This is a genomic window from Zestomonas ipomoeae, from assembly GCF_057128665.1.
Genome location: NZ_JBSKHQ010000001.1, coordinates 98,315 through 155,985, shown reverse-complemented (window position 1 = coordinate 155,985; position 57,671 = coordinate 98,315). Strand labels below are relative to the sequence as shown.

Here is a 57,671-nt window from a genome sequence, read left to right as displayed (position 1 = left end):
TCCCGGCGTTGGCGAAGATGCGCTCGGCTACCTGCAGAACACCATTCGCGTGCCGGTCGCCGCCGTGGTGGAGAGCCTGCTGGCGGATCTGGCCCAGCATGAACAGCCGCTGCTGCTGGTGCTGGACGACCTGCATTGCATCAGCGACCCGGAGTTGTTCGGTGCCCTCAATCGGCTGATCATGCTCGCGCCGCCCGGCTTCGCCCTGGCGGTCGGTTGCCGCGGCCTACCGCCGCTGAACCTGGCGACCTTGCGGGCCAAGGGGCTGCTACTGGAAATTGGCCTGGATGAGCTGCGTCTGACCGCCGCCGAAACCCGCCACTATTTCGCTCGCAGTGGCCTGGCGCTGGACGAGCAGGCGCTGGCCGCGCTGCACAAGCACACCGAGGGCTGGATGATCGGCGTGCACCTGGCCAGTCTCTGGCTGCGTCACCAGCCGCAGGCATCGGCGCAGATGGCTGATATTTCCGGCGATCAGGCCGCCGTGGGCGACTACCTGCTGCGCACTGTGTTCGAGCAGCTGCCCGCCGACCTGCAGGAGGCCCTGCTGGCGCTGGGCATTGCCAGCCAACTCAACGGCGAACTCGCGAATGCGCTGTGTGGCCGTCATGACGGCCAGGCTCTGCTCGAGCGCCTGGAGGCCATGCAGCTGTTCTTGCTGCCGCTGGATCGCGAGCGTCAGTGGTATCGCTTTCATCACCTGTTCGCCGATTTTCTCTGCGCGCGCTTGAAGGAGCGCGACCCCGAACGCTTCAAGCAACTGCATTTCAATGCCAGCCTGTGGTTCACCAACCACCACATGCAGAACCTGGCGATCGAGCATGCCTGCCTGGCTGAAGACGCGGAGATGCTTGCCGCCCTGGTCGATGCCTGCGGTCTGGAGCTCATCAATCGCGGACAACTGAACCTGATCTATCGCTGGCGCCAACATGTGCCCGACGAGATCGCCGAGCGCTATCCGATCCTCGTGCTGGCCGATGTCTGGGACAAGGCCGCCGAGCTGGCCTTGCCCGAGGCAAATCGCATGCTCGACGAGCTGCTTGCGCGCTGGGGCGGAACCAATTCCGACTCGCCATTGAACGACAACTACCTGGCGGCGCTGGCAGTGAAGGCGGTAATCGCCTTGCAGAAGGACGATCTCGAACTTTGCGTCAGCCTGTCGCGCAAGGTGGAAAGGCAGCTTGGCCAGCACACCGCGTTTCTCGAAGTGGCCATGCTGATTCTTGGCGCCCTGGCCCAGGTCATGCTTGCCCAGCCGGAGCAGGCCCGCCGCCTGTTGGGCTTGGCCCAGCAACGTAGTCACTTTCTCGAGGGGCGCTACCTGGATCTGCAGCTGGCACAGGTGGAAATTCTCCTGGCGCTGGAGCAGGGTCAGGTGAAGCAGGCCGAGTTGCTCTTCGAGCAATTGCGTGCGCGGGTCATTCCCTGGTTCGGCGCCAAGTCGCGGGCGCTGGTGCTGCCGGCGATCACCGAGTCGCTGATCGCCTACCACCAGACGCGTCTGGACGGCGTGGAGGATCGCCTGCGCTGGGCCTTGGCCAATGTCGATGTGGTCAATCCGATCGACCTCTATGCCCAGGGCATGCTGTGCCTCGCCCGCATCCAGCGCATGGCGGACAAACCGAAGGAGGCCCTGGCCAACCTGCAACTCATGCAGAACCTGACGGCGCGCAACCAGTCCTGGCGCTTCTATGCCCAGGCGGTCGGCGAGGAAATCGCCTTGATCCTGCAGGAGCCGGCGGCGGATCGGCTCAAGCGCGCCGAGCAGCGGCTGAAGAGCATCGACTGGCCGAAGCTGGCTGCCAACTACAGCCAGACCGCTTTCAATCCGGTGCTGTGGATCCAGGGGCTGACGCGCATTCGCTTGCAGCAGGCGCGGGGTCATTTCAGCGAGGCACTGCACGAGATCACCCAGTTGCGCGGCCAGTTGCAAGCGAACTGGCACGGCCTGCAACGCTTGCGCCTGGACCTGCTGGCGGCATTGAGCTACCAGCGGCTGGGCTACCAGGAGCGTGCACAGAGCCTGTTGGGGCAATGCCTGCTGCAGGCCGAGCGGGAAGGGGTGCGCAGCCTGTTCATCGAAGAAGGCGAGGCGATCCGGCAGCTGGTGCAGCAACTGGAGGCGGCCGAGCGGCAGCCAGCCTTGCAAGGCTTCGTCCGTGGCTTGCTGGCGGTGTGGCCGGGCCAGGCGCAGCGCGTTCAGGAAGTGCTCGAGGACGGCCTGACCGACCGCGAGCGCGAGGTGATCTGCCTGGCGGCGCAGGGCCTGTCCAACGAGGAAATCGGGCGGCAGCTGGAGCTGGCGCTGGGTACCGTGAAGTGGCATCTGCACAACATCTACGAAAAGCTCAAGGTGCGGAATCGGACCCAGGCGATCCGCCGTGCCCGCGAGCTGAGTCTGCTCGAATCATGACTATTGAGTGTTCATCGCGGCAGCGCTGCGTTCCCTTACTGCGCACCAAACTGTTTCCCGCCGCTGCTGGCGGCCGTCCGCAACTGGTTCGCGAAGCGCTGATCGAGCGATTGTTCGACGTGCGCCAACAGCGCCTGTTGATCCTCAGCGCGCCGGCCGGCTTCGGCAAGAGCACGGTGCTCAGCCAGTTCCGCGAGCGCCTGCAAGGCACCGGTGCGCGGGTTGCCTGGTTGTCCTGCGACGAGGCGGACAGCGAGCCGCAGCGCCTGCTGCAATACCTCGTCGCGGCGATCCAGGAGATCCTGCCGGAATTCGGCAGCAATGCCGCCCGCTTGCTGCAAAGTGACGTCAGCTGGTCGGTGGAGGCGCTGGCCGACGCGTTCATTTCCGATCTCAAACGCCTGGACGGCGAAATCTTCCTGATCCTCGACGATTTCCACCGCATTCGCCATCCGGCCCTCGATCAAGGCTCGCGCTATTTGATCGAAAACCTGCCGAGCAACGTGCATCTGATCACCAGCACCCGTTACCAGCCGCGTTTCCCGGCGGCGGCCTCATGGTCCTTCGGCCTCGAAGCCGAAGACCTGCGCCTGACGCGCGCGGAGACAGCGGCCTACTTCCGTGACGTGAAGCAACTGGATCTGGGCGAGACCGAGCTGGATACGCTGCAGGCGCGCACCGAGGGGTGGATCACCGCGCTGCACTTGGCCTCGCTGGCACTGGCGCGGCATGCGGATCGCGCGGAGTTCCTCGCCGGGCTGTCCGGCACCGAGCGCAATATCGCCGACTACCTGGCCGAGGACGTTCTGGCCAGCCTGCCCGAAGCGGTGCAGCTGTTTCTCGACCAGACCTCGGTGCTCGACGAATTCTGTGCCGGGCTATGCAATGCCCTGAGCGGCCGCAACGATGGCGCGGAGATGTTGCAGCGGCTGCAGAACGAGCAGTTGTTCGTGATCCCCCTCGACGAGCAGGGCCAGTGGTTTCGCTACCACCATCTGTTCGCCGAGTTCCTGCAAGGGCGCATGGCCAAGCGCGGCGACCCGGCGACGCTGGTGCACGCCGCGGCACGCTGGTGCGAAAGCAACGACCTGCCGGATCGCGCCATCAAGTACGCCCTGCGGGCTCGCGACTATGCCTTCGCCGCCGAGCTGCTCGAGCGCCAGGGCGCGCGCCTGATCGCCGGCAACCGGGTCTACGGCATCCTCGCGATCCTCAAGGGCATGCCGGCCGAGGTGATTCGTGAGCACGCGGTGTTCCAGATCTTCTACGGCTGGCAGCTGGGCTTCGAGCAGAAGTACGCCGAAGCCGAAGCCTTGATCGACGAGGTCAGTACGCGCCTGCTGCAGGGGCGTGGCAAAACCATGCATTACGGGTTGGGCGAGCTGCTGGCAGCGGCGCAAGTGCTCAAGGCCCTGGTGCTGCTCTATCAGGACAAGCTAGAGAGCTGCCTGCAGGTCGCCCGCCACTGGTTGAGCCTGGTGCCGGAGAACCAGCCGGTGTTCCGTGCCAGCCTCTCGTGTGTGCAGGCCGCGGCCTATGCCCTGCTCGGCGACTTCGGCGAAGCGGCCAAGTCGATCGCCACGGCGCGCGACTACCTCAAGCAGGTGGATAGCGAATACCTGCACGTCATGACCAGCCTGATCGAGGCGCTGATCTGCAAGGAAAGCGGCGAGCTGGAGCGTGGCCGGGCACTCGCCGAGTCGGCGCGCAGCCGGGTCGAGCGAGTATTCGGTCGGCGCAGTCGGGTCGGCGGGCCGCTGGCCCTGGCCTATGCCGACCTGCTTTACGAGCAGGATCGCCACGCGGCGATTCTCGCCGAACTGCCGCTGGCCACCACCTGGCGTGACGTCGCCACGCCGATCGAGCTGATCAGCCGGGGGCATTTGGTGATGGCGCGGGCGCGCTTCTTCGCCGGCGAGCCGGAGCAGGGCCTGGCGCAGCTCGACGAGTGGTTGGCGGGCCTGCAGGGGCCGGGTTACGAGCGGGTATTCGCCTTGGGCATGGGGTGCAAGGTGCAGTTCCTGCTGTGGCTGCGTCGGCCCAACGAGGCCGAGCGTGCATGCCTGCAATTGGAGCGGCACCTCGCCGGCCTGCCGGTGGGGCGCTATCCCGATGCGCAGGGCGCGTTGGCGCTGGCCGATGCACGCCTGGCCCTGTGCGAGCGCCGCGCCGACAAGGCGCAGGCCAGCCTGGAGCCCTACCTGGCCAAACAGACGGCGGAGCACCAGCGCGACCGGCGCCTGCGGGCGGCCTTGTTACTCTCTGTAGCGTACTGGCGCAAGGGTAACAGCGAGAAAGCCTTCGCTTTGCTCCAGCCCACCATCGAGGAAGCCTGGAGCAGCGGCTATCGCCGCCTGTTCCTCGACGATGCACTCTGGCTGCTGCCGCTCTGGCAAGCCTGGCAAGCTACCGAGCCGGCAGAGGCGAATGCCTGGCAGGGTCTGGCCGAAACCCTTCGCGAGCAATGCCGCCGGCTCTCCATCGATCCGGAAACTTTCGATGAAAATCAAGATGTTAGCCATCGGGAGCGGGAAATCCTGAGATTCGTCGCGGCGGGCCTGTCGAATCGCGATATCGCCCAGGCGGTGCATCTTTCCGAGGCCACCATCAAGTGGCATCTGCATAACCTGTTCGCCAAGCTCGGTGTGCGCAGCCGCACCCAGGCGGTGCTCAAGGGCAAGAGCCTGGGCCTGCTCAGCGAGGCCTGAGGTAGGGCACGGCGGTCTGGCGGCTGGCCAGTGCTCCATTCATTGGATGGGCTGGCAGCCGAGGGGGCTGCCAGTACTTTGTTCACAGGACGAGAAGCCGCGTGCTTCCCGAATCCAAGCCTCGCGCGCCTACGGAAGCAGCGCTGGGCCTGGAGATCGGCGTGAGCCGGTCCAACTGCCGAAGACAGGAGTCGAGGCAGTGCCCCGGGTACAACCCCCTGTGAACACTGGAGATAAAAACAATGAAAGTGAAACAACTGGTTCTGGCCGCTGCCCTGGCCGCCCCGTTCATGGCTCAAGCCGACCTCAAGGCAATGGATGACTCCGCACTGGCCACCGTCACCGGTCAGGACGGCATCAGCATTTCCGGTAACTTCAATGGCACCATCGGTAGCATGGTCTACACCGACGGCGACACTGGTGGTGGTTCCCTGCGTATGGAATCCATCGGTTTTACCGGTTTCAATATTTCGGACAGCGCTCCGGTAATGGTGGACGTCGTGACCAACGGCGGTGGCACCCAGCAGCTGCAGATCAGCCTGCCGACCATCACCGGTCAGGTCAGCGTTGGCGCCATCAAGGTCGGCGATGCCAGCGCCGCCAGCATCGGCGGTCTGGCCATCAACGACATGAACATGGCCGGTACCACCGTCAAGGTCTGGGGTCACTGATCCGCCTGACAGCGACCTGTTGAGCCTGGAAAAGCCTTATCGGCCCCTGCCGGTAGGGCTTTTCTCCTGATTGAGCATAGGGCGAATGATCGAGATTCTGTTGGGCAGCCTGCTGGGCGTCTGGGGTTTCACCGAAACGGTGGAGACCAAGGCGCCGCCGCCGGGCACGGTCAATCTCTCCCAGCCGTTGCTGCCGAACGGTGCATTGCGTGAGTCCGTGGTACTGGAGCCGATGAGTCAGCTGCAGTTTCGCAACGTGATTCACCAGGCCTACGACTACAGCTGCGGCTCCGCCGCGCTGACCACCCTGCTCGACTATTTCCTCGGCCGCAATCTGCAGGAGCGCCAGGTGATGGAAGGGCTGTTGCGCTATGGCGAGGCGGACAAGATCGTCGAGCGACGTGGGTTTTCGCTGCTTGACATGAAGCGCTTCGTCGCTGCCCTGGGCTACCAGAGCGGGGGCTTCCGTGCCGGTTTTTCCGATCTGGACGAACTGGAGCACCCAGCCATCGTTTCCATCGAGTACGGCGGTTTCAAGCACTTCGTCGTGGTGCGCGACGTGTACGACGACCACGTGTTCGTCGCCGATCCGGCTTTGGGCAATATCAGTTTCACCCGCACCCGCTTCGAGGAAATCTGGAATCAGAACGTGCTGTTCGTGATCTTTCCCGGCGGGCAGGAGCCGCGCAATGCGCTGGCTCTGAGCGAGCGCGATTTGCGTCTGGTGGACGATCGAATGGTCAGCCTGTTGGCCTTTCGCGAGTTCCCGCAGATCGGCAAGTTCACCGAGAACCAGGCGACGCAGCTGGGTTCCGGGGGCGACATTCAGTACATCCGCCGAAAATAACACCCGGCAAAGAACAATAAGAGGGCGCCGACCTGTTCAGCGCTAAGCGCTGCACAGGATGTGCTGTCAACGTCACTGGGGATAGCGTCATGAAAGTCTGGGGGTATGCATGGCTGGCCATGCTGACGCTGTTGGCCGCCGGCCCGCTTGCGGCCGATGAAGAGGTCGACAAGGCCCGTGAGGCCCTGAGCAAGAAGGAGGACGATGCCGACAGCGCCAAGGCGCTGGAGGAAGTCTTCCAGGCCGCCGAGAAGAGCTACACCTTGCTGAAGAAAGGCGAGCGCACGCTGACCTATGGGTTCGATTATTCGCTGGTGCGCGACACCCAGATCGAGACGATTCGCACCGGGCAAAACGTCTACAGCGTGATCGGCCACAGTGAGGCGCAGCACACCTTCACCAATTCCTTCACCTTCGATTATGGGGTCTGGGACAACCTGACCTTCAGCGTGCGCCTGCCGCTGGTCGCCAAGTACGACACCGAGCGCGACCTCAACGTCTACAGCCTCGGCGATATTTCCACCAGCCTGCGCTGGCAGCCCTGGACGTCCACCCGCGGCCGGCCGGTGACCACGCTCTATGCGACCCTTGGCCTGCCCACCGGAGTCAGCCCGTATGACGTCGACAGCGACCGCGACCTGTCCACCGGCAGCGGCTACTACAGCCTTGGTTTCGGCGCCAACCTGTCCTATGTGATCGACCCGGTCGTTCTATTCGGGTCGCTGGGCTACACCTACAACGTGCCGATGAGCGTCAGCCAGGTGCGCGGCGGCCGCCTGCTGGAGGAAGTGGAGCCTGGCTCGGCACTGTCGATGAGCATGGGTTTCGCCTATGCGCTGTCCTACGACGTCTCCCTGGCGGCGTCCTACCAGATGTCGCATACCCTCGCGCCCACCTTTACCTTCCGCGATGGCGAGATGGAGGGTACCGAGCAGACCAGTGCAGTGATGAATTTCTCCCTCGGGCTGCGCACCGCGCCCGATCATATCGTCAACATCAACGCAGGCTTCGGCATGACCGAAGACTCGCCGGACGTCCTGCTGGGGGTATCCATGCCCCTGGACATCAAAGGCCTGAAGGCCCCCTGACCGGCGAGCGAGCACGATATGAACAGGCAATATTCGTCGCTGGCGCGGGCGATAGGCGGGGTGCTGCTGCTCTGGAGCGGGCTGGCACAGGCGCAACTGGCGCAGAACCTGACCATCGGCAGCCCCAAGGCCATGGCGCTCGGCAATGCAATCACCGCGGACTCCAGCGGCATCGATGCGGTGCACTACAACCCGGCGGCGCTGACCAAGCTCAAGGGCCGGCAGACTGCGACCAAGTTCATTACCGGGATCATGGATATCCGGGCGAACTTCGATGCGCCGTCGGATTACGGCAAGAACTTCTTCGGGCTGAGCAGCGACCCAGTGGCGAATTCCTCCAGCCGTACCACCACCTCGGCGGTCTACCTGCCGGGCATGGGCGGGGCCACCGAGGTACCGTTGCTGTTCGCACCGCTGGCGGGATTGTCGATCAACCCGCCGGGCTCCAAGTTCACCTTCGCCACCAATATCTACACACCACAGGCCCTGGGCTTTTCCCGCGACGAGGACGATCCGGCGCGCTTCCAGGGCAAGCACGTGGTGATGCAGCGACTGACTTACTTTTCCCCGTCGCTGGCGTACCAGGTAAATGACGAGTTGTCCGTTGGGCTGTCCATCGGCTTCTCGCACCAGGCGATGGCGCTGAACCAGGATTTTCGCGCGGCCAACATCCTGACCGGCCTGGTGGAGCAGGCGCAGAATGCCCTGTGCACCGTGCAGGGCAACCCGTTCGAAATCATCTTGAACATCTGTGGCGGCAAGCTCGGGCCGTTCAGCAGCATCGCCAATATCGACATCGACATGCAGCAATCGCTGTCGCCGACCTGGAACCTCGGCGTGCTCTGGGAACCGAGCGACTGGTTCGCCTGGGGCGCGGTGTACCAGAGCGAGGCGAAGACGCGGCTCAAGGGTAAGTACCGGGTCGAGTACACCAAGGATTGGCAGGGTTTCTGGCAGGGCCTGGACTCCTCGTTCTTCGGCGGCATCTTCAGCTCGATCACGCCGGATGGCCTGTTCGACGAGGAGGTGGGCAACGTCTCGATGAACATGACCTATCCGGCGCACTTCGCCACTGGCATCAAGCTCAAGCCGCACCCGAAGTGGCAGATCAATTTCGACGTGAAGTGGACTGACTATGCCGCCTGGAACGAATTCGAGCTGGAGTTCGATCGCCAGTTGGATGTACTGACCATCGCCAAGATCTTCGCCTCGAAGAACGCCACCTCCACCAGCATCATTCTCGACCGTGGCTACGAGTCGGTCTGGAGCTGGGCGCTGGGCGTGCAGTACGAGGTCAACGACCGTCTGAGCCTGCGCTTCGGCTACGAGCCGCGACCCTCGGCGATTCCCGACAACAAGGCGGACGTGCTCGCGCCCATCGGCGATGCCCAGCTCTATGGCCTGGGTGCGGGCTATCGCTGGGACAAGGACACGGTGATCGATGTCGGCTTCAACTATCTGGTCAGCAAGCAGAAGATCCCGGGGAACAGCAGTTGCAACGTCAACTGCTCGGGCATCGACAACATGGTGTACAACCCCTATGCCGATCTGGATATCGAAACCAGCGTCAAAGCCTACGTGTTCGCGCTGACCTACCGCACCACCTTCTGAGAACGCCATGCGCTGCCTGCCGATCTGCCTCGCCCTGTTCATCGTACTTCCGGCCCAGGCCAGCAGCGGCCGCTACCTGACCTGGGTGGATGACACGGGGCGGGTGCACAACACCTTCGTTGGCGACCGCTATGCGCAATTGAAGCAGCAGGCGCAGCGGCGCATCCGCCTCAACGACCAGACTCGCCAGCCCGCCGCCGGGGCGACCCAATGGCCCGGCAGCGTGAGCGCGGGGGAGAGCAAGCGGCGCTACTTCACCTGGGTGGATGCCAACGGCAACCTGCAGAGCAGCTTCTATGCCGGTGCCCAGCAGCAGAGCGCCGCAGGCGGCTACCTGCTGCCCGATGGCAGCCGCAGCAGCGACTATATCGATGCCGACGTGCTGGAAGGGCGCGGTTTCGTGCGCAGCGAGTACGGCAGTCCTTACTACACCTGGGTCGACGAGCAAGGCCGCATGCACAACTCGACGGTGCCGGCGCAGGAGCGCGGCACGCACGCGCAGGCAGCCGCGGCCAGCCAGTCGATCCGCTTCAGCGAGGGGCGCGAGATCAGGTTCGAGCAGCGCACACCTGTGCTGCCGGGGCTCGACGGCCAGCCCACCGATGCCTTGCGGTCGCTGCTGGCGGGCAGCGAGGAGCGCGCGAATGGCCTCTACCAAGAGTTGCTCGACCAGTGCTGCGGGCAACTGGTTGAGGGCGACTTTACCGAGCTGTCCGCCGACCAGCCACGCTACGAAGAGCTGAACCGCTATTCGCCGAGCTTCGACTTCCCCATGGGGCGCAGCTATTACGCCGCCCTCAAACTGCCACGCTCCGGGCATACCTACGGCTTGCGCGTGCGCAGCTTCGCCAACCAGAAGCTGGTCTATCCCTCGCTGCTGTTTCTCGACGAGGCCAAGCGGCCGACCCGGCTGGTCAGCGATACGGTGTACCAACTGCACGGCGAAACCTGGTACCGCTACGCCTTCATCGAAGGCACGGTGCTAGTCAAGGGCGGGCAAGGCGAGCGCTATGTGCTGCTGCTGACGACCGACGAGGATCGCAGCCTCAGCACCCTGGACAACAAGCCGTTCAAACGGCCGCTGCAGGCGCTGGAGGTGAACGAAGTCGGCATGCAGACCCACGCCCATGCCGATGAGGGCGGCTTCGAGCTGGCAATCGTGCGCTGACGGCGGTGCGGGTTGGCAAAGGCACTTGTAGGTTGGTGCTGAGGAACGAAGCCCAACGTCCGGGCCGCAGGGCCGGCCTGGAAGATTGTGGGAACGCTGCGCGTTCCTTGTTGGGCTTCGCGGGCTCAGCGCCAACCTACGTTGTTTGGCTGCGGGTTGGCGAAGGGCAGCCAGGCGGGCGTTCACATAATCTCCATGGAATCGCCATACAGGCCGCACGCAGTCCCCACATGCGAGGCGAATCATGACTCCCTGATCCATTCAGGGAGAGAGCCATGTTCCACCTATCCACTCTGCTCGCCGCTGCGCTGCGAACTCATCGGGCCGGATTGCTGGCCCTGGCCCTGTTGTGCCCGGCGCTGGTGGCGCAGGGCGCTGGCGAAGGGCTGGTCGATTGCGGCGACAGTCCGTACTTCGTGGTCAGCGGCGGTGCCCCAGGCGTCGATGCGTTGCCGCTCAAGAACACCCAGGTCGATGCGCGCATTCTCGGTGTGATCGCCGATGTACGGGTGACGCAGCACTATCGCAACGAGGGCGACCAGCCGCTGGAGGCCAGCTATGTGTTTCCCGGCTCCACCCGTGCCGCGGTCTACGCGATGCAGATGCGCGTGGGCGAGCGCGTGCTGCGCGCCAACATTCGCGAGAAGCAGAAGGCCCAGGAGGAGTACCAGCAGGCCAAGAGCGCCGGCAAGACCGCCGCGTTGCTGGACCAGCAGCGGGAGAACGTATTCCAGATGCATGTGGCCAACATCCTGCCCGGCGATGACATCGAAGTGGAGCTGCGCTACACCGAGTTGCTGGTGCCCACCGACGGCATCTACAGCTTCGTCTTCCCCACGGTAGTGGGGCCTCGCTACAACGGCGCAGCCGGCTCCGCCAGTAGCAAGGCGGAACCCTGGATTTCCACGCCCTACACCCGGCAGGGCGAGCCGGCCAGCGCGGCCTTCGAAATGGCTGTGAAGCTGGTAGCGCCGACGCCACTGAGCGAGATCACCTCGCCAAGCCATCGCATCGAGGTGCAACGCACGGCTGGGAACGAGGTCGATGTGGTGCTCGGCAATCCCGGCCGGAGCGAAAACAACCGCGACTTCATTCTCGACTATCGCCTTTCCGGCGAGCACATCGACAGCGGCTTGCTGCTTTCCAGGGGGGACGAGGGCAGGGAGAACTTCTTCCTGGCGATGCTGGCGCCACCCAAGGCGGTTCAGAGCCAGATGATCGTGCCGCGCGAATATATCTTCGTGGTGGATATTTCCGGCTCCATGCACGGCTTTCCGCTGGACACCGCCAAGCAACTGCTGCAACGGCTGGTGGGCCGGTTGCGGCCGAGCGACAGCTTCAATGTGATGCTGTTCGCCGGCAGCAGCGCGATGCTGGCGCCCACCTCGATGCCGGCGACCGAAGAGAACATTCGCACCGCCCTACGGTTGTTGGACGAGCAGCAAAGTGGCGGTGGCACCGAGTTGATGCCGGCGCTGCGCAAAGCCTTGGCGCTGCCGCCGGACCAGGAGCGCTCCCGCAGCTTCATCGTCGTGACCGACGGTTTCGTGGCGGTCGAGCGCGAGGCCTATCGCCTGGTGCGAGAAAACCTGGGCAACGCCAACCTGTTCGCCTTCGGTATCGGCAGCTCGGTCAACCGGCAGTTGATCGAGGGGCTGGCGCGGGCGGGGCAGGGCGAGCCATTCGTGGTGCTGGACGAGCAGTCGGCACAACAGCAGGCCGAGCGCTTCCGCCAGATGATCGAGGCGCCGGTGCTGGCTCATCCCAGCGTGCGTTTCGAGGGGCTGGAAACCTACGAGGTGGAGCCGGCGGCGCTGCCCGACCTGTTCGCCCAGCGGCCGCTGGTGGTGTTCGGCAAATGGCGCGGCGAGGCCAGGGGCAAGGTGATTGTCGAGGGTAGCACCGCTGCGGGTCGCTACCACGCCGAGCTGCCGGTGCAGCCGCAACAGGCCGAGGCGGAGAACCAGGCGCTGGGCTATCTGTGGGCACGGCATCGGGTCGCCTCCCTGATCGACCAGGAAACCCTGGAGGGCGACTACAGCTACAGCCAGGCGATCCTCGATCTGGGCCTGCAATACAACCTGCTGACCCCCTACACCTCGTTCGTCGCCATCGACGAGCAGGTGCGCAACCCGACCGGCGAGTCGACGTCCGTCGCTCAGCCCTCACCGCTGCCGCAAGGCGTGAGCAATTCCGCAGTCGGCGTCGCGGTGCCGAGTACCCCTGAGCCCAGTACCTGGGCGATGTTGTTGATCGCCATGCTGGGCATGGGCTGCTACCTGGCGCATAAGCGTGCTTGGGCATGCTAGGGGCAGGGGCCATGCAGGGTGCTTGGGGTGCCAGGCCACCAGGGTCGCTGCGCCTGCCATCCTGGACCTGGCTGGTATTGCCGCTGCTGGCCCTCTGGCCGGCCTGGCTGTGGAGTGCACGACGGCTGGGCGACGGTTCGGATGACCCGCTGGGCATCGTCGCCCTGGTCGTATTGCTGGCCTCGCTCTGGCGGGATCGGCATCGCCTGTTGTCGACACCGCGCCTGCCCTGGCTGCTGGCGGCGTTGGCACTGACCCTCGCACTGGCGCTCGAACCGGTCGCCATGCCACCGCTGATAGGGGCGGCACTGGCGGTGATCGCCATGGTGTGGGCGGTGCTCGCGCTGCGCCAGGCCGAACAGCCTGTGCTGGCCTGGTTGGGCCTCGGGTTGCTGGCTTTGCCGGTGATTTCGTCCCTGCAGTTCTTCGCCGGTTATCCGCTGCGGGTAGTCACCGCCCAGGCCACTGCCTGGGCCCTGCAAGGGATGGGTGTGGACGTGCTGCGCCAGGGCAGCGTACTGGAGGTCGCCGGGCGCACGGTAATGGTGGATGCGCCCTGCTCGGGTATCCGGATGGGCTGGGTGGTCTACTTCACCGCCTGTGCCTGCGCCGCCTGGCTGCGCCTGCCGGATCGCGGCTTCCTGCGCAAGGTGCCTTTGCTGGGGGTGATCGTGCTGGGCGGTAACATCGTGCGCAACACCTTGCTGGTGACCCTGGAGTCTGGATTGTTCAGCGGTCCGGCGTGGCTCCACGATGCAATCGGACTATTGGTGTTCGCCGGGGTCTGCGCGCTGGTGCTGCGCTATATGGCCGCTGGAGAGCGTGGGCGCTGGTTGCCGCCAGCGGTTACGCCATCGCCGAGCGTGCCGACGGGGGTTTCGCCTCTGCTGGCGCTGGGGTTCGTCTGCGCGGCACTGCTGCCGTTGCTGCGGCCTGCCGAAGCCGTGGTGCCGGCAAGTGCCGGCGGCTTCATCGAGTGGCCGCACGAGTTCGACGGGCGCTCTATTCGTCCACTGGCGCTATCGGCGGTAGAACAGCGCTTCGCCGAGGGCTTCCCCGGCGTGATCGCGCGTTTCACCGATGGCCAGCGGACGATCAGCATGCGCCACGTGCTGGCCGCCACGCGCAAGCTGCACCCGGCGGCCGACTGCTACCGAGGCCTGGGTTTTAGCATCCGCCAGATCGGCCTGGAGCGGCGCTCGCAGGGCGGCCTGCAGCGGTGCTTCAAGGCGAGCAAGGATGCCCGGGCGCTGCGGGTCTGCGAGTATATCGAGGACGCCAACGGTGCCTACTTCACCGATACCTCGGCCTGGTACTGGGCGGCGGTGAGTGGCGCGTCCGTCGGCCCCTGGCGGGCGGTCACCGTGGCCAGCGCGCTGGATGAGTAGCCCTGAAAGCAACAGCCCGGCGCGAGGCCGGGCTGTGCATGCAGCGAGCGGTTCAGATTTCCGCCGGGTGGACATGGCCGAACAGGCCCTGGGAGAAGCGCACACGCTCTTCCGGGGTTTCCGTCGCGGCTTTTTTCTTCAGGTCGGCGACATGGGCTTCCACCGCATGGGCGCGATGGGTCAGGCCGCAGTCGTTGGCGATCTGGATGTTCAGGCCGGGGCGGGCGTTGAGTTCGAGAATCAACGGGCCTTTTTCCTGGTCCAGCACCATGTCCACGCCGATGTAGCCGAGGCCGCACAACTCATAGCAGCCGGCGGCCAGCTTCATGAAGCCGTCCCAGTTCGGCAACTGCACGCCATCCACCGCGTTGTTGGTGTCCGGGTGCTTGGCGATCTTGCTGTTCAGCCAGGTGCCGCGCAGGGTGATGCCGGTGGCCAGGTCCACGCCGACGCCGATGGCGCCCTGGTGCAGGTTGGCCTTGCCGTTGGACTGGCGGGTCGGCAGGCGCAGCATGGCCATCACCGGGTACCCCATCAGCACGATGATGCGGATGTCCGGAACGCCTTCGTAGCTGATGCTCTTGAAGATCTGGTCCGGGGTCACCCGGTACTCGATGAGCGCGCGGTCGCGGTGCCCACCCAGGGAGTACAGGCCGGTGAGGATGTTGGAAATCTGGTGCTCGATCTCATCATGGGTGATGAGCTTGCCGGACACCGTCTTGTAACGACCCTCGAAACGGTCGGCGATCACCAGGATGCCGTCGCCGCCAGCCCCCTGGGCCGGCTTGATAACGAAGTCCGGGTGCCCGGCGATGATCTCGTCGAGCTTCTCGATACCTTTCTCGGTCTCGATGATGCCGTACATCTCCGGCACATGGATGCCGGCTTCGATGGCGCGCTGCTTGGTGATGATCTTGTCGTCCACCACCGGGTACAGGTGCCGTTTGTTGTATTTCAGCACGTAGTCCGCGTTGCGCCGATTGATGCCCATGATGCCTTTGGCTTCCAGGGCCTTCCACGTCTTCCACAGAGAGAGCATGGCGTATTAGTCCTTGAGCAGGGCCTTGAAGCGGAACAGTTCGGTCAACCGGTAGCCGCGGTAGCGACCCATCGCCAGCATGAAGCCCACCAGGATCATCAGGACTGCCGGGAAGGTGAAGACGAAGTAGGTCAGCTCCGGGATGTTCATCAGGACGTGTGCCAGGGAGGCGGCGATGATGGTGCCGACGCCAACCTTGAAGGCATGGCCGCCGCCGCGCTCTTCCCAGGTGATGGAGAGGCGTTCGATGGTCATGGTCAGGATCACCATCGGGAACAGCGCCACCGACAACCCGCGCTCGAGGCCCAGCTTGTGGCTGAGCAGGCTGATCACCGCGATCAGCACCACGACGAAGGTCAGCACCACCGACAGCCGCGGCAGCATCTGCAGCTTCAGGTGCTCCAGGTAGGAGCGCAGCGACAGGCCGAGAGCGGTGATCACGGTGAACAGGATGATGCCGAAGCCCAGCTGGGTTTCGCGGAAGGCGAGGGCGATCAGCACCGGGGTGAAGGTGCCGAGGGTCTGCAGGCCACCCAGGTTACGCAGGATCAGGATGATCAGCACCCCGATCGGAATCATGATCATGATCTGGTAGGTCTGCTGGGTCTGCAGCGGCAGGCCGTACAGCGAGTACTCGAGGAAGTCCGCCTCGGTGTTCTCGTCGGTCAGCTTGGCCAGGCGGATGGCGTTCATTTCACTGTTGTTCAGGGTGAAGTGGACCTGTGCCTGCTTGCCGCCCTCAATGCTGATCAACGGCTCGTCGCCGATCCACCAGATGACCCGGTCGGCGGGCAGGCCCTGCTCGCCGGTTTCCGGGTTGAAGTACAGCCATTGTTCGCCATTGAAGCTGCGCACCCACAGCTCAGGGGTCTGGGCCTGGTCGGCGACCAGGCGAATGGTGTGCAGGCGCTGCATCGGCACGTGGGCAATGGACAGCAGGGTCTCGATGACCTTGGCCTTGTTCGGCGTGGAGGCATCACCGCCGAGCAGCAGCTTGACGTTGTCGTCGTTGCGGTTACCGACGCGCTTGATGGTTTCGCTGATGAAGGTTTCCACATCCGCCGAGTGCTGGCGGATCGGCGCGAGCAGGGCCTCGGCGGCAATCTTTTCCGGCCCTTCGAGGGGGATGCTGTCACGGAAGATCGGCCCCTTGGCCTTGATCTGTTCGCCGCTGTAGCGCTTGGTCAGCGCCAGCCGGTAGTAGAGCGTCTGCTTGCCGCTGGCGCGGCGTGCGGACCAGGTGACCTTGCGGTTGCCGTCGACACGATTGATGCTCACCCCGTAGTTCTTCGAGATAAAGCTTTCATTGAGGCTGACGTAGTCCTGGTTCAGCGGCGGCACGAACATTTGCGCCTTCACCGGCTCGCGGGGGTTGGCCATGAACTCGATGCGGGCGTCGATGTTCCAGAGATCGTCGGTTTCGTCTTCCGTCACCGGAATGCCGAGGATGAAGATCTGATAAGCCGTAATCAGAATGCCCAGCGTCACCAGGAGCGTGATCAGGACTTTCAGATGCAGGTTGAGTGAGCGCATGAGAATTACTCGGCGGTGTTTGCGTCGGTGGCACAGCCGGGTTCGCCAGCTGCATATTTTAGGCTTGGGTCGACCAGTGCCCCGAAGCCCTTGAGGGCCTCGGAGCCAATCAGAAGCGGGTATTGGAAGGCACTGCGGTCGGTCAGGTTCACTTCGATGGTGCGCAGTGCCTTGCCCATGCAGATGCTCATTTCGATCACCGGGCGGGCCGTGTAGGTCTTGGCTTCCTCGGGATCGTAGTCGCCGGCGCGGCGCTTGATCTTGCTGATGCGCGCCAGCGGCCGCTCGATGGGGTGTTCATGGGCTTCGTCGATGGCCAGATAAAAGCTCACCCAGGTTTCTCCGTCGCGCTGGAAACGCTTCACATCCCGGGCACTCAACGAGGCTGTCTTGGCACCGGTGTCCAATTTGGCGGCGACCCTAAGGTCGAGGTCGAACAGCAGCACGTATTCGTTCAGGCCATAGATCGTCTTGTCGGCGGCGGGACTCAAGCCGGGCAGCAAGAACAGGCAGAACAGCAGGGCGATAGGCTTGAGTCTCATAGATCCTGAAGGGACTGCGATGACGGGATCAGGCGGCCGAAGGGCCCCGTGCGCTTGCGAGAGTCTAGCAGGCTGCACCGCTGCGTTCCCCGCAGCGTGAGCGGGCGGCATTCTAGCATGGGGTTTTTCCTACTGCGACAGACGCTTATGGCTGATTTCAAAGGTAGCTTCCGCTTTGCTGGTCATTGGGGCTGTTCGCTGGATTGTCGACAATAGTCTAGGTTCGTTTGACAGGAATGGCTTGCGGGCGTACTTTCTCGCCGAAATGCCGCCGTGAGTGTCGACAATCATGCTGGAAAGTCCTTCTCTCGCCCAGGCCGATAGTGAAACGCTCTCGGAACATGTGTTTCGCCGTATCCAGGCGGCCATCGTCAAGGGCGAAATCGCACCCGGAAGCAAGATCTCCGAGCCCGAGCTTGCCCGCACCTACGGCATCAGCCGCGGTCCCCTGCGCGAGGCGATCCATCGCCTGGAGGGGCAGAAGCTGCTGGTACGGGTGCCCCATGTGGGTGCCCGCGTGGTCGAGCTGAACCATGCCGAGCTGATCGAACTCTACGAAATCCGCGAGTCCCTCGAGGGCATGGCCTGCCGGCTGGCTGCCGAGCGCATGAGCCAGGCGGAGATCGACGAACTGCGCCGGGTACTCGATACCCACGAGCGCGACGCGGCGTTCCAGGCCGGTGTCGGCTACTACCAGCAGGAAGGCGACTTCGACTTCCACTACCGCATCATCCAGGGCAGCGGCAACCGCACGCTGGCCAAGCTGTTGTGCGACGAGCTTTATCAATTAGTGCGTATGTACCGCATTCAGTTCTCCAGCGTGCCGAATCGGCCGCGCCAGGCCTTTGCCGAACACCACCGCATCCTCGATGCGATCACCGAGCGGGACGGCGAGTTGGCCGAACTGCTGATGCGCCGCCACATCGGCGCTTCCAAGCGCAATATCGAGCGCCACTATCAACAAGACAGCCAAACACGAGGTGAGTCATGAGTCAGCCATCTGCCGGCCAGCGTTTCCGTGACGCGGTGGCCAGCGAGCGCCCGCTGCAAGTCGTCGGGGCCATCAACGCCAACCATGCACTGCTGGCCAAGCGTGCCGGCTTCAAGGCCATCTACCTCTCCGGCGGCGGCGTCGCAGCCGGCTCCCTGGGGCTGCCGGACCTGGGCATCACCGGGTTGGACGACGTGCTCACCGATGTGCGCCGCATCACCGATGTCTGCGACTTGCCGCTGCTGGTGGATGTCGACACCGGCTTCGGCAGTTCGGCGTTCAACGTGGCGCGCACGGTGAAGTCGATGATCAAGTTCGGCGCCGCTGCTATCCATATCGAGGATCAGGTCGGCGCCAAGCGCTGCGGTCACCGGCCGAACAAGGAGATCGTTTCCCAGCAGGAAATGGTCGACCGCATCAAGGCCGCCGTCGATGCGCGCACCGACGACAGCTTCGTGATCATGGCGCGCACCGATGCGCTGGCGGTGGAGGGGTTGAATGCGGCGCTGGATCGCGCGGCGGCCTGCATCGAGGCCGGTGCCGACATGATCTTCCCCGAGGCGATCACCGAACTGGCGATGTACAAGACCTTCGCAGACCGGGTGCGGGCACCGATCCTGGCCAATATCACCGAATTTGGCGCGACGCCGCTGTACACCACCGAAGAATTGGCCGGTGTCGACGTTTCGCTGGTGCTGTACCCGCTGTCCGCGTTCCGTGCCATGAACAAGGCGGCGGAGAACGTCTACACCGCGATCCGCCGCGACGGTACCCAGAAGAACGTGATCGAGACCATGCAGACCCGCATGGAGCTGTACGAACGCATCGACTACCACAGCTTCGAACAGAAGCTCGACGCCCTGTTCGCCGCCAATAAGAAGTGATCGGCACGCGGGTCGGCCAGACCCGCGCAATACAAGAACCATCTCAGGACTGGATGAGGAGAAACCCGATGAGCGCTACCCCAGAAACCACCACCCCGGGCTTCAAGCCGAAGAAGTCGGTGGCCCTGAGCGGCACCGCTGCCGGCAACACGGCGCTGTGCACCGTCGGGCGCACCGGCAACGACCTGCACTACCGCGGCTACGACATTCTCGATGTCGCCACGACCTGCGAATTCGAGGAAATCGCCTACCTGCTGGTGCATGGCAAGCTGCCTACCGTCGCCGAGCTGGCCGCCTACAAGACCAAGCTGAGAGCCCTGCGTGGCTTGCCGGCCGGGCTCAAGGCCGCGCTGGAGCAGTTGCCGCCGTCGGCCCACCCGATGGACGTGATGCGCACCGGGGTCTCCGTGCTCGGCTGCCTGCAGCCGGAGAAGGACGACCACAACCATCCGGGCGCCCGCGACATCGCCGACAAGCTGATGGCGTCCCTGGGTTCCATGCTGCTGTACTGGTACCACTACAGCCACAACGGCAAGCGCATCGAAGTGGAAACCGACGACGACTCTATCGGCGGGCATTTCCTGCACCTGCTGCACGGCCAGAAGCCGCGCGAGTCCTGGGTGCGTGCCATGCATACCTCGCTGATCCTCTACGCCGAGCATGAATTCAATGCCTCCACCTTCACCTCGCGGGTGATCGCCGGTACCGGTTCGGACATGTTCTCCTGCATCGCCGGTGGCATCGGTGCGCTGCGCGGGCCGAAGCATGGCGGCGCCAACGAGGTGGCCTTCGAGATCCAGAAACGCTACGACAACCCGGACGAGGCAGAGGCCGACATCCGTGCCCGCGTCGAGAAGAAGGAAGTGGTGATCGGCTTCGGCCACCCGGTCTACACCGTCAGCGACCCGCGTAACAAGGTGATCAAGGAAGTGGCCCGCGAGCTTTCGAAGGAGCAGGGCAACACCAAGATGTTCGACATCGCCGAGCGACTGGAAAGCGTGATGTGGGAGATCAAGAAGATGTTCCCCAATCTCGATTGGTTCAGTGCGGTCAGCTACCACATGATGGGCGTGCCCACTGCCATGTTCACGCCGCTGTTCGTCATTGCCCGCACGTCCGGCTGGTCCAGTCACGTCATCGAGCAACGCATCGACGGCAAGATCATCCGCCCGAGCGCCAACTACGTGGGTCCCGAGGACCTGAAGTTCGTGCCGCTCAAGGATCGTAAGTAAATGAACAAGCTCTACCGCGAACGCCTGCAAGGCACTGATCTCGACTACTACAACGCGCCGGCGGCCGTCGATGCCATCCAGGCCGGCGCCTGGGCCAAACTGCCCTACACCAGCCGCGTGCTGGCCGAGCAACTGGTGCGCCGCTGCGAGCCGGAACTGCTGACGCCCGCACTGGAGCAGCTGATCTACCGCAAACGCGATCTGGACTTCCCCTGGTATCCGGCGCGCGTGGTCTGCCATGACATCCTCGGGCAGACCGCGTTGGTCGATCTCGCCGGCCTGCGCGACGCCATTGCCGAGCAGGGCGGTGATCCGTCCAAGGTCAACCCGGTGGTGCCGACCCAACTGATCGTCGACCACTCGCTGGCCGTCGAGGCGCCGGGTTTCGACCCGGACGCCTTCGAGAAGAACCGCGCCATCGAGGATCGCCGCAACGAGGACCGTTTCCACTTTATCGAGTGGACCAAGACCGCGTTCAAGAACGTGGATGTGATCCCGGCCGGCAACGGCATCATGCACCAGATCAACCTGGAGAAGATGAGCCCGGTTATCCAGGCGCGTGGCGGCGTGGCTTTCCCCGACACCTGCGTCGGTACTGACTCGCACACCCCGCATGTGGATGCCCTGGGCGTGATTGCCATTGGTGTCGGCGGCCTGGAAGCCGAGACCGTGATGCTCGGCCATCCGTCGATGATGCGCCTGCCCGATATCGTCGGCGTCGAGCTGACCGGCAAGCGTCAGCCCGGCATCACCGCCACCGACATCGTGCTGGCCCTGACCGAATTCCTACGCAAGGAGCGGGTGGTGGGTGCCTGGGTCGAATTCTTCGGCGAGGGGGCGGACAGCCTGACCATCGGCGACCGCGCGACCATCTCCAACATGTGTCCCGAGTATGGTGCGACGGCCTCGATGTTCTATATCGACGGCCAGACCATCGATTACCTCAAGCTGACCGGTCGTGAGCCGGAGCAGGTGGCCCTGGTCGAGACCTACGCCAAGACCCTGGGGCTGTGGAGCGACGCGCTGCAGACCGCCGAGTACGAGCGCGTACTGAGCTTCGACCTGGGTAGCGTGGTCCGCAACATGGCCGGCCCGAGCAACCCGCATCGCCGTCTGCCGACCTCGGCGCTGGCCGAGCGCGGCATCGCCGACGAAGCCAAGCTGCAAGCCGGTCGCGGCGAGGAGGCTGAGGGTCTGATGCCGGACGGCGCGGTGATCATCGCCGCCATCACCAGTTGCACCAACACCTCCAACCCGCGCAACGTGGTGGCCGCCGGCCTGCTGGCGAAGAAGGCCAACGCCTTGGGCCTGGTGCGCAAGCCCTGGGTCAAGACGTCATTCGCCCCGGGTTCCAAGGTCGCCAAGCTGTACCTGGAAGAAGCCGGCCTGCTGAGCGAGCTGGAAAAGCTCGGATTCGGCATCGTCGCCTACGCCTGCACCACCTGCAACGGCATGTCCGGCGCGCTTGATCCGCTGATCCAGCAGGAGATCATCGACCGCGACCTGTACGCCACCGCCGTGCTTTCCGGTAACCGTAACTTCGACGGCCGCATCCACCCCTACGCCAAGCAGGCCTTCCTGGCGTCGCCGCCGCTGGTGGTGGCCTATGCCATCGCCGGTACCGTGCGCTTCGATATCGAGCAGGATCCGCTGGGCACCGATGCGCAGGGCAAGCCGATCACCCTCAAGGACCTGTGGCCGAGCGACGAGGAGATCGACGCCATCGTGGCTGCCTCGGTGAAGCCCGAGCAGTTCAAGCAGATCTACATCCCGATGTTCGATCTGGGCAGCGTGCAGGAAGCGGAAAGCCCGCTGTACGACTGGCGGCCGATGTCCACCTACATTCGTCGTCCGCCGTATTGGGAAGGCGCGCTGGCCGGCGAGCGCACGCTCAAGGGCATGCGTCCGCTGGCGATTCTGCCGGACAACATCACCACCGATCACCTGTCGCCGTCCAACGCCATCCTGGCGAACTCGGCCGCCGGCGAGTACCTCGCGAAAATGGGCCTGCCGGAGGAGGACTTCAACTCCTACGCCACCCACCGCGGCGACCACCTGACCGCCCAGCGCGCCACCTTCGCCAACCCGCAACTGGTCAACGAGATGGTCGTGGTCGACGGAGCAGTGAAGAAGGGCTCGCTGGCCCGCGTCGAGCCGGAAGGCCAGGTGATGCGCATGTGGGAAGCCATCGAGACCTACATGAACCGCAAGCAGAATCTGATCATCGTCGCCGGTGCCGACTACGGTCAGGGCTCGTCCCGCGACTGGGCAGCGAAAGGTGTACGGCTGGCGGGTGTGGAAGTGATCGTGGCCGAAGGCTTCGAACGCATCCACCGCACCAACCTGGTGGGCATGGGCGTGCTGCCGGTCGAGTTCAAACCGGGTACCACGCGCCTGACCCTGGGCCTGGATGGCACCGAAACCTACGACATCGAAGGCGAGATTTCGCCGCGCTGCGACCTGACCCTGGCGGTCAATCGCCGCAGTGGCGAGACGGTCAAGGTGCCGGTGACCTGCCGCCTGGATACTGCCGCCGATGTCAGCGTGTACAAGGCCGGTGGCGTGCTGCAGCGCTTCGCCAAGGATTTCCTCGAAGGCGCGGTCGCCTGACGCACGAGGCGGGCAGGGCGTTGCCCTATCCGCCGCGCGCTGGATCCCTAGGGTGGATGGCGCTTTTCCCATCCACCTGGCCTCCGGTGGTGGATCGATGAAGCGTGATCCACCCTACGGTTAACCCATAGTTCAGCCAGGACTCACTCATGGCTCATCAATCCCAGATCAAGATTCCCGCCACCTACATGCGCGGCGGCACCAGCAAGGGGGTGTTCTTCCGCCTGGAGGACCTGCCGGCCAGCTGCCAGGTGCCGGGCGAGGCGCGCGACAGGCTGTTCCTGCGGGTGATCGGCAGCCCCGACCCTTATGCCAAGCACATCGACGGCATGGGCGGCGCCACCTCGAGTACCAGCAAGTGCGTGATCCTCTCCAGGAGCAGCCGGCCGGATCACGACGTCGACTATCTCTACGGTCAGGTATCCATCGACAGCGCCTTCGTCGACTGGAGCGGCAACTGCGGCAACCTGTCCACCGCCGCCGGGGCCTTCGCCCTGCATGCCGGCCTGGTCGACCCGGCGCGCATTCCGGACAACGGCACCTGCGTCGTGCGCATCTGGCAGGCCAACATCGGCAAGACCATCATCGCCCATGTGCCGGTCACCGATGGCCAGGTGCAGGAAACCGGCGACTTCGAACTGGACGGGGTGACCTTTCCGGCGGCGGAGATCGTGCTGGAGTTCCTCGACCCCGCCGACGAGGGCGAAGGCGAGGGTGGTGGCTCGATGTTCCCCACCGGCAACCTGGTGGACGACCTGGAGGTGCCCGGTATCGGCACCTTCAAGGCCACCTTGATCAACGCCGGCATCCCCACCGTGTTCGTCAACGCCGCGGACATCGGCTACACCGGCCGCGAGCTGCAGGATGCCATCAATGGCGATCCGAGTGCGCTGGCCCGGTTCGAGACCATTCGCACCTATGGCGCGCTGCGCATGGGGTTGATCCGCGAGCCGGAAGAAGCGGTCAAGCGCCAGCACACGCCGAAGGTGGCGTTCGTCGCACCGCCGGCGGACTATGTCTCCTCCAGCGGCAAGCCGGTGAAGGCCGATGAAGTCGACCTGCTGGTCCGCGCGCTGTCCATGGGCAAGCTGCATCACGCCATGATGGGGACCGCGGCGGTGGCCATCGGCACCGCTGCCGCCATTCCCGGAACCCTGGTCAACCTCGCTGCCGGCGGCGGTGCGCGCAGCTCTGTGCGTTTCGGCCATCCCTCCGGCACCCTGCGGGTCGGCGCGGAGGCCAGCTTGGTCGATGGCCAGTGGAAGGTGACCAAAGCCATCATGAGCCGCAGCGCGCGGATACTGATGGAGGGCTGGGTGCGCGTGCCGGGCGAGTCCATCTGATGGTCCCTGGGAGCTGTGCCGCGGGTTCGACACTCCCCAACGAGTCCCAGGCCGGACCTACGGGTCCGGATGTTGGGCTTCGTTCCAGCACCAACCTACGTGCGCGTCCTCCATGCCTGCCGAGCCAGAGTGAACGTAGTTTGGCGCTCAACCTGCGAAGCCAATCCCTGCCAACGGAATGAATATCCGCACCAGCATTCGCTCGGGAAATTGCGACGCGCAGACATCGGTCACTTCATAGTCCGGCCCTTCACCACGCTCATAGCCCGACTGTGGCAACCAATGCCCGTAGGCATAGCGCCAGGCAGCCGGCACTTGGCTGGCTGGGCCGTGCACGGTGAATTGTGCATAGCGTCCGGCGGGAATGTTCAGCTCCGTGAACTCCGCCGGTAGTTCTCCCGACCAGCTCGGCTCAATCGGCTCGCCAATGGAGAAGGTAAAGCCGCCGTCTTCGTCGAACTCATGGGCTGCGCCGTGAGCCATGGCGGGCGCAATGCCGCATGGGATCTGCAGGTAGTGCTGATTCTCCCCGAAGTCCCGATAGAAGCCCGGTATGTCGTCAAAATAGCGCTCCGCCTCCAGGGAGGTGCGGTAGGGTCGCCCGACCAGGCGCAGGGCAGGACGCTCGACGATCTCTGGTAATGCGACCGCCACCGGGCCGGCCGGCAGCTCGGCCAGGCGGAGTGGCGCCTGCAGCCAGCCCGCGTGTTCTTCGGCGCGATAGCGCCCCGGGGTGATGCCGAGGTATTTCTCGAACGCTCGGGTCAACGCTTCTTGCGATCCGTAGCCGTGGGCCAGGGCCAGGTCGAGAATGGATGCGTCACGTTGCGATAGGCGCCTAGCGACTTCGCTCAGGCGCCGACGACGCACGTATTCCCGCACCGTGACGCCGCAGCGAGCCTGGAACACGCGCTGGAAGTGAAACGGAGACAGGCAGGCAATGGCCGCGAGCTGCGCAGTGCTCAGCTCGGTGTGCAGGTGGCGGTCGATGTGATCGACGGCATTCTGTAGGCGTTGCAGGAGGGACATGGCGGTCCGTTTGTCGGCTGGCAAGGCGCCATTTATAGCTCTGCAACGGCCAGAGAGTCTTGATCGAAAATGCGGAAAATCGCTCGGCGACAATGAGAATGCGGGGGCTTGCTCACCCTGAGCCGCACCTTCAGGACGGGGCTATCAAGACGCTGCACTGGAATGGGAAGCCGCGGAGCTGAGCTTCGCTATTGATTTGTTCAGACAGGGTTCTTGCAACCTCGGAATCGAACCAGCCCAGCTTGGCTTCTCCGTTCTCATGAATAGCCAGCGTCATGAGTGTCGCGGCAAATTCGTTGAGTCGAAAGAACGAGCTGAATGTATCCACGACGAAGTCCATCGGGGTGATGTCATCGTTAAAGAATCCGATCTGCGCTTTCCCAGGGCCAGCGTCGCCACATGGCGGAGTGTTCGGTACCTTCAAGTCATAGGTTTGGCGTTGAGAGACCTTCTTCTTGAAGGCCAGGATAGTGAGAAGGCGCTTCGCATCGTTATCCAGGCCGAATTGCTTCAGGTGCGCGGGGAATAGATTGGCTACCCCCAAGAGAATCGACGCCCAGCCCACTATGGCTAAGAGCCCGTTGTTCGGTGTGAAGGAGTGAACGACCACCAGCGCTGAGCCAATGGCAAAGTTTGCGATAACGCCGCTGGTTATTATCAGTATTTCGCTTCCCCAGGAGGCCTGTTCATTCGCTCTTTTGTAGACAACGAGTCCCGTGAACAGGCTTTTTCTCGGCCTGATCGAGCATCCGGTTTCCGAACGCGTCATGCGCACTGGGCCAACGGAAAACTCGACCATCTTGTGCCCGGCAAAAAGCACCGCCAGGAAATGGCCGAATTCATGAATCAAAATCGCCATGATCAAGCCAAAGTAGACCAGTAATACTATTTCCATGTATGTCGGTTGGTTGTCGTTCTGTTGGGGGTTCCAGCGGGGCGTTTGGCTCCCGCTGCGCACGTAATATCAAGTGGCTCTTCACGAACGCGCGTGGCTGCGCCGGCAGAATTGCAAAAGGGACAACTCGCGAGTTCGCGGGCTCGACGCAGATCAGTCCAAGCGTTTCTGGAAGAAGAAGCGTTTGTGTCCCGGCGGGAAGTCGTCGAGATGCCCGAACGCAGTAAAACCGTGCCGCTGGTAGAACGCCGGGGCCTGGAAGTCGAACGTATCCAGCCAGATTCCAACGCAGCCTTTCTCGCGTGCAACTTCTTCGGCCATATCCATAAGGCGAGATCCTGTGCCTTGCCCCCTGGCTTGCTCGGGGATCGCCAGCAGTTCGATGAACAGCCAGCGGTAAAAAATCTCGCCATGCAGCCCGCCGATGACTTCGTTGGTCTGCTCATCGCGAACCAGCAGGGCCACCGTTTCCGGCTTGGGGTCGCCCGCCCGTGAGAAGTTGTGAGCCCGCAGCGGCCTGAGGATGGCCGAGCGCTCCTCATCACCCGGGTTTACCGCCATGTCGATTCGAGTGCTCATTCGCTGATCCCATTCATCATGATATGACTCCTTTCAATTGCTCCCGGTGAATGCGCACCGGTGTTTTGGTTGCCGCGTCTGGCACCGTGTAGATGGCAACGGGGCGGTTACGTGGATTGCGCCCCGTTGCGAATGGCTTCGCGGCCCTTGCTCAGCGTATCTGTTGAATGCGCAGCAGATTGCCAGCAGGATCACGGACGGCGAAGTCTCTCACGCCATAGGGCTGTTCCGTCGGTTCCTGGACTATTTCCGCTTCACTTGCCTGCAAGCGCTCGAAGGCCCCATCGAGATCGCGGGTGGCGAACAGCATCATGGCGTAGGTCCCCTTTGCCATCATCTCCGCGATGACACGGCGCTCTTCGTCGGTAGCGCCCGGGGCGACGCCGGGGGGAGCAAGCACGATGGATACATCGGGTTGATCCGACGGGCCGACCGTTATCCAGCGCATCGGCCCATAGGCCACATCGTTGCGTACTTCGAACCCGAGCACGTCGCGGTAGAAGATCAGCGATGCTTCCGCGTCGTTATGGGGCAGGAATGTCGAATGAATGGAAATGTTCATGGCGATTGCCTCGTATCGGTCATAGGGAGGCGGCAGCTTAATTCGCGCTTGTCAGCCGATGCTTCTCGATTCCTGACGGGTCTCGTCACGTGCTTGGCCACGCAGGGGGGAATGCCTGCAATGGCTTGCCCGGACTGGCTGCGGTAGGCCGACGGCGGCATGCCGACAAGCTCCGTGAACCGTGTGCTGAAAGTGCCCAGCGATGCACAGCCGACCGCAAAGCAAACCTCGGTGACGCTGAGGTCGCCGCGCCGCAACAAGGCCATGGCCCGCTCGATGCGGCGGGTCATCAGATAGGAATAGGGCGACTCGCCGAAAGCGAGCCGGAACTGGCGGCTGAGATGCCCCGCCGACATGTGCACGCCTTGGGCAAGCGCTTCCACGTCGAGCGGTTGCGCATAGTCCCGGTCGATCCGATCTCGAACGCGGCGTAACCTCACCAGGTCACGGAGTCGCTGCGGTGAAAGCTGTCCCTGTTTCGACATATCGGCATCCGGCCATTGAGGATGGGTGACGCTGAACTGAGCGGCGGGCATACCAGTGCTGCCTGGTGAGCCCGACGAGCATGCAGCAACGTACATCGCCCCTTGCTGGACTTCAAATGCAGGGCGGCGAGGGACGCGTGCTTCATGTGCGAGTCCTCCTGTGGCGGCTTGCCGCGCTGGTTAAATCCTGAGAGCGACAGCTTGCCTAGGGCACGGCTCCTTCAGTGCCGCGCCCCGGCACGCCATTCCCACAGCGCGGTTCAGCGCGCAGGTTTCTTCCGGCGCAACAGCCATAGCCCAGCACCGGCGAGCAGCAGGTGGGCGAGGGCGGTTGCGGCTATCAGCGTGTCCTTGGCGGTTTTTCCAAGGCCGCCTAGAAAGTCCCACTTGTGAAGGTTGCCGAAGCTCCAGCCTTCGGCTCGGTCGGCGTCGTCCACTTGCGCGGTCAGCGCTCCATCCAGCGGGTCGATGTAGAGCGTGGTGTGCCGGGCATCGCCGTAGCGGGCCTTGAGCACCGGCAGGCGCTTGAAGATGAACCCGTAGTCCTCGTCGAACTGCGTTTGCAGTTCGATAGCCAGGGGCTCGCCGAGGCCCAGTGGCCCGGCGTAGTGGGCGAGGCGTTGTTCGGCGTAGCGCTGGCCTGCGCTGGCGGGCAGTTCATGGCCATCGCTGCCGAGGTAGCGCAGGCCGGCACTGCCCTGCAGACGCCAGATCGGTTCGCCATCCAGTTGCAGCAGGCTGAGCATGAACAGCTGCTCGCCCGGCCTGAGCCAACCGGCGCTGGGCGCGGCGCGCAACGCCTGGCTGGCGAAGGTGGCGGCAAAGGCCTGGGGGGGAGGAGCGGCGCTTTCCTTGTGTAGCAGGTGCCAGGCGCCGCTGCCGGCAAAGGCCAGGCTGGTGCTGGCCAGTGCCAGTCCGGCCCAGCCGTGCAGGCGTCGAAGCAGGCTGTGTGCCCGGCGGCGGGCGACGAACAAGGCCACGCCGAGCAGCGCGGTGGCGATGAAGGCGGCCAGCAGTAGCAGCATCAGCGCAGGGCGCAAGGGCCCCGCGGCGTCCAGCCAGCGAAAGCTGTGCACTTGCTGGAATAGCGTGGCGAACCAGGCCTTGCGGGTGTCCACCAGGGTCGCCAGGCGGTCCTGATAGAGGTCCAGGTAGAGGCGTAGGCCATCCTCCCGTTGGGTGTCTACCCGGGCGGCTGGCAGCAGGCGATTGATGAAGGCGTATTCGCCGGTGAAGGCGGCGAGGCTGCCGGCGTAGCGCAACGGCTCGTCGCTTCCCAGGTAGTGAGCGGCCAGTCGCTCGGCATGGCGGGCGCTGAGCTGGGCTTCTTCGCCGCTGCGAGCGTGCCAGTAACGGGGGGCGACAGCACCGGGCAGGCGCGCCTGGTAATACGGCTCGCCGTCGAGCTGCATCAAGCGCAATGCCTGTACCTGTTGGACTCCAGCCCGTTCGAGCACCTGCGCCGGAGCCAGGACAGCCTCCATCGGCACCGGCGACAGCGGCGGCAGCATCGCTGCCGGGCGCGGTTGCAGGGCACTCATCAACGGGTGCAGCAAGCCGGTGAAGGCCCAGCCGAACACGCCCAGGCAGGCCAGCAGCGCCAGGCGCCGGTGCCAGGGCATCAACCTCAGCAGGCGTTGGCGCCAGCTCAGGCGTTTCAGCGGCAGGGGCAGGGCGGCGGTCATAGCCGCCACTCCAGGCCGAGATACAGGCTGCGACCGTCGCCGGGCAGAAATAACGCGCTGTCCTGGCCGTTGGCATCGGCCACCACGCCGGTGGTGGCGACGTAGGTCTTGTTCGAGAGGTTGCGTCCTTCGATGAAGAAGCCCAGCCCGCTCATGGGCCGATAGCCGCCTTTCAGGCCCCAGATCGCATAGCCTTCGGCATACAGGCTGTTGGCATGATCGACCGCATAGTGAACCGGCGCCCATTCGACGGTCGGCCCGGCATACCAGCCATCGCGCTGCCAGAGCGCTTCGCCCTTGAGGAATTGGCTGGGCACGCCGGCCAGTCGGTTGTCGCCGTAGACCGGGTCATTGTCGAAGCGGAAATCGTTGAGCAGGTACTGGCCGCGCAGGACGACCTCGCCCAGGGTCCAGGCACCGCCCAGTTCGAGGCCCTGGTGAATGGTACGGTCGGCGTTGAGGGTGCCCAGCGGATTGCCGCTGCTGTCGTTGAGGGCCAGCAGCTCGTCGCGGATTTCGCTGCGATAAGCCGCCAGGTCGAGTTCCAGATTGCCGCTGCTCCAGCGCAGGCCGGCCTCCAGGGTGTTGGCCTTCTGGGCGTCGTTCGCGCTCACGACCTGGCCGCCGGTCAGCTCGCTGAAGGTCGGCGGCTCGAAGCTCTGGCTGAGATTGGCGAACAGTTGCACGCCATCGGCCAGGTCGTGGCGCAGGCCGATGCGGCCGATACGGCCGATGTAGGTGCGTTCGAAGGATTCATCCTGATGCAAGCAGAAGCCGGGCACGAAGGCATTGCATTGCAGGCGATCGTCCACGTCACGCTGCTGGTGCAGCCAGGCCACGCCGCCAATCAAGGCCCAGCGCTCGGTTACGGGCACCTCCAGCTCGGCAAAGGCATTCAGGTTGCGCGCGGTCTGGTGCAGTTCGTTGACCTTGGGGCCGGCATGGCCGGCAAGGTTGCGGTAGCGCGAGTCCCAGCCGCGGCCCTGGCTGGCCTCGATGCCGGCATTCCAGCGCCAGCCATCGGCTTCCCATTTGTGCGCCAGGCGCAGGCCGTAGTCCTCGCTGTGCACGTCGAGCACCTGGAAGATCGGGTGCCACAGGTGCTTTTCGCTGTAGTAGCCGGACAGTTCCAGGCGGTGACCGCCATCCAGCGTCAGCGTGGTCAGGTTGCCGATGCGATTGAGGGTGAAGTCGCGGCGCTGATCCAGTGCGATGTTACCCGGTGCGGCCATGCTCGCCTTGCGTCGCAGCTGCGCCTTGGTCAGGTTGCCGGGCAGCTCGGAGTCGGTTTCCACATGGCTGAGGTAGAGGCGGCTGCTGAGGCGCTCGTTCAGGCGACCGCCAAGGTTGGCGAAAACGCGCTGGTTGTCCTGCCTGGCGTGGTCGCGGAAGCCGTCCTGGGCGTAGTCGGAAATGCTCAGATAGGCATCCCAGTCGCCGAAGTCTTCGGCAACCGCACCGAACAGACGTCGATAGCCGAAGCTGCCGCCCTCGGCACGCAGGCTGACCGGCGCGGCGGTTTTTCCGGTCGGGGTGATGAAGTTGATCGCGCCGCCGAGATTGGCCGCGCCGTAGCGCCAGGCATTGGCGCCGCGCAGTACTTCGATGTGGTTCAGTGCCAGCGGCTCGATGGACTGGAAATCGCCGCTGCCATCGGCCAGGTTGATCGGCACGCCGTCCTGCATCAGCAGGATGCCGCGCTGGTGGAAGGTGCGTTGCAGGCCCGAGCCGCGAATCGACAGGCGCGATTCTTCGGCACCGAAGCGCGGTTGCACGAATACGCCGGTGGCGGTGCCCAGGGCGTCCTGCAGAGTGCTGCTGCGGCCGCTCTTGTATTGCTCCGCATCTACCAGGCTGGCGCCGCCGGGAATATGGGCGAAGTCGGCACGCTTCTGTGACAGGTTGGGAGCGGTGGGGTCGGTGCGGTACACCCCTTGCACGGTGGTGTCTTCGAGGTGGATATGCTCGGCGTGGGCCGAGGTAACGCCGAGGCCCAGGGCAAGCAGGCCGAGAACGGAGTAGTGACGCATGTGCGCTCCTGAAAGGCGGATTCTGCGAAGCCCGCACGGGCAGGGCCCGGGCGAGCGAGATCGAAGCAGATCGAAGCGGCAGCCGAAGGCTACCGATCAGGCCGCAAGAGGGGAGGCGCGAGGGTTGGCCGAGGGCCAGGAGTAGCGGGGCGGGGCTTTGCTGCGAAGGTCGCGGCTCACGCGCGGGCTGCCGGCCGGTCGCCGCAGCCAGCCAAGGCAGAACAGCAGCGCCAGGCCGAGCACGGCGGCGCTGCACAGGGGGCAACTGAAGGTGCCGAGCTGGCTACTGTCGCCCGGATTGGCGAAATCGCCGTCCAGGGTCGGGCCGGCATTGCCATCGAAGGAGCAGAACGCGCCGCCGACGCCGCTCAATTGCAGGCCGCTCATCTGCCCGTGGCTCAGGCTACAGGCGAGCGCATTGACCAGGATGCAGGCATAGAGCATCCAGGCGATCAGTGAGCGGTCGGAGCGGGGGAGTGTCATGGCGGGCGACTCTAGCACCTCCGTGATCGCCGGGGAAAGCGGGCTGGAGCGGTCGATTGCCGCACTGCGAGGCGCACCGCCGTTCTGTCTCGGGCTGCGTCACATCCCGTTGGTGAAGGCGCGAATTTCCATATCGATGGAGTCGCGCACCGGCTTCAGCGCCTGGCCGTATTTGCCGAGGATATCCAGGGCATAGTCGATGCGGGCGCGCAGGCGCTGGTCATCCTCGCCGGACGCCTCCGGGCCATTCAGCACCTTCTCCACCTGCCGCACGATGAGGTGCTCGGGCAGGTAGCAGAGACGGCAGTTCTTGTAGCTGGACGCGCGCAGTTCGCTGATCGGGTAGGCGCCGCCGACGCCCGCGGAAACCGCGACCAGCAACCCCGGCTTGTGCGCGAGCTCGGCCTTGCCGGCGTAGATGAAGAAGTTCTTGATCGCCGGGCAGGCCATGCCGTTCCACTCGGGGGCAACCACCACCACCGCCTCGGCTGCGCGTAACTGCTGCGCGTAGCGCTCCCAGGGGCCCTTGTCGTCACTGGGCCAGAGCGGCAGCGGGTCGCGGCCGAGGTCGAGCAGGCTGCTGCTCTCGTCGGTGGTCAAGTGCAGGTCGATCAGGCGCTGGCGGAGGAAGCGCGCAACCTTGCCCGATTGGCTCTCGGGGCGGCTGGAGCCGGAGATCAGGGCGATGTTCAGCATAGGGAGCTCCTTGCAGGGATGGGGTGACGGCCGCACATCGGCCGCAGAAGTGGGACATGCCCGTAATACTGAGGCGCGCATGGGAATCGCGGGCATGGCCCGCTCCTACAAGCGGTCGCGGCGTGCCTGCAAGGGAACCATGTCCGGCAGCGGGTTGGCCAGGCATTCTGAGCCTGGCCTGTCGCAAGGAGCGGTCAGACGCGGAAATGGTCCATGAGTTGCTGCTGGTGGTTGGCCAGGCTGTTCAGGGCCTGGCTGACCTGGGCCGATTCGTCGGCCTGGCTGGTGAGGGACTCGGTGACGTCGCGGATGTTCGCCACGTTGCGGGTGATCTCCTCGGCCACCGCGCTCTGCTCCTCGGCGGCGCTGGCGATCTGCATGTTCATGTCGGTGATCACCGTGACGGCTTCCCCGATCCGACGCAGGGCCTCGACGGCCAGCCCGACCTGATCGACGCTGCCCTGGGCCTGGCGGTGGCTGTTCTGCATGGCGCCGACCACTTCCTGGGTGCCGTTCTGCAAACCTTCGATGACCTGGCGGATCTCTTCCACCGAGTCCTGGGTGCGCTTGGCCAGGTTGCGCACCTCATCTGCCACCACGGCGAAGCCGCGGCCGGCCTCGCCGGCGCGGGCCGCTTCGATGGCGGCGTTGAGCGCCAGCAGGTTGGTCTGTTCGGCGATCGAGCGGATCACTTCCAGTACCGAGCCGATCTGCTCGCTGCTGGCGGCAAGGCCCTCGACCTGGCTCATGGCGCTGGTCATTTCGGAGGCCAGCCGATCGATGTTGTGGGTGGTCTGGTCGATCACGCCGAGGCCTTCCTGGGTGGCGCTATTGGCGCCGCGAGCGGCTTCGGCAGCCTGGGCGGCGCTGCGAGCCACGTCCTGCGCGGTGCTGCTCATCTCTTGGGAGGCGGTCGCCACCTGATCCACTTCGCGGTACTGCTGCTGCATGCCGGAACTGGTCTGGGTGGCGATGGCGGCGGAGCGGTCGGCGGTGCCGCGGGCATCCTGCACCGAGCGCTTCACGTCGGCAATGATCGGCTGCAGCTTGTCGAGGAAACGGTTGAACCAGCCGGCCAACTCGCCCAGTTCGTCGTGCTTGGCGTATTGCAGGCGGCGGGTCAGGTCCCCTTCGCCGCTGGCGATGTCTTCCAGCATGTGGGCGACGCCGAGGATCGGCCGGGTCACGCCTCGGGCGGTCAGCCACATCAGCAGCAGGCCCATGACGCCGGCGGCCAGGCCGATCAGCAGGGCGGTGGCGCTGTCGGCCGTGCGGCGTTCGTCGAGCTGCTGTTCGAGGGCAAGGGCAGGGCCGAGCAACACCTGCTGCGGCACTTCGAGCACCACGCTCCAGGGCTTGGCTTCGGGGATCGGCAACCAAGGCTTGAGCACCCGCAGCATGTCGCCATGACGTAGTGCCTCGGAGCGGCCCGCATTGACCAGTTGGCTCAACTCGGCGGCCTGATCGGGGAAGGCCTTGGCCAAAGGCTGGCCAAGTAGCTTGGCATCGCGGCTGTGGCCGGCAAGCAGTCCGGCGGGGCTGACGATGCTGATGTGCCCCTGGCCGTCATAGAGTTCGCGATTGGCCACCACGCTGAGTTCCTGCAAGCGACTCAGGCTGATGTCGACGCCGAGCACGCCGATGACCTTGCCTTCGAGCTCCAGCGGGAACGCGATGCTGGTCATCAGTACTTGCTGGTTGTTGACCTCGTCGAAGTAGGGGTCGAGCACGCAGGGTTTGCGGGTTTCCCGTGGGCAGGTGTACCAGGCGTTGTAGGGCGTGCCGCTGATGCCGGGCGTGGTGTTGGCGAGCTCTTCTTCGCTCATTGTTTCGAATTCCAGCGCGCCCGGGGTCTTCTGCGACCAGTAGAGCGAGAAACGGCCCTTGTCGTTGCCGCCGACCTTGTCGATCCCGGCGAACAGATCGTCCTTGCCGTCCAGGGCATTGGGCTCGAACACCACATAGAGACCGAGCAGGTCGGGGTTGGCTTCCAGGGCGCTGCGCACCTGCCGAGTGAGGTCCTCGCGCAGGTCGAAGGCATCGAGGAAGCGCTTCTCCGCCTGGTCGCGCAGGAACAGTACCTGGCGGCCGAAGCCCTTGCCGTACTGGTAGGTGTCCATGAAGTAGCGCTGCATGCGCAGGGCCTGGGATTCGCCGCGCGCTTCCAGGCGCAGCTTGGCTGACTCTTCGAGCATGCCGCTACTGGCCTGTTTGACCAGTTCGGCGCTGCGGGTCGATTGGTAGAGCGAGGCGCCGACCAGCAAGGCAACGCTGGCCAGCAGGCAGAGGCCGGCAAGCAGAGTGATCTTCCACTGGATGGACAGGCGACTGAGGAACATAGGTATTCCTTATTCTTCTGATCGGATTGCAAAGCCGTTATCGGCGTGGCGGCGGCTTTCTTGATCGGGCACGTCATCGTCCTGAAACAGGATAGTGCGCCTTGCCTGCGCACGCGTGGGGCGGCGGCGATTTTGACAGCCAGGGGAGCATGGGGCAGAGTACGCCGCTTTTTCGCCCGCTGGGTCGTTTGGGGGTTGCAATGAATGCAGTGGTGGCCGCGGTCGGCATCATGCTGGTCCTGAGTCTGTGCCGGGTGCACGTGGTGGTGGCGCTGATCGTCGGGGCCTTGGCCGGTGGCCTGCTTGGCGGGCTGGGCGTCGAGGGCACCCTGCAGGCCTTCAACCAGGGGCTCGGTGGCGGTGCCAGCGTAGCGCTGTCCTATGCGCTACTGGGGGCGTTCGCGGTCGCCATCGCCAAGTCCGGCCTGGCCCATGCCCTGGCGGACCGGGCGTTGTCCCTGGTCGGCCAGCAGGAAAGCGGCGCGGGCCGGGCGCTGAAGTGGCTGCTGGTCGCGCTGCTGCTGGCGGTGGCGGTGGCCTCGCAGAATATCCTGCCGATCCATATCGCCTTCATTCCGCTGCTCGTGCCGCCGCTGCTCTATGTGTTGAGCAAGCTGCAACTGGACCGCCGGCTGATCGCCTGTGTGCTGACCTTCGGTCTGGTCACGCCCTATATGTTCCTGCCGGTGGGCTTCGGCGGCATCTTCCTCAACCAGATCCTGCTGGGCAACGTGGCCAAGGCCGGCATCGAGACCGGCGGTATCAGCGTGACCCAGGCGATGGCGCTGCCTGCCGCCGGCATGCTCTGCGGCCTGTTGGTGGCGGTGCTGTTCAGCTACCGTGGCAAGCGCCTCTATGACCTGGAGAAGATCGCGCGCACCGAGCGCGTCGATGTGCGCTACAGCCCCTACAGCCTGCTGGCCGCCGGGGTGGCCATCGTCGCCGCCTTCGTCGTGCAGCTGTGGCTGGATTCGATGGTATTCGGCGCGCTGCTCGGCTTCCTGATCTTCTCCCTGTCCGGGGTGGTGCGCTGGAAGGAAGCCGACGGGCTGTTCACCGAGGGCATGAAGATGATGGCAATGATCGGCTTCATCATGATCGCCGCCGCCGGTTTCGCCGAGGTGATGCGCACCACCGGCGATATCGCCCGCCTGGTGGAATCCGCCGCCGGTTGGATCGGCAACAGCAAGGCTCTCGGTGCACTGCTGATGTTGCTGGTCGGCCTGCTGGTGACCATGGGCATCGGCTCGTCGTTCTCCACCGTGCCGATCATCGCGGCGATCTTCGTGCCGCTGGGGCTGGAGCTGGGGTTCAGCCCGCTGGCCATCGTCAGCATCGTCGGCACCGCGGGCGCCCTCGGCGACGCCGGCTCCCCGGCGTCCGACTCCACCCTCGGCCCGACCGCCGGGCTGAATGTGGATGGCCAGCACAACCACATATGGGACAGCGTGGTGCCCACCTTCCTGCACTACAACCTGCCACTGCTGGGCTTCGGCTGGCTGGCGGCGATGGTGCTGTAGGAACCGGCCGAGGGGGCACTTGCCGGAGCGGGCGGTGACTAAAACAGGGTAAGCCCGCAACCGGCGCCCCGTTTATGCCCAAGCCTCATCTGGAACAAAAGGTCTTTCTCTGGCTGTTGATCCTGGTCACCCTGGCCTTCGGTTGGATACTGCTGCCGTTCTACGCCGCGGTGTTCTGGGCCGTGGTCCTGGCGATCCTGTTCGCTCCGCTGCAGCGCCGCCTGGCGCGCTCGATGTCCGGGCGCAAGAACCTGCCAGCCCTGCTAACCCTCCTGGCCAGCCTGGTCATGGCGATCCTGCCGATGACCATCATCGCCGTGCTGCTGGTGCAGGAGGGCGCGTCCCTCTACCAGCGCCTGGAAAGCGGTGACCTGGATATCGGCAGCTTTCTCGAACAGGCCAAGCAGATGCTGCCGGAGTTCCTGCAGGTCCAGCTGGAACGCTTCGGCCTGGGCGATCTCAGCAGCCTGCGCGACACCCTCTCCAGCGGCGCGCTCAAGGGCAGCCAGTTCATCGCCACCAAGGCCTTCAACGTGGGGCAGGGAACCTTCGAGTTCCTCATCAGCTTCTTCGTGATGATCTACCTGCTGTTCTTCCTGCTGCGCGACGGCGCCGAGCTGGTGGTGCGCATACGCCGGGCGATCCCCTTGAGCGAGCCCCAGAAGCGCCGGCTGTTCACCAAGTTCACCCGGGTGGTGCGGGCCACCATCAAGGGCAATATCGTCATTGCCGCGATACAGGGCTTCCTGGGCGGGGTGATCTTCGCCGTGCTGGATATTCCCAGCCCGCTGCTGTGGGGGGTGGTGATGGCGTTTCTTTCGCTGCTGCCGGCGGTCGGGGCGGGGTTGGTGTGGTCGCCGGTGGCGATCTACTACCTGATCAACGGGGAAATCTGGCCGGCGGCGGTGCTGTTCGTCTTCGGCATCGGCGTGATCGGCATGGTGGACAACTTTCTGCGTCCGGTGCTGGTGGGCAAGGACACCAAGATGCCGGACTACCTGGTGCTGATCTCCACGCTCGGCGGCCTGGCGCTGTTCGGCATCAACGGTTTTGTCATCGGCCCGCTGATCGCGGCGCTGTTCGTCTCCACCTGGGGGCTGTTCACCGAACGGGACGAGGATCGGCAACCGCCGCAGGAGCCGCAGCGCTGAGCGGCACTACAGGCCCGCCTGCTGGGCCAGGGCCAGCAGCGGTTGTGGGTAGACGCCGAGCAGAAAGGCCAGCGCGGCGATCGCCAGCAGCACGATGCCGCCGGCCTGCTGGCCCCAGTCGAAGGGCGCGTCGTGCCGGCGCAGGTTGGGCTCCCGCAGGAACAGCGTGACCATCACCCGCAGGTAATAGAAGACGCCGATGGCGCTGCCGATCACCAGCGCGCCGAGCAGCCACCAGAGCCGTGCCTCCACGCCCACCGCGACGATGTAGAACTTGCCGATGAAGCCTGCGGTGAGCGGGATGCCCGCCAGCGACAGCAGCATCAGGGTCAGCACCGCGGTGAGGTAGGGTCGCCGCCAGAACAACCCGCGGTATTCGTAGAGCGCATCGGCGTCGCGGCCATGGTAGGGGGTGGACATCAGGGTGATCACGCCGAACGCGCCGAGGCTGGTCAGCACGTAGGTCGCCAGGTAAACGCCGACAGCCTCGACCGCCAGGCCCCGGCTGGCCACCAGCGCCACCAGCAGGTAGCCGAAGTGGGCGATGGAGGAGTAGCCGAGCAGTCGCTTGAGGTTGTTCTGCAGCAGGGCCAGCAGGTTGCCCACCAGGATCGACGCGGCGGCAATGATCGCCAGCAGCTCGTGCAGCCAGGGGTTGGCCGAAACCGGCGAGAGTTGGAACAGCCTCAGCAGCGTGGCGAACACCGCGACCTTGCTGGCCGTGGCGAGGAAGGCCGCCACCGGTGCCGGCGCGCCTTCGTACACGTCCGGCGTCCACAGGTGAAAGGGCACCAGCGACAGCTTGAAGGCGAGCCCCACCAGCAACATGCCCATTCCGAATTGCGCCAGCGGCGTAGGGGTGCCAACCAAGTTGGCACCGACCCCGGCGAAACTGAGGGTGCCGGATTCGGCATACAGCAGTGCCATGCCGAACAGCAGGAACGCCGAGCCGGCGGCGGAGAGCACCAGGTACTTGATGCCGGCTTCCAGCGAACGCTTGTTGAAAAAGGCATAGGCGACCAGCCCATAGGTGGGCAGGGATAACAGCTCCAGGCCGATGAACAGGCCCGCCAGATGCTGGGCGCTGACCATCACCAGCCCGCCGGCGGCGGCCAGCAGCATCAGCAGGTACAGCTCTTCGCGGTTACCGGGATAACCGGCGCCGCCGGTCTTTTCCCCCAGGTAGGCATGGGCCAGCGTCATGCAGGCGAAGGTCGACGACAGCACCAGGGCCATGTAGAAGCAGGCGAAGGCGTCCACCCGCAGCAGCGGCGTCACCTCCAGCGGCGATACCTGGTGCGCCGGCGCGATGGCCAGCAGTGCCAGCCCCACGCCCAGCAGCGCGAGCAGATAGGTCGGCGAATGCCTGCGCCGCCAGGCGATGGCCAGCATCACCACCACCAGGGTGGTACAGACGACCAGCAGCGGTAGCAGGGCGGTGAGGTGACGAAGGCTCAGTTCCATGGCGCTAGCGGCTCGAAATCAGATGGGAGAAGGCCGAGTCCAGCCATTGCTGGACGCCCTGCATGGTGGCTGCCGAGGTATCCAGCACCGGCTGCGGATAGAGTCCCAGCAGCACCAGCAGGCCGATCAGGCTGAACAGCATGGCCAGTTCGCGGCCATCCAGGTATTCCAGCACCCCATCGTCGCGGGCCGGCCCGTAAAAGGCACGCTGGATCAGCATCAGCGAATAGATCGAGGCCAGCACCAGCCCGCCGCTGGCGAGAATGGTCACCAGCGGCGCCGGCTTGAAGGCGCCGAGCAGGATCAGGAACTCGCCGAGGAAGTTACCGGTGCCGGGCAGGCCGAGGGAGGCGGCGGCGAAGAACAGCATGATGCCCGGCAGGTAGTTGAGCCGGCTCCAGAGCCCGCCCATCTGCCGCAGGTCGCGGGTGTGCAAGCGTTCGTACAACTGGCCGCAGAGAATGAACAGCGCGGCGGCGGAAAGGCCGTGGGCGAGCATCTGCATCACCACGCCCTGCAGGGCCTGCGGGCTGCCGGAGTAGATGCCGATCAGCACGAAGCCCATGTGCGACACGCTGGTGTAGGCCACCAGTCGCTTGATGTCGGTCTGGGCGAAGGCCAGCAGCGCGCCGTAGATAATGCCGATCAGCCCCAGCCACATGGCGATGGGCGCGAACTCGGCCGAGGCGTTGGGAAACAGCGGCACGGCGAAGCGCAGCAAGCCGTAGGCGGCGGTCTTCAGCAGGATGCCGGCAAGATCCACGGAACCGGCGGTGGGTGCCTGGGCGTGGGCGTCAGGCAGCCAGGAGTGCACCGGTACCACTGGCAGCTTGACCGCGAAGGCGGCGAAGAAACCGAGCATCAGCAGGTATTCCAGGCCCGGCGCCAGCTTGGCCTGCAGCAGCAGGGCATAGTCGAAGGTCAGCACGCCGGTGTTGCTGTAATTGGCCAGCACCAGCCCGAGGATCGCCACCAGCATGATCAGGCCGCTGGCCTGGGTGTAGATGAAGAACTTGGTTGCCGCGTTGATGCGCGAGCTTCGGCCGTCCTCGGCGCTATGGCCCCATAGCGCAATGAGGAAATACATCGGCACCAGCATCATTTCCCAGAAGAAAAAGAACAGGAACAGATCCAGCGCCAGGAACACGCCGATCACGCCGCCGAGAATCCACATCAGGTTGAGGTGGAAGAAGCCCACATGGCGCTGGATCTCGCGCCAGGAACAGAGCACCGACAGCACACCGAGCAGGCCGGTGAGCATGATCATCAGCAGCGACAGGCCATCGAGTGCCAGGTGGAAGTTGATGCCGAAGCGCGCGATCCAGGGGTACTTGAACTCCAGTTCCCACACCGGTTCGGCACCCGGTGCCGGCGCCAGGTGGAAATCGCCCTGGGCCCACAGCCACAGGCTGAGCACCATCACCAGGCCCATGGTCAGCAGTGCCAGCCAGCGCGGCAGCGTCTGGCTGTATCGCTCGGCCTGCCAGCAGAGCAGGCCGCCGATGAACGGTATGAGGATCAGCCAGGGCAGGATCATCTCGATGCAGGCTCCTTGATCGACGCGGCGGGGTAGTCCGCCTCGCGGGCATGGCCCGCTCCTCCGATGCTATGGTTCGGCAAGCTCGCTTCCCGTAGGTGCGCGCCCTGCCCGCGAACACGAGCCGTCGGGAGCGCACAGGCTGCGGCCCCGCCCATGCGCTTCATCCCAGCACCACCGCGCCGAGCAGCAGCACTGCGCCGCCGGCGATGCTGGCGGCGTACCAGCGCAGGTTGCCGCTCTGGGTCAGGCTCAATACCTTGTGGCTCAGCCGTGCCGTGCGCGGCAGCAGACCGATGCTCTTGTCCAGCGGGTCATGCCCGAGCACCCGGCAGATCGCCAGGTAGGGGCGCACGAAGACCTTGTCGTAGAGCCAATCGAAGCCCCAGGCGGCATACCACCAGGCGGCGAAGAAGCTACCCAGCGCGGAGTTGGCCAGGCGCGCGACGAACGCCCGGTCGCCGAGGAACCACAGCGCCGCCAGGCCGATGCCGCCCACCGCCACCATGCCCGACAGCAATTCGATGGCGTGCTTGGCCGTGCCTCCGGCTTCCCCTGCGCTGGAGGGCAGTACCTGCGCCAGCGGCGGATGAATCAGCGCACCGACGAAGGTAGACAGCACCAGCAGCACGCCGAGCGGCAGCCAATGGCTGATGCCATGGCCGGCATGGGCCTGGGTCTGCGCCTCGCCGTGGAAGACCACGAAGATCAGGCGGAAGGTATACAGCGAAGTGAGCAGCGCGCCGACCAGGCCGGCGATGAGCAGCCCGTGGTGATCGCTGGCGAAGGCTTCCCAGAGGATCTCGTCCTTCGAATAGAAACCAGCGGTGAGGAACGGCAGCGCCGCCAGCGCCGCGCCGCCGACCAGGAAGCAGGCATAGACCAGCGGCAACGGCTTACGCAGTCCGCCCATCTTGAAGATGTTCTGCTCGTGGTGGCAGGCGACGATCACCGCGCCAGCGGAGAGGAACAGCAGGGCCTTGAAGAAGGCATGGGTCATCAGGTGGAAGATCGCCGCGCTCCAGGCACTGGCGCCCAGGGCGAGGAACATGTAGCCAATCTGGCTCATGGTGGAGTAGGCGAGGATGCGCTTGATGTCGGTCTGTACCAGGGCGGCAAAGCCTGCCAGCAGTAACGTCGCCGCGCCGACGATGCCGACCAGTTCGAGGGTGACGGGCGTCAGGGCGAACAGCCCGTGGCAGCGGGCGATCAGGTAGACGCCGGCGGTGACCATGGTCGCCGCGTGGATCAATGCCGAGACCGGCGTCGGGCCGGCCATGGCATCGGCCAGCCAGGTCTGCAACGGCAACTGGGCGGACTTGCCGACGGCGCCGCCGAGCAACAGCAGGGTCGCGGCGGTGAGCAACGGATCGCCCTCGGCGAAGCGTTGCGGCGCCAACCGCAGCAGTTCCTGGACATGCAGGGTGCCGAGGGCATGGAAGAGAATGAACAGGCCGATGGCCATGAATACATCGCCGATCCGCGTAACGATGAAGGCTTTGAGCGCCGCCGCGCCGTTGGCCGGGTTGCGGTAGTAGAAGCCGATCAGCAGGTAACTGCACAGCCCCACGCCCTCCCAGCCGAGATAGAGGAACAGCAGGTTATCGCCAAGCACCAGCAACACCATGCTGGCGACGAACAGATTCATGTAGGCGAAGAAGCGCGAATAGCCTTCCTCGCCGCGCATGTACCAGGAGGCGAACAGATGGATGAGAAAGCCGACGCCGGTCACCACCCCCAGCATGGTCAGCGACAACCCGTCCAGGTGCAGGGCGAAGGCCGGAGCGAAGTCGCCCACCTCCAGCCATTGCCAGAGCACTTGTACGTACTGACCGTCGGCCGGCGGTGCCAGGGTAAACGCTGTGCCGACGATCAGGCTGGCCAGCGCGGCCAGGCCAACCGAACCGACGCCGATGAGCGCCGCCGCATTCTCGGCAAGACGCCCGCGGGAAAAAGCCAGCAGGCAGAAGCCGAGCAGCGGCATGAGGAAGGTGAGAAAGAGCAGGTTCATCCGCGCATCTCGCTGGCTGAGTCCACGTCCAGGGTGTTGAAGCGTCGATACAGCTGCAACAGGATCGCCAGGCCGACGGACGCTTCGGCGGCGGCCAGGGTAATCACCAGGATGAACATGATCTGGCCGTCGCTCTGGCCCCAGCGGCTGCCGGCGACGATGAATGCCAGCCCGGCGGCGTTCATCATGATTTCCAGGCTCATCAGCACGAACAGGATGTTGCGCCGAACCAGCAGGCCGACCAGTCCCAGGCTGAACAGCACGCCTGCCAGCGCCAGACCGTGTTGCAGGGGAATGCCGTCCATCATTCTTTCGCCTCGTGTCGACCGAGATGGAATGCCGTCACCAGTGCCGCCAGCAACAGCATCGACGCCAGTTCCACCGCCAGCAGGTAGGGCCCGTAAAGACTGATGCCGACGCTCTTGGCGTCCACCGTGGTCAGGCCGATGGGGACATCGCCAGGGTTACCCAGCAGCACGTATAGCAGCTCCGCCAGTAGCACTGCGGCCAGCAGCGCCGGGCCGATCCAGATGCCTGGGCTCAACCAGCGCCGTTCCTGGGCGGCGGCGATCGGGCCGAGGTTGAGCATCATCACCACGAAGACGAACAGCACCATGATGGCGCCGGCGTAGACGATGATCTCCAGGACCCCGGCGAAGGGCGCGCCCAGGGCGAAGAAGCACATGGCGACGGCCAGCAGCGAGATGATCAGGTAGAGCAGGGCGTGCACCGGATTGATTTGGGTGATCACCCCGAGGGTGGCGAGCACGGCGACGATGGCGGAGAGGTAGAAGGCAATCTGCATGTCAGGTCCTCGTCCGTGAACGGTCGTGGGCATGCTCTGCGGTCGCGCGGTTCCCGAGCCGGATCATGGCAGCAGCCCCTTGACGTTCACCGGCTCGGCCTCGTTCTTCGCTGCGCCCTTCGGCTTGCCGGCGATGGCCAGGCCGGCGACGCGATAGAAGTTGTAGCCGTGGTCCTTGCCCGGTCCGGAGATCAACAGGTCCTCCTTTTCGTACACCAGTTGCTGGCGGTCGTATTCGCACATCTCGAAATCCGGGGTGAGCTGGATGGCGCTGGTGGGGCAGGCTTCCTCGCAGAGGCCGCAGAAGATGCAGCGGGAAAAATTGATGCGGAAGAACTCCGGATACCAGCGGCCGTCCGGTTTCTCCGCCTTCTGCAGCGAGATGCACGCCACCGGACAGGCCACCGCGCAGAGGTTGCAGGCCACGCAACGCTCTTCGCCGTCGGGGTCGCGGGTGAGTACGATGCGGCCGCGATAGCGCGGTGGCAGGTACACCTTCTCTTCCGGGTACTGCAGGGTGTCGCGCTTGCGGAAGGCGTGGGAAAAGATCATCGCCAGGCTGCGCAGCTGGGTGCCGGTGCCTTTGAGAACATGAAGGATGTAGTTGGACATGACGGTTCTCCTCATTCGGCCACGGCCAGCACCAGGGCGCCGGTCACCAGCAGGTTGAGCAGGGTCAGCGGCAGACAGAACTTCCAGCCGAAGGCCATCATCTGGTCATAGCGCGGCCGGGGCAGCGAGGCGCGCAGCAGGATGAACAGCATGATGAAAAAAGCCGTCTTCAACGCGAACCAGATGAAGGGCGGCAGCAGCGGGCCGTGCCAGCCGCCGAAGAACAACGTCACCAGCAGCGCCGAAACCAGCACGATGCCGATGTACTCGCCGACGAAGAACATGCCCCACTTCATGCCCGCGTATTCGACGTGGTACCCGTCGGCCAGTTCCTGCTCGGCTTCCGGCTGGTCGAAGGGGTGGCGGTGGGTGACCGCCACCCCGGCGATGAAGAAGGTGCAGAACCCAATGAACTGCGGAACGATGAACCACAGGTGCCGGGCCTGGTATTCGACGATGTCGCGCATGTTGAAAGAACCCGCCTGGGCCACCACGCCCATCAGCGCCAGGCCCATGAAGACCTCGTAGGACAGGGTCTGCGCAGAGGCGCGCAGGGCGCCGAGCAGGGCGTACTTGTTGTCGCTGGCCCAGCCGGCGAACAGCACCGCATACACCGCCAGGCCGGCCATGGCGAAGAAGAACAGCAGGCCGATGTTGAAGTCGGCGACGCCCCAGGTGGGGGTGATGGGCACCACCACGAAGGCGATCAGCAAGGCGCTCATCGCCACCACGGGCGCCAGGGTGAAGATCAGCCGGTCGGCGAAGGGTGGCGTCCAGTCTTCCTTGAAGAACATCTTCAGCATGTCCGCAGCGATCTGGAACATGCCGAACGGGCCGACCCGATTCGGCCCGTAGCGATCCTGCCAGAGGCCCAGCAGGCGACGTTCCACCCAACTGAGCAAAGCCCCGCAGACCACCACCGCCAGCAGAATGACGATGGCCTTCAGTACGGCGATCAGGATCGCCAGGGTCTGTTCGTCGAGCCAGCTCATGGCGCCACCTCTCGCAGATTTTCCGCGTGCCGATGGGCCAGCAGCGGCGGAATGCCCGGGAAGCCCGCCGGCAGGCCCAGCAGGCCGGGGCTCAGCTCGGCGCTGATGCGCACCGGGAGGCGCAACTCCCGTCCCCCGAGGGTGAAGGCCAGCCGTGCACCTTCGCCCAACCCCAGTCGCCGGGCATCTTCCGCGGCCAGGGTTGCGCAGGCGATGGGCATGCGTTGCTGGATGGGCGCGGCGCGGGCGGACATTTCGTCGCTGCCGAACAACTGGTGCAGGGGCACCACTTGCCAGCGTTCCGCATGCTGCTTCGATGCTGGCGGCGCCGTGAACCAGGCCAGGCCGTTGGCGGCTGGCTGCAACAGGCGCACGCCCGGGTCGCCGGCACGCAGATGGCCGCCCACTTCGTCCTGGAACTTGTTCCAGGCCTGTGGGGAGTTCCAGCCCGGCGACCAGGCGAAGGGAACCTGCTGGCGGGGCAGGGCCGAGCCGGAATAGCCCTCCATGGAGAAGGCGAACGCGGAATCGATGTCCTGCGGTGCGCGCGGCTCGTGCACGCTGACATTGGCACGCATCGCTGTGCGTCCACTGTAGCGGTGCGGCTCGCGGGCGAGCTTAAGGCCACGGATGCGGAAGCTGGCATTGGGCGCCGCGTCGCGAATGCCGGCCAGCGCTGGAATGGCGGCGGCGCAGGCATCGGTGACATGGTCCAACTGCGTCCAGTCCACCGGCTTGCCTTGCATCGTGCTGTGCAGCGCATGCAGCCAGCGCCAGCCCTCGCGGATCAGGTTGCCGGCGTCGTAGTAGGCCGGATCGTAGACCTGGAAGAAGCGCTGGGCGCGGCCCTCCAGACTGACCAGGGTGCCGTCGGCTTCGGCGAAGCTGGCGGCCGGCAGCAGCAGATGAGCCTTGGCGGTGGTGGCGGTCTGCTGATGGTCGGCGACCAGCACGATGCGCGCGGCGGCCAGGGCAGCGTCAACCTCGGCTTCGTCGGCGCGGCGGTAGAGATCGTTTTCCAGCACCACCACGGCATCGGATTGCTCGGTTTTCAGCGCCTGCAGGGCGGCCTCCACGGATTCGCCGCCGAGCAGCACCAGGCCGAGGCTGTTGGCCTCCGGTACCACCAGGCTGAGGGAGGCCTGCTTTTGTCGGTTGTGCAAGGCCTGGCCGATATTGGCGGCGGCCTGGATCAACGCCGGCGAGCCCAGCGAGGCACCGGACACCACCAGCGGGCGCCTGGCCGCCAGCAAGGCCTCGGCGATGCGCTGGGCGAGCGCTTTGGCCTCGTCTTCCAGGCCGTCCACTGGCGATGCATCGGGGTCGATGGCATGGGCCACGGCGAAGCCGAGCCGGGCCAGGTCCTCCGGCGCCGCATGCACGGTTTCCTGGGCGATGTCGTCCAGGCGGGTTTCGTCGACACTGGCAATGAACAGGGGATTGAGCGCGCGCTGGCCGATGTTCTGCACCGCGGCCTGGTTCCAGCCGGGCACCTTCATGGCTTCGGCCTGTGCGGTGGCCTTGCTCCGGGCTGCCTGGCGCAGCGCCAGGGCGATGCGCGCGGCGGTCTGGGTCAGGTCCTCGCCGAGCACGAACACCGCGTCGTGGTCTTCCATGTCGCGGATCGAGGGTGTCGGCAGGGCGCCCTCGGTGAGCACGCGATGGATCAGCCGCAGGTTGTCCAGTTCGGCGGCGGCAATGCCGCAGTAGAAATTCTCGGCACCCACCAGTTCGCGCAGGGCGAAGTTGCTCTCCAGGCTGGCGCGTGGCGAGCCGATGCCGATTACCTTGCGCTCCTTAAGCAGGGCGGCGGCCTGGTCGAGGGCCGAATCCAGGCCCATCTTCATTCGGCTCAACATCATCATCGGCTGGCGCGGGCGGTCCTTGCGGTTGACGTAGCCGTAGCCGAAGCGACCGCGATCACAGAGGAAGTAGTGGTTCACCGAGCCGTTGTAGCGGTTCTCGATGCGCCGCAGTTCGCCGTAGCGCTCGCCGGGACTGATGTTGCAGCCGGAGGCGCAACCGTGGCAGATGCTTGGGGCGAACTGCATGTCCCACTTGCGGTTGTAGCGCTCGGAGTGAGTCTTGTCGGTGAATACCCCGGTGGGGCAGACCTCGGTGAGGTTGCCGGAGAACTCGCTTTCCAGCACGCCGTCTTCGACCCGGCCGAAGTAGACGTTCTCATGGGCGCCGTATACCCCCAGATCGGTGCCGCCAGCATAGTCCTGGTAGTAGCGCACGCAGCGGTAGCAGGCGATGCAGCGGTTCATCTCGTGGGCGATGAAGGGGCCGAGTTCCTGGTTCTGGTGGGTGCGCTTGGCGAAGCGGTAGCGCCGGCGGTTGTGGCCGGTCATCACAGTCATGTCCTGCAGGTGGCAGTGGCCGCCCTCCTCGCAGACAGGGCAATCGTGGGGGTGGTTGGTCATCAGCCATTCGACCACGCTGGCGCGAAAGGCCTTGGCTTCCTCGTCGTCGATGGCGATCCAGCTGTTGTCGCTGGCCGGGGTCATGCAGGACATCACCAGCCGGCCACGTTTGTCGTTCTCGTCGCTGAACTGCTTGACCGCGCACTGGCGGCAGGCGCCGACGCTGCCGAGGGCCGGGTGCCAGCAGAAGTAGGGAATATCCAGCCCCAGGGACAGGCAGGCCTGGAGCAGATTGTCTGCCCCGTCTACTTCGAACGCTTTGCCGTCTACGTGGATAGTGGCCATGGTTCTCGGCTTCCTGGTCTTCATTGGCCCGCAGGGCGGGCCGCTTTTCTCCCTCTCCCTTTGGGAGAGGGGGCTAATCTCTATACGCCGACTGCCTGTGGCGGGTCGGCAGCGGGCGCCTTGGCGATGCCCGCCTCGAACTCGCTTCGGAAATACTTGATCGCGCTGGCCAGCGGCTCCACCGCGCCGGGCGCGTGGGCGCAGAAGGTCTTGCCGGGGCCGAGGAAGTCGCACAACTGCTCAAGGATCGCGATGTCGCCGGGCTGGCCGGCACCGCGTTCCAGTGCCTGCAGCAGCTTCACACTCCACGGCAGGCCGTCGCGGCACGGCGTACACCAGCCGCAGGATTCGCGGGAGAAGAACTCCTCCATGTTGCGCAGCAGCCCGACCATGTCGACGGTATGGTCCACCGCCATCGCCAGGCCGGTACCCAGGCGCGTGCCAACCTTGGCGATGGCCGCCGAATACAGCGGGGTATCCAGGTGCTCGGGCAGCAGGAATCCGGTGCCGGCACCGCCGGGTTGCCAGGCCTTGAGGGTGTAGCCCTCGCGCATGCCGCCGGCGTGTTGTTCAAGCAATTCGCGAGCGCTGATGCCGAACGGCAACTCCCACAGGCCGGGCTTCTTCACCTTGCCGGAGAAGCCGAACAGCTTGGTGCCCATGTCTTCGCTGCCGGGGCGGGCGAGGCCCTGGTACCAGGCCACGCCGTTGCCGATGATGCCCGGCACGTTGCACAGGGTCTCCACGTTATTCACGCAGGTCGGCTTTCCCCAGACGCCGACGGCTGCCGGAAACGGGGGCTTGGATCGCGGGTTGGCCCGACGGCCTTCGAGGGAGTTGATCAGCGCCGTTTCTTCGCCGCAGATATAGCGGCCGGCGCCGGTATGCACGAACAGCTCGAAGTCGAAGCCGCTGCCGAAGATGTTCTTGCCCAGCAGTCCGGCGTCTTTCGCTTCCGCCACCGCCTTGTCGAGGATGCGGGCGCAGTCGACGTATTCGCCGCGCAGGAAGATGTAGCCGCGATAGGCCTTGAGCGCGCGGGCGGCGATCAGCATGCCCTCGATCAGCAGGTGCGGCAGCTGTTCCATCAGCAGCCGGTCCTTGTAGGTGTTGGGCTCCATCTCATCGGCGTTGCACAGCAGATAGCGAATGTTCAGCGACTCGTCCCTGGGCATCAGCCCCCACTTCACTCCCGTGGGGAAGCCCGCGCCACCGCGGCCCTTGAGGCCGGCATCCTTGACCTGCTGGGCGATTTCTTCCGGGCTCTGCTGGGTCAGCGCCTTGCGCGCCGCGGCGTAGCCATCGTGGCGCTGGTATTCGTCGAGCCAGACCGGTTCGCCGTCATCGCGCAGGCGCCAGGTCAGCGGATGGGTTTCCGCCTGGCGCGGCACCTGGTTGGCGGTGCTATAGGAAACGCAGCTCATGGGTAGGCCTCCAGCAACTTGGCAACGGCGGTGGCATCCAGATGACTGTGGGTGTCGTCGTCGATCATCAGGGTGGGGCTCTTGTCGCAGTTACCCAGGCAGCACACCGGCAGCAGGGTGAAGCGGCCGTCGGCGCTGGTTTCGCCCAGGCCGATGCCCAGCTCGCGCTGCAAGGCTTCGCGCACGCCGTCGTAGCCATTGAGGTAGCAGACCATGCTGTCGCACAGGCGGATGATGTGCCTGCCCACTGGCTGGCGGAAAATCTGGCTGTAGAAGGTGGCCACGCCTTCCACGTCGGCGACGGCAATGCCCAGTACCCCGGCCACCGCATAGATGGCGCCATCCGGCACCCAGCCACGCTCCTTCTGCACGATCTTCAACGCTTCGATGGAGGCCGCGCGCGGGTCTTCGTAGTGGCCCAGCTCATGCTCGATGGCGGCACGCTCGGTAGCGCTGAGCTGGAAGCGGTCGGTCTGGATCAAGGTCTGGCTCATGTCAGCGGTCCACGTCGGCCATGACGAAATCGATGCTGCCCAGGTAGGCGATCAGGTCCGACACCAGGCTGCCGCGGATCACCGACGGAATCTGCTGCAGGTGCGGATAGCTGGGCGTGCGAATGCGCGTGCGGTAGCTCATGGTGCTGCCGTCGCTGGTCAGGTAGTAGCTGTTGATGCCCTTGGTCGCCTCGATCATCTGCAGCGACTCGTTGGCGGGCATCACCGGCCCCCAGGACACCTGCAGGAAGTGGGTGATCAGCGTCTCGATGTGTTCCAGCATGCGCTCGCGCGGTGGTGGCGTGGTCAGCGGGTGGTCGGCCTTGAACGGGCCTGCCGGCATGTTGTTCAGGCATTGCTCGATGATGCGCAGGCTCTGGCGCATCTCCTCGACGCGTACGATGCAGCGGTCATAGGCGTCGCCGCCGTCGGCCAGCGGTACTTCGAAGTCGAAGTGCTGGTAACCGGAGTAGGGACGTGCCTTGCGCAGGTCGAAGTCCAGCCCGGTAGCACGCAGGTTGGGGCCGGTCACGCCCCACTCCAGCGCCTGGCGGGTGTTGTAGCTGGCCACGCCGATGGTGCGACCGCGCAGGATGCTGTTGCGCAGGGCGGCCTTTTGGTACTCGTCCAGGCGCTTGGGCAGCCACTCGACGAATTCGCGCACCAGCCGGTCCCAGCCCTTGGGCAGGTCGGCGGCGACCCCTCCGATGCGGAACCAGGCGGGGTGCATGCGAAAGCCTGTGATGGCCTCGATCACCTGATAGGCGCGCTGGCGGTCGGTGAAGGTGAAGAACACCGGCGTCATGGCGCCGACGTCCTGGATGTAGGTGCCGAGGAACAGCAAGTGACTGTTGATGCGGAAGAATTCGGCGAGCATCACGCGGATGAAGTCCACGCGGTCCGGTACCTTGATGCCGGCGAGCTTCTCCACCGCCAGCACGTAAGGCAGGTTGTTCATCACCCCGCCGAGATAGTCGATGCGGTCGGTGTAGGGGATGTAGCTGTGCCAGCTCTGGCGCTCGGCCATCTTCTCCGCGCCACGGTGGTGGTAGCCGATGTCCGGCACGCAATCCACGACTTCCTCGCCATCCAGTTGCAGCACGATGCGGAACGCGCCGTGGGCGGAGGGGTGGTTCGGGCCGAGGTTGAGGAACATGAAGTCCTCGTGGGCGCCGTGGCGCTGCATGCCCCAGTTTTCCGGGGTGAAGCGCAGCGCTTCCTGCTCCAGCTCCTGCTTGGCGGCAGAGAGGCTGTAGGGGTCGAACTCGGTGGCCCGCGCTGGGTAGTCCTTGCGCAGCGGATGGCCGACCCAGGTCGGCGGCATGAGGATGCGGGTCAGATGCGGATGGCCGTCGAAACGGATGCCGAACATGTCCCAGACTTCCCGCTCGTACCAGTTGGCGTTGGGCCACAGGTGCACGATGCTCGGCAGCGTGAGGTCGTCTTCGCGCAGCGCCACCTTGAGCATCACGTCGCTGTTCCGCTCGACCGACAGCAGGTGATAGAAGACCGTGAAGTCGGCCTCCGGCAGGCCGCGACGCTGGGTGCGTAGGCGTTCGTCGAGGGCGTGCAGGTCATAGAGCATGTGGTAGGGCGCCTGCAGGTTGCGCAGGAAGCTCAAGACCTCGACCAACTGCTCGCGCGGTACCCAGAGCACCGGCATGTCGGTGCGCGTGCTCTGCTCGGTGAAGCTCTCGGCGCCGAAGCGCGAGAATAGCTCCACCACCACGCGCGGGTCGTTGGCCCGGTAGGGCGGAACCCGTAGCGCCGACTCGTTGCTCTCCACCGCCGCCATGGTTTGCCTCATATCTCGTCGGGGGTGCGCAGTTCGGTGACCTGGATGCGCTGCTCGCGGTTCTGCGCACGCTGCGACGGCATCTGGGCGCGGTAGATGCCCTGGTCGCCGACCACCCAGGACAGTGGCCGGCGCTCTTCGCCAATGGAGTCCTGCAGCAGCATCAGGCCTTGCAGGAACGCCTCCGGGCGGGGCGGGCAGCCAGGGATGTAGACGTCCACCGGCAGGAATTTGTCGACGCCCTGGACCACTGAGTAGATGTCGTACATGCCGCCGGAGTTGGCGCAGGAGCCCATGGAGATCACCCACTTGGGCTCGAGCATCTGTTCGTAGAGCCGCTGGATCACCGGTGCCATCTTGATGAAGCAGGTGCCGGCGATAACCATGAAATCGGCTTGGCGCGGCGAGGCGCGGATCACCTCGGCGCCGAAGCGTGCGATGTCGTGGGGTGCGGTGAACGCGGTGGTCATTTCCACGTAGCAGCACGACAGGCCGAAGTTGTAGGGCCACAGAGAGTTCTTGCGCCCCCAGTTGACCGCGCCATGCATGACTTCCTCGAGCTTGCCGAGGAACACGTTGCGGTGGACCTGGCTCTCCAGCGGGTCGTCGACCGTCTTGCGCTCACCCACGGGGTAGTGCGCGTTGGCGGCGTCCGGGTCGATCCGGGTCAAGGTGTATTGCATGGACAAGACCTCACGGTTTGAGCAGGGCACGACGTTTGCGGCGGCCTTCGGGCGCCCAGTCGAGCGCGCCGATGCGCCACAGGTAGATGAGCCCCGCCAGCAGGATGACGATGAAAATGGCAGCCTCGATGAAGCCGGCCCAGCCGCTTTCCCGCACGGAAACGGCCCAGGCGAAGAGGAACAGGGCTTCCACGTCGAAGATCACGAACAGCATCGCCACCAGGTAGAACTTGGCGGAGAGCCGTAGCCGGGCGTCCCCGGTGGACACGATGCCGGACTCGAAGGGTTCGTTCTTGCTGCGGCCGAAAGCCTTGCCGCCAAGCAGGCTGGCGACGCCGATCATGAAGGCACAAAGGCCGAAGACACTGAGAAGAAAAACAGCCAAACCCCAATTGTGGGCAAGTGTGGAAACCGCATCGGACATGCCGGAACTCCTTGTACAAGGAACGGCGCTGATTAATTGCTTTTCTGGTTGGCGCCAACGTTCGGTCAGTGGGCAAAGTATTGACCAGTTTTGATAGTTCGCAGGTTGCAAGAGAACTTTTTTCTTATAAGCGTCTGTCGGCCACCCGCGAGAAAACTTTGCGAGGCCCGTAGTAACGGACTTGCAGGCTGTTTGCGGGTTCCGGGGCACCGTTTGCTATTTATCTTGATTGGCAATAAGAAATCGAATTTAAGTTCGCACCGGTTATTTTAAAAGACCCGACGAGTGCACGGAAAAAAGGTTCAAAGCGAAGCCGTTAAATAACAGGCAGTGAAGAGATCGGTTGCCGAATAGCACCAAACGTTATTTTCAAAAAATTGTCCGACAGAAAACCTTGTACTAGCGTGCATGAATCGCCGCTTAGCCGGCGTCTCCGTTTCCCGGCCGTACTCAGGAGAGGACTGGGTCGCCGTAGCAGCCCGTTGGTGGCGTCGCGGCCCATCGCACAACAAAAAGATGAGGGAACCGCCATGCGTGCCGCCAAGCCCTTTCGCTACTACCTTGCTTTCCTGCTCTTGCTGCCGCTGTCGGCGTTTGCGGAGCAGGGCGACTACAACTTCTGGCAAACCATGATCAACCTGGTTTCGCCACCGGCCGCCGACAACAAGGTGACCCCGGCTCAGCGCCTGGGGCCGTACCCGTTGCTGGCCAATCCCGCCGGCTTCAACAGCGGCTTCAAACCCGGCAACTACTACTTCTGGCAGACCGTGCAGCTGGCGCCGCAGACCGGCGCGGTATGCGGTAACGGCTCGCCCTACAAGTTCTTCGTCAATCGCGTGCCGAACACCAGCAATACCATTATCTACTTGGAGGGTGGCGGTGCCTGCTGGGACTACGCCAGTTGTACCGGCCAGGCAGGCGTGCGCGGCGCCCGCAACCCCGACGGCATACCCGATGACTACATGAGCCTGCTCAATCCCGGCGCCAGCCTGGTCAGTCCCTTCGTGGTGCGCCTGCACCCGTGGTCGCGGGTGAAAACCCAGAACTGGAACATGATCTACGTGCCGTACTGCACCGGCGACATCTATGGCGGTGACAAGGTCGGCGTCTACAGCGATCCGGCAGACCCCGGCAAGCCGCCGCTGATCTGGCACCACAATGGCCTGCGCAACATGCGCGCGGTGGTTGGCTGGCTGAAGGACAACCTGCAGCGCCCGACCCAGATGCTCACCACTGGGTGCAGCGCCGGCGGCGCCGGCAGCCTGACCAACTATGTGAGCATCCGCCAGGACATGGCGCCGAACCGCGGCTTCCTGCTCAACGACTCGGGACCGGTCTTCACCGCCCTGTCCGGCGGCAGTATCCAGGACTATCCATCGCTGCCCCTGCAGAGTTTCATCCGCCAGGCCTGGGGGCTGAACGACGGACCCTTGCCGTACCTGGAATCGCGCCTGCCCGGCTTCGACAGCAGCAACCTCGGCACGCTGTACCCTGCACTATCGAGCAATCTGCCGGCAGACCGCATGGGCCATACCCACTTCTGGCAGGACATGAACTATTCGTCCTACTCCTATGAGCGCTTCCACAGCGACATCATCAATGCGCCGGACGAAGCCACCAAGCATGCGCTAATCAATGCCAAGTGGACCGTCGATACCAGCCGCTTGCGCAGCGAGCTGGCCAACCTGGGCAATGTGGGCGGTTATTTCCCGCAGTATCGCGGCGTGAACGAGAGCCATTGCACCAGCATCATCGAGTTCGCCAACGCCGACATACAGGAGCAGAACCTGGAGCTCGACGACTTCATCGACAGCGTGCTCAACGGCAGCGGTCCGGTACTCGAAGCGTCGGAAAGCAGCGATGCGGCCGACCGGGCGAAGCCGTTCAACCTGCTGTATTACTTGCTCGACCAATTGATCTGAATGCGACCGCAAACCGGGCCGGCTATCCGGCCCGGTTTGCTCACGTCTTGCTGCACGTCAGGACGCAGCGGCGGCTACTGGTATGCCTGCTCCCGCGCTTCCTGCAGGCGGCGGCGCAGGTATTCGTCGCGGCTCAGGCCTTGCGGAATGACCTTCATTGCCAGCACCTCTTCGACGATGAGCCTTTCGTTCTGCTTGTATTGAGCGAAGGCGGGCGACTGGCTTTCCCGTTGCTTGGCGGCGCGTGCCGCGCTGAGTGCCTGGTAGCGCGCAGCCACGGCATCGGCGCGGTGCCGTTGCTCCTGCTCGTCGGTCACGGTTGCCTGGATCAGCGCGGTCTGCAGCAGCAGCGCTTCGCTCAGGGCCAACTCGCCGCGTGCTTCGTAGGCATCGATCTGCGCCGCCAGGCGTGCTGCCTGGGCATCCCGTTCGCTGGCGTCGAGCGACGAGGCCTTGGCGAAGAACGTGCGGAAATCATTGTGAAAGCTCAGCCGCCGTTGCTGCTCCTGGATCTGCGGAGCGGCAAGGAGTTTCTGGCGCTTTTGCGGGCCGGGTGGATCGGCCGGTGCCGGCGCCCGGGGTTGCTCGGCAGCCGGTTGCGGCGCCGGGGGCGGTTCCTCGGCGGAATGGGGCGGGGCGGCCTGCAGCCAGTAGAGGCCGATACCGGCACTGCCGATAGCCAGGCCACTGCCGATCAATAGGGCTTTCCAAGGTGCCATGTCGCCTCCCTCGTCGTCTTTCGCGATACAGACTTCAGAGTCTAGACAAGGCTGGGCGGCCTGAGTGCCGGAAAGCCCACGACCGGCGCGGCGCCGGTCGTGGGCTGCGGCACGACTACAGGATGCGCTTGCCGTTCTCGCGGTTGATCACCACGGTAGCGGAGCGCGGGCGCTTGCCGGGGCCATCAGGCCAGGTGCTACCGTCGTCCGGGTGCTGGATATTGACGAACAGCGTCTTGAAGTCCGGCGTGGCGGTGATGCCGGTGACCTCGCAGCCGATCGGGCCGACCAGGAAGCGTTTGAGCTCGCCGCTGCGCGGATCGGCGACCAGCATCTGGTTGTTGCCGAACGGTCCCGAGGCGAGCTGGCTGCCGCTCATGTCGGTCATGATCCACAGCCGACCGTCCTCGTCGAACCACAAGCCATCCGGGCTGGCGAGGATGTTGTCCGCGGTGAGCGGCTGGCCTTTCGGGTCACGGCTGTCGCTTTCGGGCCCGGCGAGCAGGAACAGATCCCAGGCAAAGCGGGTGCCGGCGAAATCGTTGCTGGCCTCACGCCACCGAATGATGTGCCCGTAGGGGTTCGGGCTGCGCGGGTTGGCCGCATCGGCCTCGGTGCGGCTGCTGTTGTTGGTCAGGGTGAAGTAGACATCGCCATTGTTCGGATTGACTGCGCCCCATTCCGGGCGATCCATCTTGGTGGCGCCGACGACATCCGCAGCCAGGCGAGTGTTGATCATCACCTCGCCTTGGTCGGCGAAGCTCACCCCGGCGGCGGCGCAGGCAGCCTGGAAGCCGGCGTCCTCGATGTCCAATGGCAGCCAGGTGCCGGTGCCGTCGGCATCGAAGCGGGCTACATAGAGAGTGCCGTCGTTCAGCAGGTAGCTGTTCTTGCGTCCCGGAATGAACTTGTTGCGGCTGACGTACTTGTAGATGTACTCGTTCTGCGAGTCGTCGCCCGAATAGCAGACCACACGCTTGCCGATACTTACCGGGGCAAAGATCAGCCCTTCGTGGGCGAAGCGGCCCAAGGCCGTGTGCTTGATGGGGGCCGAGTCCGGGTCGAACGGATCGATCTCGACGATCCAGCCGAACTGGTTCGGCTCGTTGCGATAGTCCTCGGTGGCATCGGCACCGCGGCGGGTAGCGTCGAAGCGCTGGAATTCCTCGCCGGGCAGGGTCTCCCAGCCGTAGCGGCTGGTGCTGCGCAAGCCGTAGCGGCTGTGTTCGCGCGGCAGCGTCGCGTCCCGGTTGGCGAAATAGCCAGCCCAGTTCTCCTCGCAGGTGAGGTAGGTGCCCCAGGGGGTGAATCCGTTGGAGCAGTTGTTCTGGGTGCCGCGGCCGCGCGTGCCGCTCTTGGTGTAGCGGGTCTTCATCAGCGCGTGGCCGCGTGCCGGGCCCCCGATTACCAGGGGCGTGGCGGCGGTGATGCGGCGATTGCGTGCGCTGGGTACGACTTCCCAGTCGCCGCGGGCATTGCGGCGGATCTCAACGACGGAGACACCATGGGCGTTGATTTCCTTGCGCACTTCATCGGCATCGACGCGCTTGCCATCCACCAGGGTCGGACCATTGGTGTGCAGCAGGTCGACATCAATGTATTCATGGTTGAGCACCAGCAGGCCATGGTCGGAACGCTTGCCCTTGCCGCTTTGCGCGTCGATGGGGAAGAAGTGCATGCCGTCGTGGTGCATGCCGATCTGCTCGGCCTGGTCCTGGGCGCTGTTGCTGGCATCGTCGAGGAATGCCGGGTAGCGGCCGGTGATCGGCGTGCCCCAGGGAATGAAGGGCGTGGCCTTGAACCCCGGCGGCACGGTGACGGTATCGGCACGGGAAACCGCTATGGGGGTGAACGGCAGACGATTGCGTCTGAATGCCGGCAAGCCCTCGGCCTTGCCGGCGGCCTCGGACGCACCGGGCAGGCTGACGCCAAGAAAGGCCAGGGCACCCAGCGCGGCACCGCCGGCCAGTACCTGGCGGCGACCGACCCCTTGGGCGATCACGTCATTGATATGGGGATTGTTCGAATGGTTGCTGGGTAACTCGTCGCCGTTACCGAAGAGCACGGCGTTATCGTTATCGAGGCTCAAGGGAATCTCCTTTTTCAAGCTAATCGACGGAGCGTTGACGCTAGCTTATGGAGACGACGGAACAATGACAGTCCATGTGCGGCATCGCACAGTCCTCCTTGCTTCCCCCAAGTCGAAGCGCGTTCGGGCTAGCGGAACGGCTTAGTCCGCCGTGCCTC

At 64.8% G+C, this 57,671-nt stretch carries 45 protein-coding genes (1 of these 45 cut by a window edge); 17 read left to right on the top strand and 28 right to left on the bottom strand.

The genetic code is table 11. From position 1 onward, the window contains the following. The 9 genes from ACWKV7_RS00650 to xrtQ form a co-directional block, all read left to right on the top strand. On the top strand, positions 1–2,413 hold the 3' portion of the coding sequence (locus tag ACWKV7_RS00650; protein ID WP_483855698.1) for a winged helix-turn-helix domain-containing protein. Its footprint begins 299 nt before the window's first position; only the last 2,413 of its 2,712 coding nucleotides appear in the window; the start codon falls outside the window, past its left edge; the stop codon is at positions 2,411–2,413. Further along, positions 2,410–5,121 carry a winged helix-turn-helix domain-containing protein gene (locus ACWKV7_RS00645; RefSeq protein ID WP_483855697.1) on the top strand — a complete coding sequence of 904 codons (2,712 nt, stop codon included), beginning with the start codon at positions 2,410–2,412 and terminating at the stop codon, positions 5,119–5,121. The genes ACWKV7_RS00650 and ACWKV7_RS00645 overlap by 4 nt, the downstream gene beginning before the upstream one ends. 242 nt (positions 5,122–5,363) lie before the next feature. After that, the gene (locus tag ACWKV7_RS00640; protein WP_483855696.1) at positions 5,364–5,792 is read left to right on the top strand and encodes a DUF6160 family protein; all 429 of its coding nucleotides are present in this window, start codon (positions 5,364–5,366) and stop codon (positions 5,790–5,792) included. A gap of 85 nt (positions 5,793–5,877) precedes the next feature. Continuing rightward, complete coding sequence (locus tag ACWKV7_RS00635) at positions 5,878–6,639, top strand: C39 family peptidase (protein WP_483855695.1); 762 nt, start codon at positions 5,878–5,880, stop codon at positions 6,637–6,639. Between the two features lie 89 nt (positions 6,640–6,728). Next, entirely contained in the window at positions 6,729–7,727 is a 999-nt protein-coding gene (locus tag ACWKV7_RS00630) for a transporter (protein WP_483855694.1), read from the top strand. Between the two features lie 18 nt (positions 7,728–7,745). Then, positions 7,746–9,338 carry an outer membrane protein transport protein gene (locus tag ACWKV7_RS00625; RefSeq protein ID WP_483855693.1) on the top strand — a complete coding sequence of 531 codons (1,593 nt, stop codon included), beginning with the start codon at positions 7,746–7,748 and terminating at the stop codon, positions 9,336–9,338. A gap of 7 nt (positions 9,339–9,345) precedes the next feature. Then, entirely contained in the window at positions 9,346–10,506 is a 1,161-nt protein-coding gene (locus ACWKV7_RS00620; RefSeq protein WP_483855692.1) for a MalM family protein, read from the top strand. Positions 10,507–10,781: 275 nt separating this feature from the next. Then, complete coding sequence (locus ACWKV7_RS00615; RefSeq protein WP_483855691.1) at positions 10,782–12,815, top strand: VIT and vWA domain-containing protein; 2,034 nt, start codon at positions 10,782–10,784, stop codon at positions 12,813–12,815. Between the two features lie 11 nt (positions 12,816–12,826). Further along, positions 12,827–14,203, top strand: coding sequence for an exosortase Q (gene xrtQ / locus ACWKV7_RS00610; RefSeq protein WP_483855690.1), 1,377 nt, complete (start codon positions 12,827–12,829; stop codon positions 14,201–14,203). Between the two features lie 52 nt (positions 14,204–14,255). On the opposite strand, the gene ACWKV7_RS00605 is transcribed toward xrtQ, so the two are convergent. From ACWKV7_RS00605 to rloA, 3 genes are read right to left on the bottom strand one after another with little or no spacing between them, the layout of a single operon-like run. Continuing rightward, positions 14,256–15,242: an alpha-L-glutamate ligase-like protein gene (locus tag ACWKV7_RS00605; protein ID WP_483855689.1), complete on the bottom strand. Its 987-nt coding sequence runs from the start codon at positions 15,240–15,242 to the stop codon at positions 14,256–14,258. A gap of 6 nt (positions 15,243–15,248) precedes the next feature. Continuing rightward, a complete protein-coding gene (gene rloB, locus ACWKV7_RS00600; RefSeq protein ID WP_483855688.1) occupies positions 15,249–16,775 on the bottom strand; it encodes an osmotic stress tolerance membrane protein RloB in 1,527 nt (508 codons plus the stop codon). Between the two features lie 5 nt (positions 16,776–16,780). Continuing rightward, positions 16,781–17,317 (bottom strand): retropepsin-like aspartic peptidase RloA, encoded by a 537-nt coding sequence (gene rloA, locus ACWKV7_RS00595; protein ID WP_483855687.1) that lies wholly within the window; start codon positions 17,315–17,317, stop codon positions 16,781–16,783. Between the two features lie 289 nt (positions 17,318–17,606). Between rloA and ACWKV7_RS00590 the strand changes: the two genes are divergently transcribed. The 5 genes from ACWKV7_RS00590 (at position 17,607) to prpF (ending at position 24,377) form a co-directional block, all read left to right on the top strand. After that, positions 17,607–18,308, top strand: coding sequence for a GntR family transcriptional regulator (locus ACWKV7_RS00590; protein ID WP_483855686.1), 702 nt, complete (start codon positions 17,607–17,609; stop codon positions 18,306–18,308). Continuing rightward, on the top strand, positions 18,305–19,192 hold the full coding sequence (gene prpB, locus ACWKV7_RS00585; RefSeq protein ID WP_483855685.1) for a methylisocitrate lyase: 888 nt from the start codon (positions 18,305–18,307) through the stop codon (positions 19,190–19,192). The genes ACWKV7_RS00590 and prpB overlap by 4 nt, the downstream gene beginning before the upstream one ends. A gap of 68 nt (positions 19,193–19,260) precedes the next feature. Further along, a complete protein-coding gene (prpC, locus tag ACWKV7_RS00580; protein WP_483855684.1) occupies positions 19,261–20,424 on the top strand; it encodes a bifunctional 2-methylcitrate synthase/citrate synthase in 1,164 nt (387 codons plus the stop codon). After that, entirely contained in the window at positions 20,425–23,034 is a 2,610-nt protein-coding gene (gene acnD, locus ACWKV7_RS00575) for a Fe/S-dependent 2-methylisocitrate dehydratase AcnD (RefSeq protein WP_483855683.1), read from the top strand. A 149-nt stretch (positions 23,035–23,183) separates the two neighbouring features. Continuing rightward, complete coding sequence (gene prpF, locus ACWKV7_RS00570) at positions 23,184–24,377, top strand: 2-methylaconitate cis-trans isomerase PrpF (RefSeq protein WP_483855682.1); 1,194 nt, start codon at positions 23,184–23,186, stop codon at positions 24,375–24,377. A gap of 147 nt (positions 24,378–24,524) precedes the next feature. Here the strand turns inward: prpF and ACWKV7_RS00565 are convergent, their stop codons facing one another. The 10 genes from ACWKV7_RS00565 to ACWKV7_RS23715 form a co-directional block, all read right to left on the bottom strand. After that, on the bottom strand, positions 24,525–25,406 hold the full coding sequence (locus ACWKV7_RS00565) for an AraC family transcriptional regulator (protein ID WP_483855681.1): 882 nt from the start codon (positions 25,404–25,406) through the stop codon (positions 24,525–24,527). A gap of 130 nt (positions 25,407–25,536) precedes the next feature. Continuing rightward, positions 25,537–26,301 (bottom strand): ATP-dependent Clp protease adaptor ClpS, encoded by a 765-nt coding sequence (locus ACWKV7_RS00560; RefSeq protein WP_483855680.1) that lies wholly within the window; start codon positions 26,299–26,301, stop codon positions 25,537–25,539. Between the two features lie 153 nt (positions 26,302–26,454). Continuing rightward, positions 26,455–26,880: a GNAT family N-acetyltransferase gene (locus ACWKV7_RS00555; protein WP_483855679.1), complete on the bottom strand. Its 426-nt coding sequence runs from the start codon at positions 26,878–26,880 to the stop codon at positions 26,455–26,457. A gap of 151 nt (positions 26,881–27,031) precedes the next feature. After that, positions 27,032–27,442 carry a VOC family protein gene (locus ACWKV7_RS00550; protein WP_483855678.1) on the bottom strand — a complete coding sequence of 137 codons (411 nt, stop codon included), beginning with the start codon at positions 27,440–27,442 and terminating at the stop codon, positions 27,032–27,034. Further along, positions 27,439–27,978: a helix-turn-helix transcriptional regulator gene (locus ACWKV7_RS00545; protein ID WP_483855677.1), complete on the bottom strand. Its 540-nt coding sequence runs from the start codon at positions 27,976–27,978 to the stop codon at positions 27,439–27,441. Before ACWKV7_RS00545 ends, ACWKV7_RS00550 begins: the two co-directional genes overlap by 4 nt. Positions 27,979–28,187: 209 nt before the next feature. Next, positions 28,188–29,612 (bottom strand): hypothetical protein, encoded by a 1,425-nt coding sequence (locus ACWKV7_RS00540; RefSeq protein ID WP_483855676.1) that lies wholly within the window; start codon positions 29,610–29,612, stop codon positions 28,188–28,190. Next, positions 29,609–31,642 carry a TonB-dependent receptor family protein gene (locus ACWKV7_RS00535; protein WP_483855675.1) on the bottom strand — a complete coding sequence of 678 codons (2,034 nt, stop codon included), beginning with the start codon at positions 31,640–31,642 and terminating at the stop codon, positions 29,609–29,611. The genes ACWKV7_RS00540 and ACWKV7_RS00535 overlap by 4 nt, the downstream gene beginning before the upstream one ends. 96 nt (positions 31,643–31,738) lie before the next feature. Then, on the bottom strand, positions 31,739–32,125 hold the full coding sequence (locus ACWKV7_RS00530; RefSeq protein WP_483855674.1) for a DUF2946 domain-containing protein: 387 nt from the start codon (positions 32,123–32,125) through the stop codon (positions 31,739–31,741). A gap of 99 nt (positions 32,126–32,224) precedes the next feature. Beyond that, a complete protein-coding gene (locus ACWKV7_RS00525) occupies positions 32,225–32,821 on the bottom strand; it encodes an NADPH-dependent FMN reductase (RefSeq protein ID WP_483855673.1) in 597 nt (198 codons plus the stop codon). Positions 32,822–33,015: 194 nt separating this feature from the next. After that, positions 33,016–35,160, bottom strand: a complete 2,145-nt coding sequence (locus ACWKV7_RS23715) for a methyl-accepting chemotaxis protein (RefSeq protein ID WP_487249186.1) — start codon at positions 35,158–35,160, stop codon at positions 33,016–33,018. 200 nt (positions 35,161–35,360) lie between these two features. Here ACWKV7_RS23715 and ACWKV7_RS00510 point away from each other — a divergent pair, with 200 nt between their 5' ends. Further along, on the top strand, positions 35,361–36,680 hold the full coding sequence (locus tag ACWKV7_RS00510; protein ID WP_483855672.1) for a Na+/H+ antiporter family protein: 1,320 nt from the start codon (positions 35,361–35,363) through the stop codon (positions 36,678–36,680). Between the two features lie 74 nt (positions 36,681–36,754). Continuing rightward, a complete protein-coding gene (locus ACWKV7_RS00505) occupies positions 36,755–37,831 on the top strand; it encodes an AI-2E family transporter (RefSeq protein ID WP_483855671.1) in 1,077 nt (358 codons plus the stop codon). A 6-nt stretch (positions 37,832–37,837) separates the two neighbouring features. Here ACWKV7_RS00505 and nuoN read toward each other — a convergent pair whose 3' ends face one another. From nuoN to ACWKV7_RS00440, 13 genes are all read right to left on the bottom strand, one after another. Next, on the bottom strand, positions 37,838–39,295 hold the full coding sequence (nuoN, locus tag ACWKV7_RS00500) for an NADH-quinone oxidoreductase subunit NuoN (protein WP_483855670.1): 1,458 nt from the start codon (positions 39,293–39,295) through the stop codon (positions 37,838–37,840). Between the two features lie 4 nt (positions 39,296–39,299). After that, complete coding sequence (gene nuoM / locus ACWKV7_RS00495) at positions 39,300–40,832, bottom strand: NADH-quinone oxidoreductase subunit M (RefSeq protein ID WP_483855669.1); 1,533 nt, start codon at positions 40,830–40,832, stop codon at positions 39,300–39,302. A 163-nt stretch (positions 40,833–40,995) separates the two neighbouring features. Beyond that, on the bottom strand, positions 40,996–42,843 hold the full coding sequence (gene nuoL / locus ACWKV7_RS00490; RefSeq protein ID WP_483855668.1) for an NADH-quinone oxidoreductase subunit L: 1,848 nt from the start codon (positions 42,841–42,843) through the stop codon (positions 40,996–40,998). Continuing rightward, positions 42,840–43,148: an NADH-quinone oxidoreductase subunit NuoK gene (gene nuoK, locus ACWKV7_RS00485; protein WP_483856265.1), complete on the bottom strand. Its 309-nt coding sequence runs from the start codon at positions 43,146–43,148 to the stop codon at positions 42,840–42,842. The genes nuoL and nuoK overlap by 4 nt, the downstream gene beginning before the upstream one ends. Beyond that, positions 43,148–43,648: an NADH-quinone oxidoreductase subunit J gene (gene nuoJ, locus ACWKV7_RS00480; RefSeq protein WP_483855667.1), complete on the bottom strand. Its 501-nt coding sequence runs from the start codon at positions 43,646–43,648 to the stop codon at positions 43,148–43,150. The genes nuoK and nuoJ overlap by 1 nt, the downstream gene beginning before the upstream one ends. Positions 43,649–43,711: 63 nt before the next feature. Beyond that, positions 43,712–44,260: an NADH-quinone oxidoreductase subunit NuoI gene (gene nuoI / locus ACWKV7_RS00475; RefSeq protein WP_483855666.1), complete on the bottom strand. Its 549-nt coding sequence runs from the start codon at positions 44,258–44,260 to the stop codon at positions 43,712–43,714. Positions 44,261–44,271: 11 nt separating this feature from the next. Beyond that, positions 44,272–45,252 carry an NADH-quinone oxidoreductase subunit NuoH gene (nuoH, locus tag ACWKV7_RS00470; protein WP_483855665.1) on the bottom strand — a complete coding sequence of 327 codons (981 nt, stop codon included), beginning with the start codon at positions 45,250–45,252 and terminating at the stop codon, positions 44,272–44,274. After that, a complete protein-coding gene (gene nuoG / locus ACWKV7_RS00465; protein ID WP_483855664.1) occupies positions 45,249–47,963 on the bottom strand; it encodes an NADH-quinone oxidoreductase subunit NuoG in 2,715 nt (904 codons plus the stop codon). Before nuoG ends, nuoH begins: the two co-directional genes overlap by 4 nt. Before the next feature lie 80 nt (positions 47,964–48,043). After that, positions 48,044–49,387, bottom strand: coding sequence for an NADH-quinone oxidoreductase subunit NuoF (gene nuoF, locus ACWKV7_RS00460; protein WP_483855663.1), 1,344 nt, complete (start codon positions 49,385–49,387; stop codon positions 48,044–48,046). Further along, complete coding sequence (gene nuoE / locus ACWKV7_RS00455; protein ID WP_483855662.1) at positions 49,384–49,881, bottom strand: NADH-quinone oxidoreductase subunit NuoE; 498 nt, start codon at positions 49,879–49,881, stop codon at positions 49,384–49,386. The genes nuoF and nuoE overlap by 4 nt, the downstream gene beginning before the upstream one ends. A 1-nt stretch (position 49,882) precedes the next feature. Further along, the gene (gene nuoC, locus ACWKV7_RS00450) at positions 49,883–51,676 is read right to left on the bottom strand and encodes an NADH-quinone oxidoreductase subunit C/D (protein ID WP_483856264.1); all 1,794 of its coding nucleotides are present in this window, start codon (positions 51,674–51,676) and stop codon (positions 49,883–49,885) included. 8 nt (positions 51,677–51,684) lie between these two features. Then, the gene (locus ACWKV7_RS00445) at positions 51,685–52,359 is read right to left on the bottom strand and encodes a NuoB/complex I 20 kDa subunit family protein (RefSeq protein WP_483855661.1); all 675 of its coding nucleotides are present in this window, start codon (positions 52,357–52,359) and stop codon (positions 51,685–51,687) included. A gap of 10 nt (positions 52,360–52,369) precedes the next feature. Beyond that, on the bottom strand, positions 52,370–52,783 hold the full coding sequence (locus ACWKV7_RS00440; protein ID WP_483855660.1) for an NADH-quinone oxidoreductase subunit A: 414 nt from the start codon (positions 52,781–52,783) through the stop codon (positions 52,370–52,372). A gap of 530 nt (positions 52,784–53,313) precedes the next feature. Here ACWKV7_RS00440 and ACWKV7_RS00435 point away from each other — a divergent pair. Further along, on the top strand, positions 53,314–54,705 hold the full coding sequence (locus tag ACWKV7_RS00435; RefSeq protein WP_483855659.1) for a pectin acetylesterase-family hydrolase: 1,392 nt from the start codon (positions 53,314–53,316) through the stop codon (positions 54,703–54,705). A 74-nt stretch (positions 54,706–54,779) separates the two neighbouring features. Here the strand turns inward: ACWKV7_RS00435 and ACWKV7_RS00430 are convergent, their stop codons facing one another. Together ACWKV7_RS00430 and ACWKV7_RS00425 are read right to left on the bottom strand one after the other, a co-directional pair. Further along, complete coding sequence (locus ACWKV7_RS00430; RefSeq protein WP_483855658.1) at positions 54,780–55,424, bottom strand: hypothetical protein; 645 nt, start codon at positions 55,422–55,424, stop codon at positions 54,780–54,782. Positions 55,425–55,539: 115 nt separating this feature from the next. Continuing rightward, a complete protein-coding gene (locus tag ACWKV7_RS00425) occupies positions 55,540–57,513 on the bottom strand; it encodes a PhoX family protein (protein WP_483855657.1) in 1,974 nt (657 codons plus the stop codon). Between the last annotated feature and the right edge of the window lie 158 nt (positions 57,514–57,671).

What these genes read in the sequence shown, in the direction of transcription:
- ACWKV7_RS00645 (WP_483855697.1), top strand. Translation starts at nt 2,410, where the DNA reads ATGACTATTGAGTGTTCATCGCGGCAGCGCTGCGTTCCCTTACTGCGC.
- ACWKV7_RS00640 (WP_483855696.1), top strand. Translation starts at nt 5,364, where the DNA reads ATGAAAGTGAAACAACTGGTTCTGGCCGCTGCCCTGGCCGCCCCGTTC.
- ACWKV7_RS00635 (WP_483855695.1), top strand. Translation starts at nt 5,878, where the DNA reads ATGATCGAGATTCTGTTGGGCAGCCTGCTGGGCGTCTGGGGTTTCACC.
- ACWKV7_RS00630 (WP_483855694.1), top strand. Translation starts at nt 6,729, where the DNA reads ATGAAAGTCTGGGGGTATGCATGGCTGGCCATGCTGACGCTGTTGGCC.
- ACWKV7_RS00625 (WP_483855693.1), top strand. Translation starts at nt 7,746, where the DNA reads ATGAACAGGCAATATTCGTCGCTGGCGCGGGCGATAGGCGGGGTGCTG.
- ACWKV7_RS00620 (WP_483855692.1), top strand. Translation starts at nt 9,346, where the DNA reads ATGCGCTGCCTGCCGATCTGCCTCGCCCTGTTCATCGTACTTCCGGCC.
- ACWKV7_RS00615 (WP_483855691.1), top strand. Translation starts at nt 10,782, where the DNA reads ATGTTCCACCTATCCACTCTGCTCGCCGCTGCGCTGCGAACTCATCGG.
- xrtQ (WP_483855690.1), top strand. Translation starts at nt 12,827, where the DNA reads ATGCAGGGTGCTTGGGGTGCCAGGCCACCAGGGTCGCTGCGCCTGCCA.
- ACWKV7_RS00605 (WP_483855689.1), bottom strand. Translation starts at nt 15,242, where the DNA reads ATGCTCTCTCTGTGGAAGACGTGGAAGGCCCTGGAAGCCAAAGGCATC.
- rloB (WP_483855688.1), bottom strand. Translation starts at nt 16,775, where the DNA reads ATGCGCTCACTCAACCTGCATCTGAAAGTCCTGATCACGCTCCTGGTG.
- rloA (WP_483855687.1), bottom strand. Translation starts at nt 17,317, where the DNA reads ATGAGACTCAAGCCTATCGCCCTGCTGTTCTGCCTGTTCTTGCTGCCC.
- ACWKV7_RS00590 (WP_483855686.1), top strand. Translation starts at nt 17,607, where the DNA reads ATGCTGGAAAGTCCTTCTCTCGCCCAGGCCGATAGTGAAACGCTCTCG.
- prpB (WP_483855685.1), top strand. Translation starts at nt 18,305, where the DNA reads ATGAGTCAGCCATCTGCCGGCCAGCGTTTCCGTGACGCGGTGGCCAGC.
- prpC (WP_483855684.1), top strand. Translation starts at nt 19,261, where the DNA reads ATGAGCGCTACCCCAGAAACCACCACCCCGGGCTTCAAGCCGAAGAAG.
- acnD (WP_483855683.1), top strand. Translation starts at nt 20,425, where the DNA reads ATGAACAAGCTCTACCGCGAACGCCTGCAAGGCACTGATCTCGACTAC.
- prpF (WP_483855682.1), top strand. Translation starts at nt 23,184, where the DNA reads ATGGCTCATCAATCCCAGATCAAGATTCCCGCCACCTACATGCGCGGC.
- ACWKV7_RS00565 (WP_483855681.1), bottom strand. Translation starts at nt 25,406, where the DNA reads ATGTCCCTCCTGCAACGCCTACAGAATGCCGTCGATCACATCGACCGC.
- ACWKV7_RS00560 (WP_483855680.1), bottom strand. Translation starts at nt 26,301, where the DNA reads ATGGAAATAGTATTACTGGTCTACTTTGGCTTGATCATGGCGATTTTG.
- ACWKV7_RS00555 (WP_483855679.1), bottom strand. Translation starts at nt 26,880, where the DNA reads ATGAGCACTCGAATCGACATGGCGGTAAACCCGGGTGATGAGGAGCGC.
- ACWKV7_RS00550 (WP_483855678.1), bottom strand. Translation starts at nt 27,442, where the DNA reads ATGAACATTTCCATTCATTCGACATTCCTGCCCCATAACGACGCGGAA.
- ACWKV7_RS00545 (WP_483855677.1), bottom strand. Translation starts at nt 27,978, where the DNA reads ATGCCCGCCGCTCAGTTCAGCGTCACCCATCCTCAATGGCCGGATGCC.
- ACWKV7_RS00540 (WP_483855676.1), bottom strand. Translation starts at nt 29,612, where the DNA reads ATGACCGCCGCCCTGCCCCTGCCGCTGAAACGCCTGAGCTGGCGCCAA.
- ACWKV7_RS00535 (WP_483855675.1), bottom strand. Translation starts at nt 31,642, where the DNA reads ATGCGTCACTACTCCGTTCTCGGCCTGCTTGCCCTGGGCCTCGGCGTT.
- ACWKV7_RS00530 (WP_483855674.1), bottom strand. Translation starts at nt 32,125, where the DNA reads ATGACACTCCCCCGCTCCGACCGCTCACTGATCGCCTGGATGCTCTAT.
- ACWKV7_RS00525 (WP_483855673.1), bottom strand. Translation starts at nt 32,821, where the DNA reads ATGCTGAACATCGCCCTGATCTCCGGCTCCAGCCGCCCCGAGAGCCAA.
- ACWKV7_RS23715 (WP_487249186.1), bottom strand. Translation starts at nt 35,160, where the DNA reads ATGTTCCTCAGTCGCCTGTCCATCCAGTGGAAGATCACTCTGCTTGCC.
- ACWKV7_RS00510 (WP_483855672.1), top strand. Translation starts at nt 35,361, where the DNA reads ATGAATGCAGTGGTGGCCGCGGTCGGCATCATGCTGGTCCTGAGTCTG.
- ACWKV7_RS00505 (WP_483855671.1), top strand. Translation starts at nt 36,755, where the DNA reads ATGCCCAAGCCTCATCTGGAACAAAAGGTCTTTCTCTGGCTGTTGATC.
- nuoN (WP_483855670.1), bottom strand. Translation starts at nt 39,295, where the DNA reads ATGGAACTGAGCCTTCGTCACCTCACCGCCCTGCTACCGCTGCTGGTC.
- nuoM (WP_483855669.1), bottom strand. Translation starts at nt 40,832, where the DNA reads ATGATCCTGCCCTGGCTGATCCTCATACCGTTCATCGGCGGCCTGCTC.
- nuoL (WP_483855668.1), bottom strand. Translation starts at nt 42,843, where the DNA reads ATGAACCTGCTCTTTCTCACCTTCCTCATGCCGCTGCTCGGCTTCTGC.
- nuoK (WP_483856265.1), bottom strand. Translation starts at nt 43,148, where the DNA reads ATGGACGGCATTCCCCTGCAACACGGTCTGGCGCTGGCAGGCGTGCTG.
- nuoJ (WP_483855667.1), bottom strand. Translation starts at nt 43,648, where the DNA reads ATGCAGATTGCCTTCTACCTCTCCGCCATCGTCGCCGTGCTCGCCACC.
- nuoI (WP_483855666.1), bottom strand. Translation starts at nt 44,260, where the DNA reads ATGTCCAACTACATCCTTCATGTTCTCAAAGGCACCGGCACCCAGCTG.
- nuoH (WP_483855665.1), bottom strand. Translation starts at nt 45,252, where the DNA reads ATGAGCTGGCTCGACGAACAGACCCTGGCGATCCTGATCGCCGTACTG.
- nuoG (WP_483855664.1), bottom strand. Translation starts at nt 47,963, where the DNA reads ATGGCCACTATCCACGTAGACGGCAAAGCGTTCGAAGTAGACGGGGCA.
- nuoF (WP_483855663.1), bottom strand. Translation starts at nt 49,387, where the DNA reads ATGAGCTGCGTTTCCTATAGCACCGCCAACCAGGTGCCGCGCCAGGCG.
- nuoE (WP_483855662.1), bottom strand. Translation starts at nt 49,881, where the DNA reads ATGAGCCAGACCTTGATCCAGACCGACCGCTTCCAGCTCAGCGCTACC.
- nuoC (WP_483856264.1), bottom strand. Translation starts at nt 51,676, where the DNA reads ATGGCGGCGGTGGAGAGCAACGAGTCGGCGCTACGGGTTCCGCCCTAC.
- ACWKV7_RS00445 (WP_483855661.1), bottom strand. Translation starts at nt 52,359, where the DNA reads ATGCAATACACCTTGACCCGGATCGACCCGGACGCCGCCAACGCGCAC.
- ACWKV7_RS00440 (WP_483855660.1), bottom strand. Translation starts at nt 52,783, where the DNA reads ATGTCCGATGCGGTTTCCACACTTGCCCACAATTGGGGTTTGGCTGTT.
- ACWKV7_RS00435 (WP_483855659.1), top strand. Translation starts at nt 53,314, where the DNA reads ATGCGTGCCGCCAAGCCCTTTCGCTACTACCTTGCTTTCCTGCTCTTG.
- ACWKV7_RS00430 (WP_483855658.1), bottom strand. Translation starts at nt 55,424, where the DNA reads ATGGCACCTTGGAAAGCCCTATTGATCGGCAGTGGCCTGGCTATCGGC.